Below are 41835 nucleotides of genomic sequence, written 5' to 3'. Positions count from 1 at the left end.
GCGCTGGCACGCAAATTACTATGCGTGGGCTTTGCGGTGGTCAAGTCAGGGAAGCCCTACGACCCGCTGTATGTGCGGCTTTCCAGCGAGACTTGACGGGCCGGGCAAAAAACAATATCTACAATTTTGCGCCAATCGTGTAATCAGGCCACGTGCGCCACCGTCTCATTCCCGACGGTCGCACCTGTCTTACTTGCACCCCAGCCTTAAACTGAATTTCTAAACTCACCCCACCCGCGCCCCCACTTCCCAGGGAGGAAGCCCGCGCCCGTGCAGGTGCAGGAGGTCTTATGAACCGTCCCGCCCTGTTTTTTTTGGCCCTTGCTCTCGCCAGTTGCTCGACGCCCAGGACGCCGACGCCCGCACCCGTGCTGCGGCTGGAACGCCTGGATGCCATGCATGTCACCGCCACCCTCTCACCGCCCCCGGTGTCCGGGTACTGGAGATTGCACCTGTCCGCCGAATGTGGCGCGAGTGATGGCCCGGCCACGGGCGGGGAGTGGCCGGAAACGGGAGTGGTCACGGTCATGGCAGGCCGGGGAGATCTGTTCACCGCTGTGGTGCTCACCCGTGAAGGACGCCAGGTGACGGTGTCAGACTGTGTTCCTGAAGTGGCGTGGAATCAGGCGGACTGACCATTTTCTGCGCCGTTCACTCGTCCCAGAGGGTCGCCCAGAAGTGGGCGAGGTTGTCCTGCACGTCCCCGCCACTCACCGTTCCCCAGTTCCCTTTCAGTTCCAGGCGGCACCCGCCGCGCTGCCAGCCCCGACGGCGCAGACTGACCCCCGCGCCGTACTCGTGCCTGACGTGGTCGGCCAGTCGTCTCAGGGCGCTCTGGCGCACTTCCAGGTGGGGGGGCAGCCACACCAGCAGCAGTGGGGCAGGAAAGGCGGGTGGCGGGGCTGTCCACTTGCCGGGGGCTTGAATGTCACGTGACATGGTGGCAGTATAAGCCTACTCTCTAATTCATATTCGACAGAATCCCGGAGAGGAAAGGAGAACGCCCATGCCCCCCCGCCTTACGCCGCTGCGCCGCGAGATACTGCAAACGCTGGCCCGCCTGACCCGCGAGCAGGGCCGCCCGCCCAGCGCCGCCGAACTGGCCGCCGCCTGCGGCGTCACGCCCGCCACCATGTCGTTTCACCTGAATTACCTGCTGGGCCACGCTTACGTCTCCCGGCCCACTCCACGCGGTGCCCTGCAACTCACGCCGAAGGCACTGCAACTGGTGCAGGTGGGCATTCCAGTCTTCGGCGAGATTGCCGCCGGGCCGCCCAGCCTGGCCGAGCAGTCCCCCGAGCACGTCACGCCCAGCCTCGACGCGCTGCTGGGCGTTCAGGAGGACGACTTCATGCTGCGGGTGCGCGGCAGCAGCATGGTGGGCATCGGCGTCATGGACGGCGATTACGTGGTGGTCAGGCCCACCCAGGAGGTGCTCGACGGTGAAGTGGCCGTGGTGCTGCTTCCCTCCGAGAATGCGGCCACCTTGAAGCGCATCTATCACTTCGGGGATGAAGTGACCTTGATCGCCGAGAACCCCGATTTCCCGCGCCTGACCCTGCCCGCCGCCGACGTGCAAATTCAGGGCCGCATGATCGGCAAGGTGGGCCTGGGCGTGCCCCGCAGCAGTTACGCCGCTGGCACCACGTCCGGCTGATCTTTTTCCCCACTCTTTTCTTCCCTTTCCCACAGTCCTTACGCGGTCAGCGTGACTGCCCCCTGTGCGAAGCGGCTCCCTTCTCGCCTGTGCGAAAGGTTGCTGCCCCGCAGCCTTCGCCTGTTCCCTTCAGGAGGCTTTCCCCATGCCCACCCACCCGCAAGTGCTGAAGTTCCAGCAGGTGTCCAGCAGTCTGCTCAGCGCCCTGGACGCCCAGCAGCAGGCCAGGGCTGCTTACGACCAGGCCCGCGACCAGTACGACGACCAGCGCCAGCACCTCATCCTGACTGGCCTGAGCGGCCTCAGGGAACGCTGCCCAGCCGAGGAACGCGAAGCCCACCTGGCCAGCGCCCTGAAGCCCCACACGGCGGCCCTGCGGGAAGCGCGAGACGCCCTGCGCCGGGCCGATACCGAACTGGAAGCCGCCCGCGTGCAGGAACGCGCCGAACGCGAAACCCTGCGCAGCCTGCAACGCGACTGGGAAGTTCAGGCCAGCACAAGGGTCGTCTGAGGTATGCCCCGTCCTGATCGCCATAGGGACGGCTCGAACCTTCCTTCTGTCTGGAAATGGTGTAAAGTCACACAAAAGCGAAAGCTCCCTTTCGGGAGCGTTCCACTTGACCGCGAAGTTCACGCAAGACGTTTGGCGACCTCTAGCGTACAACTTCAATCCCAGCGGCTCAAGTGCTGGAGATTTGTTTGTATGCAAGGGGACAACTCAACCGCCCGCTTCCTGGCACGCTTCGAGGCGTCCCAGCGGGCCAAGGGCCGCGATATAGGCCCACTATTTAGCCTTTCGTCAGATTCGCCATCGCCGACGCCCACCACGCGCCGCGAATTTGGCGAGTTCCCAGCCTGCCGCACGGTGCAGGAAATCATTAAGGAAAATCAGGCCAGCAGGCCCGCGCCTATTCAAATCACCGCCGCCGAACGCTTTGCCGAGTTCATGCCACCGCTCATCCGAGCCGAACGGGAATACCGCTTCAACGTGTCGGACACCCTCACGGCCTGCCTGGACACCGCCGAGTGCCCCCGGCTGGCCCGCCGAATGTTCCGCCTGCTGCACGAACTGGCCTTAATCAGCATCCGGGCGCGTGGCCTGCCTTCCGCTGGCCTCACCGTGGGCGTGTACCACCTGCCGCTGGAACTGCTGGCCGCGCACTTCCGGGTCGACCGCACGACCATCTGGCGCAACCTGCAACCGCTGGTCAGTGCCGGAGTGCTCGACGCCCGCGACCATTACGGCAGGCTCAAGGGTCAGACCGCCGTGACCGGCAAGGTATGGGCGGTGAGCATCAATCCAGAGCGCCAGCTTTCAGGCCACGCCGAACCGGTGAAGGTTCGCCACCATGACCTGACGGCCCCCTGGCGCAACCTGGATGCCGACACCGAAAGTGGGCGCACGGTCTGGAACCTGACCCGCACCGAGGAGCAGAAAGCAGCCTACAAGGCTCAGCGGGAAGCCAAGGCAGAGGAGAGGGCCGAGGCACGGGCGCGGGCGCAGGAAAGGGCCAAAGAGCGCCAAGCAGCCAAAGAGCGGGGCGAGAAGCCCCTCACCGGCCGGAAGGCCGCGACGGAAAATGCCGCCAAAACCCGCGCCGAGAATCCCCGCCCCACACGGAGGAAATCAGAGATGCAACAGTCAATGAATAGCCTAAAGGCAGTAGAAAAGCAGGAACTTATAAAGTGGGTGTTAGATGGTTTTACTACATCCACTGACGTTACCTTGACTGTTGCAACCGCCATTTCGCACGGCCTCGACGTGATTTTTACCCTTCCGTCACTCGCGGGCCTGCCGAGGCAGCGTAGAAACGCCGAGGTCGAGAAAACTGCTCGCGCTCTTGCGGCCACGTTCGAGGACACGGCCAACACCCGTTTTTGGTGCTGGCTGGTGTGGCAACTGATCCGGGGAGCCGATCAGGGCCAGAACTACGCCGACGATGTAGCACACCTGCTGGCCCGCGTCCTGCACGACATCAAGCACGACGAAAGCATGTACTCCCGAAGTCAGAAAAAGCCCGCCGCCCTGGTGGTCGCGAAACTGAAGGCGTGCGGCATCTATGACGCTTTGAAGCTGCTGGCCCCCACCCGTGCAGGGGGAAGGCCCAAGGCCCAAGCCTGACCTAATCCCAAACTGACAGCACCACCCGCCAACCGCGACGGCCCAGGCCGGACGTGGACGACCTGGCGCACCCCAAATCCGTGTGTTGCAACATACGGTAATTTGTCGTGCCAGTGCGGGAAAAGTCATGTATTGCAACATACGAAAAATGAGACAGGGAGCGCCGCAGGCCGTGAACTGGACAACTGCCGTGGCCGCCTGTTGCCAGAAAAACAGCCTCACAGGAAGGCCTTGGAGATGCATTTAAATTTGGTTGAGGGTTAAATACCCGCCTCTTAAATGTTATTCTGGATAAATTTGGCAATTTGGCACTAGTGAGTGATAAAAATCATACTTTCTTTTAATCTTTCCGGAATGCGATGAAATCTTCCGACGAGCCAATTGTTCCATCTGGGAAAATAACCCTGCTTATCGAACTCGTCCTATAGGGTGAAGGATATTGACTCAAAGTGATGGATGATGGGTATTGAGCGTTATCACGAGTAGGGGCTATATATTTTTGTTCTGGTGTTGGAACATCTTTGCCTTTTGAAATATGTATAATTTTCTTGGCAAGAGAAAAATCTACCTTATTAACTTCATATATTAATCTAAGCAAGCTCTTATAATCAGATGTAAATTGATCTCGATGTTTGTTGTATAATTCTATGGCTTCCTGGGCAACAGCATTAGAAACACTGACACTTAAAATATCGTGATATCTGATAATCTCTTCAAATATTTCCCGAAACTCAATTGTATTCTTCCTGGCAAGCCTGCCGTAAGGATACTTCATTAATTTTTGGTTAAAACTTACTACTGCGTGATCACGTCTCAGGCAAACTAGAAATAAATTATCGAATTCGCTTAGTTCGATTGGATTTTGCAAAGTGTACTCATCAAAATATGAAGCGAAGTTCATTAGGACACTTCCTTACCGTGTGGATTTCCCGAAAATGTTGCCCAGTCCCCACCGATCAGCGAGTGACTTCTTCTTCTCTTCCTGGTGCTGCTCAGCGGCTGCCTTCGCGGCCTGCGCTCTGGCCTGGTTCCCCATTTCCATGCTGGCGGCCACCGCGCCGGGCGTGGCGGACTTCTCCAGCAGCTTCACCAGTGAGTCCCGTGTGATTCGCATGGTGCGCTTCGCCGGGTAGACCTTCGCCAGTTCCCCTGACTCGATCAGACGTCGCACGGTGGACTGACTCACGCTGAGGTGAGCCGCGACTTCCGCTGTGCTGAACAGGTGCTGATCTGGCAGGGTCATGGTGCAGTCATTCTAGAGAATTCCTGAATACTCCTGGCTATTCAGGACAACTGTTCTCTCGCCAGCCCACCCGCCTCAAACCCCTATATTTCACGCAAGAACGCTATATTTCACGCAAAAAGAGGTGCGGGTGAACCCATCGCCGGGGCGCACTGCGGCGGCATTTCTGCGACTGACACGTTGAAACTAGGCGGTCAGGCTCTGATTACTTAATTGCGTGAAATAACTATTTCACGTAAAATTGAGTCGAATCACCTGCCCTGAACCTGAGGCGGGCCACTACTCACCGGGTGGTGTCGAGGAGCCACATGAACCACGTCGAAGCCTTCCGTCATTACCTCGAAATTGAGGAACGCCGCACGCCGCAAACCGTCCGGGCATACCTCGCCGACGTGCGAATGCTTCGCGCGTACCTTGACGGCGATGGGCAACCCCAGCACCAGAGGGGCCGTGACTGGGAACAGATCAGCGCCGCCGACCTACGCGGATTCCTGGCCCAGAGCAGGCCGAAACCTCACCGGGTTCACCGCCTGATTGCCAGTTGGTCGAAGTTCTGGGCGTTCCTGCGCGACGTGCAGCACCTGAGCGTGCAGAATCCCCCCGGCGAACTGAAGCGGCCCAAGCTGCCCGGCAGGTTGCCGAAGTACCTGGAAACGCCCGACATTGCCAAGTTGCTCGACGCGGCCCACCGGGACAGCAACCCCAACCGGGGCCTGCGAAACTGGGCGCTGCTGGCCTTCCTGTACGGCACCGGGGCACGAATTTCGGAAGTGGTGGGCCTGACCTTCGACAGAATCAGTTACGTGGACGGCCTGCCTTCCAGCATCCGCGTGATCGGCAAGGGCGACAAGGAGCGCACCGTTCCCCTGTCCCCCACCGCTCAGCGGGCGCTGGTGCAGTGGTTAAAGGTGCGCCGGACGGAAGGCCACCCCACCAGCCGTTACGTCTGGTCTTACCTCACCGGAAAGCACCGGGGCGAACCGCTGGCCGTGCGCACCGTGCAGGCCATGACCACCAGCGCGGCGAAACGTGCCGGACTTGACCCGGCGAAAGTTTCACCGCACAAAATGCGTCACTCCTACGCCACCGCCCTGGTCGAGCAGGGCCGCAGCCTGCACGAGATCGGCACCATCCTGGGCCACGAGAACCCCGCCACCACCGCTATTTACGGGAGGGTCAAAGCGCGGCAGTTGGAACAGGCAGCAAGTGCCTTGCCGGACGTGCTGTGAAAGGCAGTTATGGTGCACCCAACAGCGGCCTTCGAGTTCGAGTGGAACGCCGTGAAAGCGCGGCAGGGCATGAAGTCCTAAAGCCTGCTGGTTAGTCTCGTTACGTGCCCCACTGGGGCGTAGCTAGAGATTGCCTACTGTTTCGGTGCCTTGACCGGGCTGCCGTTTGGTTGGCTCGATAGCCATAATTGAACCTGACTTGGAAGATTGAAGTTGACATTATACCAAATCTTTTTATTACTATCATATAGGCTAATTACAAATGGTTTCTTGGGATCGTAGGATATACTTGTGGCGGCTTTCCCGCCTGCAACGAACCACTCCTTCATTTTGCCATTTTGAATAAAAGCAACGGCACCTTCGTCCATGCTAAGAGGAGTAATGGTCTTTTTATTGGGTATTAAGGCAAAGCTTGTACTCAGGCCGCTATCAAAGGTTTTGATAATAAAGTAATGTGTATTCTCCTCATTCCAAATATTCCCCTCGTATTCAAGTCCCATAGGGTAATCATTGTCATACATTTTGGTCAATATATTGCCTTTGTCTGCAATATCATTAATCACTTTGGAAGTGGACATGGTCAGCTTCCCTCCACTACAGTCGAGCTTCAACCCCTTGACTGTGAGGATCGGTGGATTCTCTTTGAAAGTACCACCAACTGCTTTTGCCCAGGCGGAGAGGTTCTTTGCATCATATTGTTCAGGGTTGCAAGAAAATTTGAGAGGAATCTTTTGACTTGGCTCTGGAAATTTAGCTGGTGTAGACCCTGTAAAATCCGTGTAATTAAATCCGACCCGCAATTTGCTGAAGGGAGCTTCCTGCGCTGAGGCTATTCCAGTCAGTAGAGCCGCCACCGATGTAATCGCTATAATTCTTTTCATGATACACACATCCTATGGCGAGTAATCATACAATTTTGTGACTAAAACATGATGGCCCCTTTAGATGAACGGCAGGTACAGATGAGTCGTCTGCATTCGATGTCCCGTCTGGAAATTTCTACCGTGGAGCAGATGGGGCGGCGGATGCTGCTGATCGACCTCGACCCGCAGGCAAGCCTGACCAAGTAGCTGAGCGTGCGGGCAAGCGGGGAAGGGAGACAGTGTTCCCAATGGCCGTGGAGAGTCAGCCGCTGCACGCGCCACGTGAAGTATTCGGAATGCAATGACCCGTAGAGCTGGGTTTTTCACTGTAAAGGTTTCTGGGCAGATTCCAGACCAGCGCATTCTGGGGTTGTTTTTTAGCACGTCGATGAAGGTGGTCAAAAATTACATGGTAAGTCAAAATCTAGGGCGTAACCCGCAACCGCAGCGGTCCAAGGGAGGGAAGCAGGTTCCGGCTGACACTGGAGGTTTCCTATGTCTGCCCCTGCCCCTACCGTCCCGCCCCCTGTTCCCATTCCAGAAACGTTCTTTGGTCGTCAGTCCGAGGGCCGCGCCGTCATTCTTTCGGCCCGCGCTGGGCGCTCCGTCGTCCTGGTCGCGCCCACCGGGTACGGCAAAAGCGCCCTACTGCGTGAACTCGCCCCAGCCCTGGAGCAACTCGCCGCCACCGTCACCGTCCCCAAGGTTGCGCCGTTCGGCACGTTTCTTGTTGACCTGGCGGAACAACTGGCCGCCGTGCCTGACTTCCGTTTGCCGGAATCGAAGCACCCGGATAAGAAACCCCTCGACGCCTGGAAGTCAGCGCACAAGGGTACCGACGCCCGCGCCCGGTCACTCGTTGCGGCCCTGCGCGAGTACACCCAGGGCGGCACCGCCGCGCCGGTGGTGCTGGTGGACGACTGCACCGGAATCACTCAGTCAATGGTGCCGCACATGCTGGCCCTGGCTGAAGTCTGTTCCCTGGTGGTGGCCGTGCAGCCGGACACCATGCGGAAGGCTGGCCTCTCGCGCTTCTGGGGCAAGTGTGACCGGGTAGACCTGAACCCCCTTGACCGGGCCGAAGCGCGGGAACTGGTGGACGCCCTGACCGTGAAGTACAACATCGTGGCCGAGGACATGGGCGCGTACAAGAACCGTGTTCTGTCGCTTGCTGAAGGCATTCCCGGCGAGGCCGAGCGGCTGGTCAGGTACGTCAGCACTCACGATCTGGTGAAACCGTCCGACATCGGCAGTTCGTTCGCGCAGCAGGCCGCACAGCGCGAGGAACGCGGTATTGCCCTCGCGCCCGTGCTGCTGGTGCTGAGTGGTGTCGCCATGATTACCAAATACGTCGGCCTGGCGCGTGGGGAAATGGATATGTACCTGATGGGCGGCGTGGGCATCGCTGTTTCTATGGTGGCGCTGCCGTTCCTGCGAAAGCTGGTGATGGTCAGGTGACACCGAAAAAGACAGACTGGCTTACTCCCGTCGAGCAGTTCTCACCGTTCGCCGCTTCCAGGTTCCGCCTGTTGTTCAGTAAGACAGGGCTGGCCGTGCTGCTGGCGCTGGTGGTGCTGGGTCTGGCCTCGCAGGTCAAAGCTCAGGAACCCGGCCCGAACATCCTTACGACTGCTCAGGTGCAGGTGTTCGACCAGCTTGTTTTTCAGGCCAAGAAGGTAGATCCGGCCCTTCTCGCGGCCAACGCCCAGGACGCGCAGAAACGGGCAGAACTGTCGCCCCTGTCGGCCCTGAACGTCAGCGCCGGGGCCAGTGTGGGAACTACTCTGAGCAGTTCAAACGGATTCGATCAGGTCAACCCCGGCGTCCGGCTCTCTGCTTCCGTTGATCTGAACCGACTGGCCGGAAGTTTCAGCAAATCGAACCGCGCCCAGTTGGACGCCCTGACCGCCTCGACCAGTGCGGCAGGCCGTGACCTGCGCGTGCGGGTACTCCAGGCTTACACCGCTTACCTCAGTGCCATTCGCGCGGCTGGGACGGCTTCGGATTCGCTGGAAGTGGCACGGGCCGCACTGAGGCAGGCTCAGGCCCGCGCCGCTGCGGGCGCGGCCACGGGCGTCGATGTCCTGAAATCCGCCCAGGTGCAGAACTCGGCAGATGCCGCCCTGTACGACGCTAACCTTCGTTTAGCGGTTGCCAAACAGCAGCTTTCCGCCCTGACCGGGCTGAACCTGGGCGAACTGGACAGCGTTCTTTCAGGCGTCAAACCCAGGCCATAAGCCATGCAGGCCGGGACGCACATTGCAGGCGCGGCCCTGACCGCTGCTGTCCTGCGCGGTTTCGGCGTGGAGATCGGCCCGCCCGAAGTCCTGGCCCTGGTCGTGGGGAGCTTACTTCCTGACATCGATACGACGACCAGCGGCACAGGCCGCTTCGTCAAACCCCTGTCCAGGCTGATCGAAACGAAGTTTGGACACCGCACCCTGACGCATTCCCTCCTGTTCACGGTGTTGTTCTCGGCGATCTGGTGGCCGCTGTCGCCCAGCCTGGCGACAGCGTTCTTCTGGGGCATCATGTCTCACTTGCTTTTAGACACCCTGAACGTAAACGGTGTGCCGCTGCTGTGGCCGTCCAGACTCATGTTCTGGTTCTGGCCGCGCCGTTCCATGCGGATCAAGTACGGCAGCAGCGGTGAAACGTCGGTGGCCCTGGTCTGTGCCGTGGTGGCCCTGGTGCTGTGGCCCATCGGCACGGACGGCTTCAACAGTGCCTTTCGCCGTCTGGTCGCCAGCCCGGAAACGGCAGTGGCGGATTACATCGACATGCGCCAGGAGAGGGACGTGTGGGCCAGCCTCGAAGGGTTCAACAGCGAAACGCAGGAACCCATGAAGGGGAATTACCGCATTATCGAAGCCATTGGACGGAACGGCGTGCTGGTGGAAGATCAGGCCGGGAACGCCTATCAAGTCAGCAAATTTGGGCAAGTGGTGGCGTACAGAATCCGCGCCTACGGTGGTGCGCCGATTGTCTGGCGTGACTACCGCCTGGACGTGGGGAGCCGACTCCTGGGCGATGTTCTCACCGCGCTTCCGCCAGGCGCAACGAACGTTTATCTGACCGGAGTGCTGGAAATCTCCGGCGAGATCAACCCGCCCCCTGCTGAGGTGGGAACCTTCGCCCGTGTGTCCACCAGGCAGGGAACAGACAACATTCTGGAACTTCACGCCGCCCGCCCGGTGGACGTGCAGGCGCTCAGGAATGCGTACATTCGCACCGGGTCGGTGGTGGTGCGGGCCGAGTTCGCGCCGGGCAAGGAAGTGGACACCCTGCCCCTGACCGCCCAGGACGGCCCCACGCCCACCGTGCAGGCCATAAAAATAGAAGGCCTGCCCAGCATGGCGGGCCTGCTGGTGCAAACCGGGGACAGGGTTCTGGAGGGCGAACCGCTGGCCCGTTTTGTCAGGCCGCATGAGACGGCGGCGCTCGATGCCGATTTGAAAAGGAAGAAAACAGCCCTGCTGGACGCACAAAAGAAACTGGCTGGACTCGCGGAGCATTACCGGGCGCTCAAAGCTCCAGCACTCGCGGAGGTGCAGGCCGCCCGTGAGAATGTCACCCGCTTTGAGAAGCTGGTGGCCGCCGACGCCGCGACCCGCCTTGAACTGCTGGACGCCCAGCAGAAAGCCGCCCAGGCACAAAGCAAGCTGGATTCCATCGCCATGCAGCAGGCCCAGGCGACCACCGACGCCGAAGCACGGGCGCGGGCGCTCGCCCTGGACATCAAGACCCTCACGGCCAAACGGGACGCCACCACCGCCGCCCAGGTCGTCCGCTCACCCGTGGCCGGGGCGGTCGTGGAGATCAGGAACAAGGGCGCGACCGTTCACGGCCTGACCGTCGAGGTCGTCATTCTCTCGCGGGAACTGGGGCAAACGCCCGTACAATCCAAGCAGTCGGAGGTTGGAAGTGAAACGTTCTGAAGGTTTTACTATCGTTGAAATTCTCGTGGTCATCGCCATTATTGGCATTCTCGCCGGAATTTTCGGCTGGAACCTGCTGAGCAGTATTCGCCGGGCCGATCTGCGGGAAGCACAGGCCGCAGTGGCTACCGAACTCGCCCGCGCCCGGAGTAAGTCCCAGCGCAGCAGCGCCGACCAGGTTGTGACGTGGACGGGCACCACCCTCACGACTGGTACGATGACCATTACCGTGCCCAATGGCGCACGCATAGCGACTGCCGCGCCCACTACCAATTACACCTATACCGCCCCTTACGGCGAGTTCCTGGCCCCGACAGGACAGCCTACCGGGCTGATGTTGGAACTGATTGACCGGAGCGGGCAGTACCACACCGCCGTGCTCGCAATGGGGGTCACGGGAAAGGTGGTGCGCCGGGGCGTCATACGGGTCACTGAGCCTTTGAACTGAAAGGGGGCGTGGGCCTGCACCTGACCGTACCGTGGATGAGGCTCACTTAATGCAGTAATGCAGTATTTCCTTAAACACTTAGAAGCTGAATTGCGACGATCTGCAACGCAGGAATCCAGTCATTCAGCCCTGACTGACTTCAGTTCTTACTGATTGCAGTAAGTACGGCGTTCCTCACCGCAGTATCGGTGTGAAGCAGGGCCAGCAAAGCCCGCATCACCTCGCTGGCGTCCGCGTCGGCTTCCAGGGCGAAGCGTTTGAGGTTCTTGTGCTGCTCCGGTTCCAGGTCGAGGGTGTACCTGACCCGGCGCACGCGGGGCGGGGGCGGCAGGGGAGAGGCCACTTCCGAAGGTGCAGTGGGGGCCACCGGTATTTCCTCTATCGCGGCCTCGCTGGCGGTGCTGACTGGCTTCTCGCGGGTAGCTGCGGCCTTCATGCGGGACAGCACATCACTGGGTTTCTTTGTCATGGCTGTTTCACCTGGCCTTGCAGTTCGCGCAGGACTTCCTCGTACTCGCCCAGATCCCCGGTCAGCGATAACCCGAACCCGTTGGCGTACCCCTCACGCAGCGACACTTCGGCGTCCATGACGTTCAAGCCCAACTCAGTCAGCACCTCGCGGGCAGCTTTGCTGCTGCGCGTTCCTTTGCGCACGCGGGTCAGCAGGCAGCACATGGCCGGGTCGTGCAGGCCTTCCAGTTCCGCCAGCACTTCCAGCGTGGGGCGCAGGCGGTCTAAATCCATCAGCGAAGGGGGAATGGGGATCAGCACGATGTCCGCCGCGAGCATGGCCGAGCGGGTAATGGCGAGTTCGCCGGGGGGCGTATCAATCACCACGTGGGCGTACCCTTCAGCAAGCTGCGGCACCCGGCGGTTCAAGTCCTTGACCGGTGCAGCCACCACGGGCAGGGGAAAATCCCCGGCAGTTTCACTCCAGGACAAGGCTGATCCCTGGGGGTCGGCATCAATCAGCAGCGTGCGGCCCTGGATGGCCAGGGCGTTGGCGAGGTACACGGCGGTGGTGGTTTTTCCCGCTCCGCCTTTCAGGTTGGCGACGGTCAGCTTCATGCGCTTTTCTCCTGCTGGTCAAGCTGGGCATCCAGTAATTCCAGGCTGGCGTCACCCAGCAGGGTCAGCACCTGCTCACGGGGAACGCGCCAGGTGTCCCCGATGCGCACCCCCTGCATCTGTCCACTTCTGAGGCGGCGGCGAATGGTTTCCCCACTAAGTCGAAGCGTGGCGGCCAGTTCGTCCGGGGTGTAGAACAACCGATGTGGCATGTCTGCATTCTACGCACAGGATGCACGCTACGCAGCACACTGCACTGTTGATGTACTGAATGCAGTAATGCAGTTATTAAAGAATGCAGTATTTAAGTCGTTCATTCCTTACTGCACTCCGGCCACACTGGTCGACGGTCTTTGAAACCCGTCCACCATGCCACCACACATCCTGAGCAGATTATTTGTACACTGGGTGGTACAGCCCACGACCAGCAGAAGCCAAGGGAGGCCGAGCGGTGCGCAAGTAGATCAGTCCTGGGAGGGACTTCCTCATGCGTACCACCCTGAACCTGTCGGCCCTCTGTCTCACCGCCTGTCTCGTTTTGGCCTCGTGTGGTGGGGGCAGCACTCCACCCACCACCAACCCCACGCCGGACAGCGGCACCACCACGCCCGTCACGGGCGGCACCATTGCCCGCCCCGCCGATTCCACCGCTGCCAACGAATTCATCATCACGGGGGTTCGTGCCAAAGTCCTGGCCCAGTCCCTGGGTCTGGACGTGGGTGCGGCCCAGAACGTCATGGCCCGCACCGGCACCATGCAGGCCCAGGCAGCCACCGATGAAATGCGCGTGTTGCTTGCGGTGACCCGCAGCAAGTCCGGCGACAACGCCGGGAAGAAACGCGCCGTGGCAACCTTCGTGTGGGGCAACGACCAGGAGCAGGTCATCCCCATTGACGACAAGACCAAGGGCGTCACCCTGGACATCTACCCGGAAGCCGCACCGACCATGTTCCAGCGTTACGAAGGGAACCTGGACATGAAGGTGTCCTACCCTGACTTCCAGGCCAAGACCACCCGCAGCGGCGTGTACGTGAACGACAGCGGCAAGATGTGCGCCAAGCTGTCCTTCAACTTCACCACGAAGGAAAACGCCGCTGGCAGCATCCCGAACTACACGCCGCTGGTGTTCAACAACACCGCCGCACCGCTGGAAGTGTGCGAGGGCGTCGAGGAACGCAACGCCGAGAAGGTGGCCCTGGACAAAGCGTCCAAAGACCTCATGTTCGACTATCAGAGTGTCGGTGCAGCCCCCTTCACCTTTGTCAGCAAGGACGGCGTGACCGCCCTGCCCACCGACGCCGCCGGACTCGCTGCTGTGGCCGGAACCGACCCCGCCGCCACCGTCACCACGTCCACTCTCGCTGAGTTCTTCGCGCCGTTGACGGTGCTGCCCGCCGGGGACAGCAAGGACTGGACGACCGAACAGAAAGCGGAAGCGGCCCTGGCCCGCAAGTACGCCAGCTTACAGAAGCAATTCGGCTACTACTACCGTTCTGCGACGGTGTACACCGTGGCGACCAGCGCCGGGCGTGAAGACATCGTGCTGCTGGGCCTGAACGGCTGGGGCGTGGGGGGACTCAAGACCATTCGCTTCAAATAAGCCGCGTACTTCACTTCTTCCGAGAGAGCAAAAGGGCGGCCAGGTGCCGCCTTTTTGTTGAGAGGTCAACATGAAAAAACTACTGCTAGGCGCGGGTTTAATCCTGCTCAGTGCCTGCGGCAGTCCGTCCACACCAGCCCCGACAACCACGCCGACCAGCCCCACCACGCCGACCAGCCCGGCAGCCACCACGCCCGCCGACGCCCCGCCAGATGCCACCACCAGCCGTGAATTCACCTTTGACCGCAAGCAGAGCCGCGCCCTGGTGCAGTCACTCAATCTGCAACCGCTGGACGCTGTTGACCTGGGGAACCGCTTGCGGGTGGTGCTGTCGGTCACCCGTGCCAAGTCCGGGGCGAACATCGGCAAGAAACGCGCCAGTGCCACGTTCATCTGGGGCAACCAGACGGTGAACCTGTCCGGGGCGTACATCCTGGGATTGGGCAAGGTGGCTGAGCCGGGAACACTGGCGGCCTACAACGGGAAAATGAACCTGGCTGTGACGCCCCCGGATTACCAGGCGAAAGTCACCAGGAGCACGCCTTACAGCGCGGAACCGGGTGAACTGTGCGCCCGTTTGACTTTCAACCTGAAGGCCAGCGGGAACGTGTGGAGCAGCAACACGCCCATTGAAGTGTGCGAAGGGCCAGCGACCAGGGCACAGGAGGAAGCGCAGGTCAGCAAGGCCACGTCTGGAATGCTGTACACCTACGCCAGCCTGGCGAAATCCAAAGTCACGTTCACCCGCCTGAGGACGCAGGCGACCAGCTCCCCGAAACCCGTCGAGGTGCTGTCCCTGCTGGGCTTGCCCGGCAGTACGGTCATCAAAAGCGAGAGTGTCGTTGACTTCCTGCAACCGTTCTTTTACCAGTCCAGCGGCATGACTTACAGGGAAGCGTTGCAGTGGGACAAGCTCTACCACGTCATGCAGATGTTCTACCGGGACGTGAAAGTCTACCGCGTGCGGCTCAGTGACGAACGCGAGAAAATATTGATCCTGGGCTGGAACTCCTTTGGTGTGGCGGGCGTGCAGTTCTATCGCTTCTACCCGCCGGACGGTTCGCCTGACCCGGCGTATGGCGCGGCGAAAACATACCCGTCCCTCTGGCGTGACGGTGGGAGCGTGGTGGGCACCGTGCAGGTCGGCCCGCACGACCCGGCGGCGACCATCACCGGGCGGTACGCGGTGCGCTCTGGCACGACGTGCGAGGCGGGCGTGAACGTCACCCTGGATAAACAACTTCAGTACGACCAGACGTTTCTGGCTGACAAAGGCCAGAGCATCACGCAGTTCACCATCGAGGCCATGCCGGACGACGGGCAAGACGTGATCGTGGATTATGCCCTGACCATCTCTTACGGCGGCCAGTCGAAGACGTACACGGGCGTGGTGTGCGACATTCTCACGCCGCCCCCGCCACCCCCGCCGCCCAGCGTGGACGACGTGACCGCCTACCCCTACTTCTACAGCGATCCCAGATACTCCGAGCCGCCAGCAGGCGGCGGAGTTTCGCTGTACGGGTTCGACGGGAGCATTCCCATGTGGGGTTACACGGGCACCATGACGGCTTCCGGCATGTACACCATCGAGAACGCCCCGGAGTGCGGCGCAAGCAGCCGGGCCACCCTCAGCAGCGGGAATCTGGTTTACGAGGTGCTGGACTACGTGGAAATGGTCGGCTTCGGCCTGGCCGTGCCGCCTGCTGGACTGGAGAACCTCACAGCGTCGTCCAGGCTGGTCTACAGCGTCACCCTGACCGGCAAGGACGGGCCGCGCACTATGCAGGGCGCGAGGTGCATCGACTGGACAGACCCGCCCCCCCCGCCTGACCCTGTGGGGCCGTGGCAACCGCAGGAAGTCATGCAGGACGGCAGCATTCGCATTTTCGGCACGTCCCCCTCGCCTAACTCGTGGAACTTCCGCAGCGGAACCTTCTACTGGGTGGAGAACGGCCAGGCGTCCCTGCTGCCACACGAGAACCGGGACGGGTACCAACCCAGTCAGCCCGGCCTGTGGACGTACAACCTGAACTCAAGTCTGATTCTGGTTTACCCGCCTGCGGGCAGTGACGGCAGCGGAAGCCTCGAAATCAGGCCGTAAAGCTGCGGTATGAGCGCGGGCCGGGAAGTTGCCAGGGAAGGCACGCCCGGCCCGTTCTCGTGACCCCACCCGGCTCACAAGCGGCGGGCAACACGCCTTTCCTGGCGTTCAGGCAAATGCTCTAAACTTTCCTTATGCCAAAGGGCGGGCACTACGCCAAAACCAGGGACAGGCGCAGTGGGCGCAGGCGCTTGCTGCACCGTGTCCTGGCCGAGCAGACCCTGGGCCGCCCCCTGCTGGCCACGGAAATCGTTCACCACCGCGACGGTAACCCGCGCAACAACGCCCCCGAGAACCTGCTGGTGCTTCCCAGCCAGGCGTACCACGCGCACGTGGAAGCCCTACTCCGGCGCGAGAAAACGGGAATGCCCACCCTGTTCCCCGAACTGCTGCAAGAAATCAAAGCACAACGGCACGGCACGCTCTGGGACGGCATTTCCCTCCAGTGACCCGCCGCTCTACCCGGTGTCACTACACTGTGGTTCAATGCCCGCTTCCCTGCAACTCCCCGACGAGTACGCCGCACTCCTCAGCGCCTGAAAACCCAGATTAAAAGCGCCCAGATCAGAGCGGCCCTCAGCGTCAACCGTGAACTGGTACTGCTACTGGCACATCGGGCAAACCATCCTGGAGCGGCAAGACCAGCAAGGCTGGGGCGCAAAAGTGATCGAGCGGCTCTCGAAGGACTTGCAAGCCGAATTCCCCGACATGAAGGGATTCAGTCCCAGAAACCTCGGCCACATGAAGAAATTCGCCGAAACTTGCACTGACCTTCAATTTGTGCAGCAAGCTGCTGCCAAATTACCCCCCGAGTTGCAAGGGCAACTGCCCAGCATCGAGGAACTGGAAGCCGAACTGGAAGGGCCGGGGAAAGAAGCGCCGTCATCCTGACCAGCTTCGGGGCGCGGCCTACCCCGCCCACCTTTCTACCCCGTCAGCGCCGCCCTGCGGGGCAGGTGCCGCAGGTTGTCCGCCGGGGCCTTGTAGGCGTCCAGCGGGTCATCCGTGGGCGACAGCAGCGCCTGGGTGCCGTCCAGCACCAGCACCCGCATCCATTCCAGGTTCCACTTGACCCACTCCCCGACCCTCAGCGGCGGGTACTGGGGGCCTTGCTCTGCCTGGCGCGTTTCCGGCGGGTCAGGCAGCTTGATGTCGCTGCCATGCCGCATGGCGTGCACGAACAGCCCGGAAGGGCTACGGGCGGGCCGGGCGGTCTTGGCGAGAGTCACCAGGTCGTCCAGCACCTTCACCACCCGTTCCAGCGGGTTGCCGAAGCGCAGCACCGCCGTCACGGCACTGAAGGTCTTCACGCCCGCCGCCTGCGCCTTCTCGGTCAGGGTGTTCAGGTCGTCGGGACTGATGCTGTCCGTAAGGGGTAAAGGATTATTTGTAATTAATTCTCCCTTCTCCTTTAGGACAGTATCCGGCGCGGGGGAGGGTAGACCGTCAATGATCTGGCCTTCGGCGAAGATGCGGCGCACGGTGCGCGGGTGCATGTCCGGACAGGCCGCGTAAGCCTGGTCAGGCGTGGAAATGCCGTGCTGGGCGAGCAGGGTACGGGCCAGGTCGTAGGCGCTGGTGGCACCGGTCAGTTTGGTTTGTAGGGACATTTTGACAATTCCTCGTCTGTCCTGTAACTTTGAGGTGTTTCGTGCCTCGTGTTACAGGTCTAAAGTTCTTGAAAGTCCTCGCTCGCCAAAGCGGGGATTTTCTTATTGGGGCCGTCGGTCTGTCCGGCCTTGCCGAAAGCGTCACTGTGTTACATACGGGACAGCGTAGCACTTCTTGTGGGGCAGCATTTCGGCTCCAGGGCACCAGCGAACTGAACTGTACGGGGCGAACCCCCAATACCACTCCGAATTCAGTCTGGGCGGGCGATATCACCTACATCCCGACCAAAGAAGGCTGGTTATAAGTAGCTGGCGGGTGAAGAACAGGGTATGCCCTGTTCAAACCCCGACCGGAGGGAGAAGCCAAAAGTGGCTGGCGGGGGAAGTGGAGGGCATTCGGGCGCTTTCCCCGGAGGCCCGTAACTGTACCCGCTGGCCACTTAACTGCTCAGCACGTAAATCGAGGGAATTAGATAATAAATCGCATGATATTCATAGACAGCTTACGTAACTAAAATCTGCCTTCTCCTAAATTTTACCTAAACATTCTGTAAATGGATAACTCAATGTCGGTTTTTTGTCGTGTTCACCGTGCTGAGTAGTTACTGCCACAATTCATCAAACAGGAGCACCCATGCAAAACCATCCTCATACACTTGTCCTGGTCGGTTGTGTCAAGAAGAAGCAGGCCAGTGCTGCCCTGGCCGAGCAGCTCTACACCTCGCCCCTGTTTCGGAAACGGGCCGCCTTTGCGAAGCATTTTGGTGATGACTGGCTCATTCTTTCGGCCCTTCACGGGGTGGTTTCCCCGCAGCAGGAGCTGGCCCCGTATGACGTGACCCTCAACACTCTGGGCAAAGCTGAGCGCCGCCAGTGGGCCAAACAGGTTATGGCTCAGCTGGAACCTCACCTGCCCGGCGTAGGGCAGGTCATCCTGCTGGCCGGGGCGCGGTACAGCGAATTTCTTATAGCTCCGCTGGAAGGACGCGGCCTCACGGTGTCTCTTCCCCTGAAGAACATGCAGGGCGTCGGGCCGCAGCAGACCTGGCTGGCGCAGGCGGTGCGCAGCGGGAGCTGGTCAGCATGACCCGCGCCGCCGACCTGGCCCGTTTTTATGACCTGCTGGCCCAGCTAGAGGAGCAGTGTGGCGGCAAGCGGCTGCTGGGCGAGTGCCACGGGCGGCAAGAATGGCCCGAGCGTGGGATTTACTTTTTCTTCGAGCCGGGCGAGTACCGTCCGGATGGGGTGACGCCCCGCGTGGTTAGGGTGGGGGTCAATGCCATCAGCACTGGCAGTCAGAATTCCCTTTGGAAGCGGCTTTACGGCCACCGGGGCACCGCTCAGGGCAGCGGCAATCATCGCGGCTCCATTTTCCGTTTGCGGGTGGGTGAAGCGTTGCAAGCCCAGGCCGGAAACCGATGCTCCACCTGGGCACAGGGTTCCTCAGCGCCACGTGCCGTCCGCGAGGCCGAAGCAGAGTTCGAGCAGCAGGTCAGCCGCACGCTGGGGCAGTTCAGTGTGCTGTGGCTGGGCATCCCTGATGAACCAGGGCCGCAAAGTCAGCGAGCTTTGTTGGAACGGCAGTGTCTGGCGCTCCTGAGCCACGTTCACCCCGAAACCGACGCCCCTTCGCCTGGCTGGCTGGGCCACCACGCGCAGCGGGCCGAAATACGGGAAAGTGGCCTCTGGAACAGTGACCATGTTCGCGGTGAGTATGACCCGGCCTTTCTGGATGTGCTGGAAGGGCATATCTGTTCCTGAAATACTTCCCTGAAACGTAGAACTGAGGGGGACTCCATTTGAAACTCATTCGCAATCAAGGTTCGGATACGGTGCTTATGGCCTGGCGCTCAGCGCCCACCGCGCAAAAGCTGGCGCTCGCCACGTCTTCCTTTTCGCTGTTTGGCTTGCAGGAAGTGTGGCCCGAACTCACGGCCACTTCGGCGCGGCAACTGATTCTTCCGGCGAGCCGTGAGGCGCTGGAACTGTTCGGCGCGGAAACCGACCGCACCCGCCGGGGGCAACTCAATCTTCCGGCGCTGGCCCGCCGCTTTGCCGAATGGCTGGGCGGCACCGAGGTGCGCTTTGCCAGTGGGGCCGTGCCTCAGAGTTTCATTTCGTTGTCTGCCGGGGCGCAGGGCACGCAGGTGTTTACCGGGCCGTGTGCGCTGACCACCGAGGGGCTGGGTGTGGTGCCCGGCAACCCGCTGGCGCTCATTCAGGCGTCCACTTCGCCCGAGGAAGCGCAGATGCTGGCAGGCTGGTTTGAACTGATGTGGGCCGCTTCCCCGGCCCGCCCAGAGGTCAAGCAGGACTTGCTGGATTACTTGCGCGAACTGGCGCAGCCCAACGTGCCTGACCGCCTGTACCACGCTGTCCTCTATCAGGTGTTCAAAGACTTGGGCGGCGAACTGGACGAAGACCGCATTGTCCGGAGTGGCACGGGCATCAAGGAAACTGAAGTCTGGAAGAAGCTGTTTCGCTTTCAGCGTGACGGCGTCATAGGCGTCATCGACAAGCTGGAGCGGCTGGGCGGGTGCATCGTGGCCGACAGCGTGGGCCTGGGCAAAACGTTTACCGCGCTGGCCGTTATCAAGTATTACGAACTGCGTAATGACCGCGTGCTGGTGCTGGCCCCCAAGCGACTGCGCGATAACTGGACGCTGTACCGCAGCAATGACCTGCGCAACCCGCTGGCCGCCGACCGCTTTCATTATGACGTGCTCAATCACACCGACCTGTCGCGCGAGCAGGGCCAGAGCGGCGAGATTGACCTGGCGCATGTCAACTGGGGCAACTACGACCTGGTGGTCATCGACGAATCGCACAACTTTCGCAACAAGGCCGCCGTCAATAACCGCGTCACCCGCTATTCACGCCTGATGGAGCAGATCATTCAGTCGGGCGTCAAAACGCGGGTGCTGATGCTGTCGGCCACGCCTGTGAACAACCGCCTTGCTGACCTGAAGAACCAGATTGCTTTCGTGACGGAAGGTGAAGACGACGCGCTGGCCGCACACGGCATTGCCAGTGTCGAGAACACGACCCGCCGCGCCCAGCTTCAGTTCAATGCGTGGCAGCGCCTGCCCGAAGCGGAACGCACCCCCCAGAAACTGACCGAGATGCTGGGCTTCGATTACTTCCGGCTGCTTGATCTGCTCACCATTGCCCGTTCCCGCAAGCATATCCAGCGCTACTACGGTACTGCCGACACCGGGAAGTTTCCCGAGCGTTTAAAGCCCGTGAACATCAAGGCGGCGGTCGACCGCAGCGGACTTTTCCCCGCCATTCAGGACATCAACACCGAGATTCGCAAGCTCAGCCTGGCCTCTTATGCGCCCATGAAGTACCTGTTGCCCGGCAAGCAGGAAGAGTACGAACGGCGTTACCTGACTCGACTGGGCCGTGATAAAGCCGGACTGGTCTTCCGCCAGTCAGACCGCGAGCAGAACCTGATTCACCTGCTGCGGGTGAACCTGCTCAAGCGCATGGAGAGCGCGGTTCACTCCTTCATGCTGACGCTGGAGCGCCAACTGGCGGACGTGAATCACACGCTGGCCCGGCTGGACGCTTTCGATGCCCGGCAGGAATCGGGGGCAGACATCAGCGAACCCAGCATCGAAGACCTCGCAGAAGACGACCCCATTCTGGAAACGCAGGGTGTGGGCCGCGAAGTGAAGGTGCTGCTGGCCGACGTGGACAGGCGGAAGTGGCGGCAGGACTTGCAGGAAGACCGCGAGCGGCTGAGCAACTTGCTGGAGAAAGCCCAAAAGGTGCTCCCAGCGCAGGATGAAAAACTGGGCTTGCTGAAAGAGGTCATCGAAGGGAAGCTGCGCCACCCGATTAACCCCGGCAACCGCAAAGTCATCGTGTTCACGGCCTTTGCCGATACCGCCAAGTACCTGTACGCGCAGCTGGAAGGCTGGGCTTTGCAGGAGCACGGCCTACACGCTGCGCTGGTCACGGGGGCGGGCAGCAACCGCACCAACCTGCCCAGCATCCGCACCGACCTGGGCAGCATCCTGACGGCCTTTAGCCCCCGCAGCAAGGGCCGCCCCGCCGAACTGAGCCGTGAGGGCGAACTGGAGTTGCTGATTGCCACCGATTGCATCAGCGAGGGCCAGAATTTGCAGGATTGCGACCTGCTGGTCAATTACGACATTCACTGGAACCCGGTTCGCATCATCCAGCGTTTCGGGCGCATTGACCGTATCGGCAGCCCCAACGACCAGATTCAGCTGGTCAACTTCTGGCCCAACATGGAACTCGACGAGTACATCAACCTGGAAAGCCGGGTGTCGGGCCGCATGATGCTGCTGGACATTTCGGCCACGGGCGAGGAAAACCTGATTACCGCCGAGGCCGGGAACGTCATGAACGACCTGGAGTACCGCCGCAAGCAGCTTCTCCAGCTTCAGAACGCGGTGGTGGACATAGAAGACCTGAGCAGTGGCCTGAGCCTCACTGACCTGACCCTGAATGACTTCCGTGTCGACCTGACCACCTATCTGGCCGCCCACCCCGAAGCCGCCGCGCAGTTTGAAGCCCTGCCCCCCGCCATTTACGCCCCGGTGTATGCCGACGCGCAGATTCCGCCCGGCACGCTGTTCGTGTTGCGGGCCGCCACCGAGCGTTCACTGAAAGCGGCGCAGGACTATCCCCTCTCGCCGCATTACCTGATTCATGTGGGCGAGGACAGCGCGGCCCTGCTGCCCCCCACGCAGGCCAAGCAGGCGCTGGACAGGCTGCGGAAGCTGTGTGCGGGTCAGGGGCGCGACCCACAGGCCGAAAAGCAATTCGAGAAGCTGACCAGAGGCGGTGAGCGCATGGACGCCTTACAAAAGCAACTGGGGGCCGCCATCAGTGCCATTACGGGCAAGGCCGAGGAACGCGCCGCCGCCAGCCTGTTCAGCCTGGGCGGCACCCAGACGGGCCGGGGCAATGCTGCCGGACTGGAAGACTTCGAGGTGGTGGCGTACCTGACGATTTTGCCGCCAGCGGCTCCCGCATGACCCACCATGCCCCGCCCCCTGCCAGCCCAGCCCCCGACGCCGTGCTGACCGCCCTGGCCCTGCCCGCACAGGCCCTGGCCGACCAGCGCATTCCCAAAACGCTGCTGCTGGAACACGGCACGCCCACCAGTGCCGACAAACGACTGATAGAAGCCAGCGTGGCCGAACTGCGCTGGAATGCGGCGCTGCGCCCGGACACGGTGGCGATTCCGGCCCACGACACCGCCACGCACGCCTACCCCGAGGTGCAGGTCATGACCCTGACCCGCCGCGCCCTGAAACCCGACAGCGCCGGGGCGACCCGCTTGCGCGAACTGATTCACCGGGCCATTCCGTACCCGCTGCTGCTACTGGATGCAGACCAAGAAAGCACCTGGCTCAGCCTGGCCCCCAAGCGCCGCTCTCAGGCTCAGGAAGGGGCGGTGGTGCTGGAACATGACTTGCAGGCCGTGCCGCTGCTGCCCGGCCCCTTCCTGGCCCCCCTGCTGGCCCAGTTGCCCCCCAGCGTGCGCCCCTTCGCCGACCTGTACCACCTGTACGCCCACTGGCAGGCCGCCCTGCTGTCCTGGCAGATTGCCGCCATGACCGGGCAATTCCGGCTGTACCCGCAGCCTGACCCCCTGCGGCAGCCCGTGCAGGACTACGCCCGGCTGGAACGCGAACTCGCTGCCCTACGCCGCAACGCTGGCCGTGAAAAGTCACTGGCCCGCCGCGCCGAACTGAACCTGAAGGCCAGGGCAGTGGCCGCGCAGCAGGAAGAGGTGCGGCAGTTGTTGCTGAACTGGCCCACCGGGTGAGCGAGCACCCTGACTTAGAATTCTGCGTACCGCAAGCGAGGTGGTGGCATAACGAACAGGAACCCGAACGACACGCACCGCGAGCCGGGCCACACGGCTGACGCAGCACAGGCAGAAAGCCGCACCGGAAAAGTGCGGGGCTGGAGTCCGGCAGTGGCCGCTTTTCTGGCCCAGTCACCTACGTACGACCCCGCCGCCTTCACGGTGGACAGAAGCGACCTGCCCGAATTGCCTGACGTGTCCGAGCTTTCTTCCCTGCTCTAACCCCCTTGCCGCCCCCGCATTCCCCCCACCCCCCAAAAGGAAGCCCCCATGCAACACCTGACCCCCGACCACCCCGAAACGCAAAGCCAGGACGGTCTCGCGCAGAACCTGACCCTCCTACACGACCTGTTCCCCGAAGCCTTCAGCGAAGGGCGACTGAACTTTGATGTCCTGAAACAACTTCTGGGCGACCAGATAGACGACCAGCCCGAAAAGTACGGCCTGACCTGGAACGGCAAGGCCCGCGCCCGCCGCCACGCCCTGACCCCCACCCGCGCCACCCTGCGGCCCGACCCCGCCAGCAGCGTGGACTGGGACAGCACCCAGAACCTGATGATTGAGGGCGACAACCTGGAAGTGCTGAAGCTGCTCCAGCGCAGCTACGCGGGCAAGGTGAAGCTGATTTACATAGACCCGCCGTACAACACGGGCAAGGACTTTGTGTACCCCGACGACTACACCGACAGCCTGAAGAACTATCAGGAGTTGACGGGGCAGCTAGAGGAAGGCCGCCGGGTGAGCAGCAACACGGAAAGCAGCGGCAGGTTTCATACCGACTGGCTGAACATGATGTACCCCCGGTTGAAACTGGCGCGGGAATTGTTGAGAGATGACGGCGTAATTTTTGTCAGTATTGACGATTCGGAAGTAGGAAACTTGAAACGTGTTTTAGATGAAGTTCTAGGAGAAGAGAACCTAATGGCGATTGTCTCCCGACCTACTGGAACACCTACCGGGGGTGGATTTGATGGATTTGTTAATGAACTTGATTATATTCTAATTTATTCAAAGTCTGGCCTGACACAAATCAAAGGAACCGAATTTGATGAATCCGATTCTGTCATCTATGATAGGGAAGATGAAAAAGGTAGATATTTAATTCGCTCATTAAGAAGAACGGGTGGCGAGGATAGGCGTGAAGATAGGCCTACTATGTATTATGGCCTATCTTCCCCTGACGGAACAATTATCTATCCTATTTCTCCTACCGGGTATGAGAGTCGCTGGATTTGTGGTGAAGAACGGTATAAAGAGATGGAGCGCTTGGGGTTAATTGAATGGCAGAAATCCCAGGGAGTATGGAAGGTTTATCAGAAGTTCTATCTAGAAGGTAGGCTAAAGCAGCCTTCAAATTTATGGACAAAGATTGAGGGTAATAAAAAAGCGACGCGAGACGTTAGAGATATTTTCAATGGCGAAAAAGTATTTGATTTTCCTAAGCCTGTGGGATTAATGACACATATCATACAGATAACTGGGAGTTCGCAAGACGACATCATCCTTGACTTCTTTGCTGGCTCTGGCACCACGGGCCACGCGGTTATGGCTCAGAATGCCGCCGACGGGGGCAACCGTCAGTTCATTCTGGTGCAACTGCCCGAGCCGTTAGACCCCGCCAAGGCCGAGCAGAAAACCGCCGCCGACTTCTGCGACTCGCTGGGCGTGCCGCGTAACATTGCCGAACTGACCAAGGAACGCCTGCGCCGGGCGGGGGCCAAGGTGAAGGCCGAGAATCCCATGTTCGCGGGGGATACGGGCTTTCGGGTGTTCAAGCTGGACAGCAGCAACGTGGCGGCGTGGGACGGTGACGCGGCGCGTCAGGACGTTCAAGCGGCCTTGCTCAGCGCCGAGGACAACATCAAGGCGGGGCGCACCGACAGGGACGTGCTGTACGAAGTGTTGCTCAAGCTGGGGCTGCCCCTGACCACGCCTATAGAGGAACGCACCATAGCGGGCCTGAAGGTGCAACTGGTGGGCGGCGGGGCGCTGGTGGCGTGCCTGGAGCGCCGTATTGCCGCCGCGCAGGTGCAGGAGCTGGGCCAGGGCATGGCCGACTGGCTCACCGCCGAGAACCCGGCGGGCGAGGCGCACGTGCTCTTTCTGGACAGTGCCTTTGAAAATGACAATGCCAAGCTGAACCTCAGCAAGTACCTGACCCAGCGGGCCGAGGTGCTGGGCCGCAACTGGGTGGTGCGTTCGTTGTGAAAATCCAGTTCGAGTCGAATCTGGACTATCAGGGCCAGGCCATAGAAGCGGTGGCGGGGCTGTTCGCGGGCCAGCAGATTAACCGCTCAGAATTTACGGTGACGGCGGGCGTGCGCGGCAACATGAGCACGCTGGGCATGGCGGAAACAGACCTGGGGGTGGGGAACCGCCTCAGCCTGCTGCCAGAAGAAGTGCACAGCAACCTGAACGGTATTCAGTTGGCAAACGGCCTTGCGCCCTCGCCGCTGCCGCTGGTGGGCGACTACACCATAGAAATGGAGACGGGCACGGGCAAAACCTACGTGTACCTGCGCACGGCGTTCGAGTTGCACCGGCGTTACGGGTTTACCAAGTTTGTGATTGTGGTGCCCAGCATTGCCATCAAGGAAGGCGTGATGAAGTCGCTGGACATGACCCGCGAGCATTTCGGCACGCTTTACCCGGAAGCCAAGGGGTACGATTTTTACGCCTACGACAGCGCCAAGTTGAACCAGGTGCGCGATTTTGCGACCAGTTCCAGCCTGCGCTTTATGGTGGCGACCATTCAGGCGCTTTACAGCGTGCAGGAAGCCGCCGAAGAAACTGAAGGGTCAAGCGGCAGACGCAAGGCCGAGCGGGTCATTCACCGCCCCAACGAACAGACGGGCGGCGAAAAGCCGATTGACCTGATTCGGGCCACGAATCCAGTCCTCATTGTGGATGAGCCGCAGAGCGTGTACGGCGACGCGGGCAAGCTGACGGGCAAGGCCAAAAAGGGCGGCGAGGGCCAGGGGCGTAGGGCGCTGGCGCTGCTCAACCCCCTGTGTACCCTGCGCTACAGCGCCACGCCGCTGGACAAAACACAAATGGTCTTCCGGCTGGACGCCGTAGATGCCTACGAACGCAAGCTGGTCAAGGCCATAGAAGTGGCGTCCATGCAGGTGGTCAGCGGGCACAACAAGCCTTATGTGCGCGTGGCCGAAATCAAAAAGGGCACGGCGCGTACCGTTCCCACGGCCAGGCTGGAAATAGACGTGGCGGATAAGGCGGGCAAGGTCACGCGCAAGGAAATTCAGGTGCAGGACGGCGACAGTCTGTTCGAGCGTTCCGGCAACCGCGACCTGTACCGCGACATTTTTGTGGGCGAAATTCGCGCCGCGAAGGGCGACACGGCCCTGGAATTGAAGGTGCCGGGTGACGTGCTCTGGCTGGGCGTGGGTCAGGAATATGGCGGCATCAATCCCGCTGATCTGGCCCGCGCCATGATTGCCCGCACCATTCGCGCTCATCTGGATAAGGAACTGCTTTTGCGGCCCAAGGGCATCAAGGTGCTCAGCCTGTTCTTTATTGACAAGGTGGACAACTACCGCGCCTACAACGCGGAAGGCGAGGCGCTGAAGGGGCCGTACGCGGTCATGTTCGAGCAGGAGTACGACCGCGCCCGCAAAGACCCGCGTTACAGGCTGCTGTTCGAGGGTGCAGACCTGACAAACCCCGCCGCCAGTGTGCATGACGGCTATTTCAGTCGGGACAAGAAAGGCCGTGTAAAAGACACGTCAGGCAGTACAGCGGATGACGCCGACGCTTACAGCCTCATCATGCAGAAGAAAGAAGAGTTGCTGTCTTTCGGCACGCCCCTCAAGTTCATCTTTTCGCACAGTGCGCTGCGCGAGGGCTGGGACAACCCCAACGTGTTCCAGATTTGCGTGCTGCGCGAAATCGGCACCGAGCGCGAGCGGCGGCAGACCATCGGGCGCGGGCTGCGGCTGGCCGTCAATCAGCAGGGCGAACGCGTGCGCGACGACGGCGTGAACGTGCTGACCGTCATTGCCAATGAGTCCTATCAGGACTTTGCCGACGGGCTTCAAAAGGAAATCGAGGACGACTTGCAGATCAGGTTCGGCGTGGTGGAGCCGCACCAGTTCGCCGCCATTCAGGTCACGGCGGCAGACGGCACGGCGGCGGCGCTGGGCGTGGAGCAGTCTGAGGCCGTACACGCTTACCTGCGCCAGCAGGGGTACCTGGACGGCAGCGGCAAGGTGCAGGACAGCTTACGCACCGACCTGAAGGCGGGCACAGTGCAGCTTCCCCCCGAAGCCGAGGAAGCGCGGGCCGAAATCGAAGCGGTGCTCAGGAAACTGGCGGGCAAGCTGGACATTCGGGATGCCGACAACTCGCGCACGGTGTTCCCCAACCGCGCCGTGCTGAATGACCCGGAATTCAAGGAACTCTGGAACCGCATCAAGGCCCGCACCACCTACGAAGTGCAGGTGGATACAGACCAACTCATCGCGCAGTGTGTTGAAGCCGTGCGGGAGATGCCGCTAGTGCCCCGCACGCGAGTACAGACCGCTGTGGCCGAAATGCAGGTCGACCGGGGCGGCGTGCAGGTGGGCAAAGTCACCACCCATGCGCCCACCACCTTGCAGGAAAACGACCTGGAACTGCCCGACCTGCTGGGCAGCTTGCAAGACCGCACCGAACTCACGCGCCGCACCCTGAGCGCCATCCTGCGGCAGTCGGAACGGCTGGATGACTTCACCCGCAATCCCCAGGCCTTTATCGAGCAGGTAGCCACGGTCATCAACATGCAGAAGGTCGGGCAGTTGGTGGCGGGCATCAAGTACAACAAAACGGGCGAGGAATACGCCCAGTCGCTGCTGGATACGCCTCTACAGTCCAGCCTGGGCAAGTTGCTGGAAGCTAAAAAGGGCGCATACGAACAGGTGATTTTCGATTCGGAAGTTGAACGCCAGTTCGCGCAGGATCTGGAAAACCACGCTGACGTGAGGGTGTACGCCAAGTTGCCGAACTGGTTCAAGGTGCCTACGCCGCTGGGCAACTACAACCCCGACTGGGCCATCTTGCTCCAAAGGGACGGTCAGGAAAAGCTCTGCTTCGTGGCCGAAACGAAAAGTACGCTGTTTACTGAGGCGCTGCGGAGCGCTGAGCAACAGAAGATCAAGTGTGGCCGCAAGCATTTCGCTGTGCTGGCCGCCGACCCGGCAAGTGCAGAACTGAAGTACGACGTGGTGACCACGCTGGATGAGGTCTTCCAGCGCAGTTAAGTACGCAGCGCGTATTAGCGGCGTTTAGCCTGATACGGGTCTGGACGGCGTGGACTTGTAAAGCTGCGCAGCAGAGCACATTCGGGTGCTGTTCCCGGATGGGCGGAATAGAGTTCAGACCCTTATCAGATCTCCGCCAGGCAGCAGCGAGTCGTAACCACTCACCATCCCGGAAAGGTCAGACCACTGCGTCTGGGCGGTGGAGAAGCAAAGGAGAGCAGCACAGCCCAGAGCAACAGAACGCATGGCCCCAGTCTAGGCGCGAAGAAGCACGCCGCCGAAGGCGGCACACCCTCGCCGCAATGGGGCGGCTCGGTGTGGGCGTGTTCTGCCTGGCGTCCTGGCTGCTGGTGTTGCGGTGTCGTGGTGGTCGGCGGGCGACGTGGCCGGGCACCTTGGGGCTTCCCTCACGCTCACCCAGGGTCACCCGCGCCCAAACGGCGGGCGCGTGCGGCCCTGGCCTCGGTTCGGGTCGGTCATTTCTCGCAACTGACGCGCCGTGCGCTGAATAAAACTGCGTCCAACACGATTAAATGTCTTTCCTTCATGTTGGGGGCCATGTTCCCTCCGCTCGGCACTCCTCCGGCTTGGGGCGGCCCTGCGTCCGTCGTCGGCCTCGCTTGTTTCTCGGGGGCGGTGTCCCGATTTTCCCGGCAGTTTGCCGGGTGCGCGGCAGGCTTGCGGCCACTGGTCGGTTCGCAGCGCCCGGCCTGTTCCCGTTGTGTTTTCTGTTGGTTTTTCGGTCTGTATACTTTTCTTTTTCTTTGTACTGGCGCGGATTATTGTGTCTTGGCCTACCTCTTTAGTGTTGCATATATGCTACACTAAGACCATGAAAAACATCCAACCCACCCGCCTGTTTTCCGCTTCCGTTCTTGGTTCCCGCCCCGGCAGTGTTGCTGTTCGCGTGTCCGGTTGCCCCGGCGCAGCCTGGGTCTGGTGCAACCGTCACCGCTCCGCGCCCGCCTCGCTGGCCCTGCGTATCCCTGCCAGTACACCCAACCCGGCTACCGTGGCCCAGTGCAGCGCCCGCACTGTTGCTGCCCGCTTCGGCTTGCGCGTCAGTGTGCGCCGCGCCCCGTGTGGGGCGTACTGGTTCAAGTGCCAGGGCACCCGCGCCGCCCAGCTTGCCGCCGCCGCGTGGTGGTCTGGTGTGCTCGCTCAGTACACCGCCCAGCAGGTGCAGCAGTGACCCCCGTCCCGGCTTTCCCACTGGCCGGGGTGGTCGCTGTGGTCGGTTCCCGGCACGGCAGCCCCTACCCCGTAGGGCAGTTCGCCGCCGCCGTGGCGCAGGCGGGCGGCTCGGTGGTCACCGGGTGCGCCCGTGGTGTGGATCAGGTCGCCGCCCGCACCGCTGCCGCCGCCGCTGGTGTGCGCCCTGCCCGGCTGTTGCCCCCGGCTTACCTGGCGTTAAACCACTTGCCCCGCGTGCTGGTGTGCCGCGCCTACGACCGCAGCGCCCGCGCCCTGGCGCAGCGTACCCGCCGCGTGGTCGAGTTCGCGCAGGCTGTAGCAGTGTTCCCGCCCGCCGGTCAGCTTGGCCCCGGTTCAACTTTGGCGCTGTCCCTAGCCCTGCGCCGCGCCTGGTCTGGTGTGGCCGTTTTCTATGCTGGCCCAGTTCCACCGCCCGCCGTACCCTATCAACCCCCCGGCACCTGGCACTCTGCCGCCGTCGCTGGTGTTGCTGGTTGGTTGTGGTCGCCACCGCCTGACATGCCGCCATTGTTTTAATTGCAACCGCGCACTAGGCGCGGTTTTGCTTATTTAGTGTTGCCTATATTGTGCACTAAGACACTTACATAGCGTTGCATATACGCTACGCTAAGTGCAGCAGTGAGGGGCGTCACCTCCTACAGTTCCGCCCCCGCTGACTTCCCCAGTTCAAGGAGTTGTCAATGTCCGACCTTATCACCTTCCGGCTTTCCGCCAACCACGCCCGCGCCCTGGTCGCGCTGGGCACTGACCACACTGCGCCCGCCCTGGCCCGCGCCGCCGCCGATCTGGTCTGGCAGCAACTCAGCGGCCCCGCACCTGTCACGGACGCGCCCAAACGACGCCAGCCCGCCCAAACCCTGCGGCCCTTAGCAGGCAAGGACTACAGCGGCTACAGCGCCGACCCGCTGCCCACCGCCCGCGCCTGCGCTCTGCTCAATGTGCTCACCGCCGCCGGAGCCGCTGACCCCCTCGGCATGGCCCGCGCCCTGACTGGCCGCGACATCACGCAGGCCGAACAGCTCAGCGAACGCGAAGGCATGCAACTGCTGCACATCCTGCAAGCCCGCGCCGCGCAGGTGCAGGCCAGCGCCCCCGCCCCCACGCCCCAGGCCACGCCCGCCACCATCACCCGCCAGCGTGCCCGTGAACTTCACAAGGAACTGGCGAACATCTGGCACACAGACGAACGGTACGCCCAGGCCCGCCGCCTGACGGGTCGCCCGGTGGAGTCCCTCACCGCCCTCACGGAAGAAGAAGCCCGCGCCCTGCTGGACGCCGCCCACGCCGAACAGCAAGCCCGCGACAACGCCACCGACCCGCGCCATCTCGGCACGCCAGACGAGCAGGCCACCAACTGGCTCAGGTAAGGCACGCGCCCCGGTTCAGTCCGGGGCAGGTTTCCCCCGTTCCAGTCGCGCTTTTTTTCACATGCCCTCAGCGAGGTTCCCAGCATGACGACCAACACCAGCAGCACCGCCCCCGCTTACACTTCCCCGCTTCTCAATCACCGCGACCCGGACGCGCCCGCGCTGTGGGTCGGCTGCCTGGCCGCTTACAACGCCGGAACCCTGCACGGCGAATGGATGCAGGTCAGCCGCGACCCCACCGAAATGTGGGAAGCCACCCTGGAAATTCTGCAAGCCAGCCCCGAACCCCACGCCGAAGAGTGGGAGATCATGGACACGGACAATCTGCCGCCAGGAATCAGCAGCCTTGACCGCGCCGCCGCGTATGTCGCCGCCCTGGAAGAACTAGACCGCGCAGGCGCCGCCGGCATCGTGGCCGCCTGGGTGGACTGGCGCGGCTGGGATGACTTGAGCGCCGAACACATCCAGGACGCCTATCTGGGCCAGTTTGACAGCGTCAAGGACTACGCCGAGCAGTACGCCGAGGACTGCGGCCTGCTGGACGGGCTGCCGGAGAATCTGCGCTCTTACTTCGACTTTGCAGCCTTCGCCCGTGACCTGGAACTGAGCGGCGACGTGTACGAAGGCAAAGGCGGCCACCTGTTCAACGGCCACGCCTGAACGGAGGACAGGGAGGCCCCGGCGCAAGCTGGGGCCAACTGCGCGGCCCGCTGACTGCGCTGCGCTCAGTCAGGAAGCGCAGGACAGGCCGCAAGTGCTGCGCTTTGCGGCGAAAAACCAACTGGCACGCGCAAGCTGCGCCAGGAAACACAGAAAGGTTCTAATGTTGCATATAGATTACACTGGCAACATGCCCAAACTTCCCCCACAAGTTGCCGACGCTGATGTGCCAACCGTTGAAAAACTCGTGTGGTTCTACATTTACAACAACCCCGGCGAACACAGCGCCCGCAGTCTCAGCGCCGAACTGGGTGTTCAAGTCAGAACAGCTCTTAGCAAGCTGGTGGAGCGTGGCGCACTGATTGAAGAAGAAGCGCCGCGAGGAACACGAGCAGGCAAATACCGTGCAGTGACCAAGCCCAAGAAGCCTGCGCCCATGCAGGAGGGTGTTCTAAGGAACGTGCCACCAAGCGCAAAGTGAAGCCATTTCACAAGCGACACGGTAGAGATGTACCGATTTTCGGCAGTGTCGGCACTTCTTGTTGCTTTTAAGGACTTTCGCGGCCAGAAAACAGCAGAAATCTACCGTTTCACCCCAAAGTGCCAAGACCATTTCCATATTTCGGAACTTACCAACTCAAAGCCTCAAGCCCACAATCTGCGTCTGAGTGGGTGAATTTGCTACTTTGCGTTTCGTAGCAGCTTCCTTAAAACACCCCCAAGGTGCTGAAGTTACGAGCTGAGGGAAAGTCATATCGAAAGATTGCCACTGAACTTCACCTCAGTAAAAACACCGTTATGAACATCGTGAAACGGAATTCAGAAGGGTGAGGCTTGTCGATTGCTTACGGGTCGAATCTTCAGGTTGTCTTCCGATCCTCTTTAATACCTGAGCAATTGTTCAGATATAGTGTGGTGAGTATGCGAGAACACCCCGCCACCCTGACCTACTTCGTAGACGGTATGGACTGCGCTTCCTGCGTTGCCAAGGTTCAGAAGATGATCGACTACCTGCCCGGCACCGCAGGCGTGAAAACCAGCTTTACCAAACAGACCCTCACCCTGGAACTGGACGAAGGACAGACCCCGAGGGCCACGCTGGAGAAAAACCTGCGTTCTCTGGGCTACACGCCCACGCTACGACAGGAAATCAGCCCTTCTCCTGTCGTGACGCCAGCAACACCTGCACCCTCAGCCCCGCTGACCTACTTCGTGGAAGGCATGGACTGCGCCTCCTGCGTGGCAAAAGTGGAGAAGATGGTCGATCACCTGCCCGGTACAGGCGGCGTGAAAACCAGTTTCACCAAACAAACCCTGACCCTGGAACTGGACGAAACACAAACGCCCCGCACCACACTGGAGAACAACCTCCGGCAACTCGGGTATGTCCCTTCCCTTATTTCTGGCGGCGTGATGCCCACGCACGACCAACGTGATGAGGAACACGACCACGCCGGACACGATCACTCGGGTCACGGTCATGCTGCCCAGGCTGGCCCTGCTGACGCGCATGGTCCCAGTCACAATGACCCGGCTGATCGGGGCAAACCCTGGTATCAGACGAACCAGGGAAAACTGGTGGTCACGTCCGGTATTCTGCTGGCCCTGGCCTGGCTGTTCAGTTTCATTGAGCCGGGACTGGCAAAATGGGGTTACATTGCCGCGACCGTGCTGGGCGTGTGGCCCCTGGCGAAAAAAGCCCTGGTGAGTGCGCGACTGGGCGATCCATTCAGCATCAACATGCTGGTCAGCCTCGCCGCGATTGGCGCAGTGGCGATTGGGCAGGCGGCAGAGGGCGCGGTGGTGGTGTTCTTCTTCGCGGTAGGCGAGTTGCTGGAAGGTGTGGCGGCAGGCAAGGCAAGACAGGGCATTCAAGCGCTCGCGGCCCTGGCTCCCAAAACTGCACTGTTGGTGCAGAACGGTGCGACCACAGAAGTCCCCGCCACCTCCTTGCAGGTGGGGCAGACCGTGCAGGTGAACCCCGGCGCTCGCGTTCCCGCTGACGGCACCATCCTCTCAGGCCGTTCCAGCCTGGATGACAGCCCCGTGACTGGGGAAAGCGTTCCCGTCAGCAAGGGCGAGGGGGACAGCGTGTACGCCGGGAGCATTAACACGGACGGCGCATTGACCATCCGCGTGGACAGAGGCGCGGACGACAACACCATTGCGCGGATCATTCACATGGTCGAGGAAGCCGAAGGCAGCAAGGCCCCCACCGCCCGCTTCATTGACCGCTTCAGCCGCTGGTACACGCCCGGCGTGGTCGCTGTTTCTGCCTTGACCGCTCTCATCCCGCCCCTCTTCCTGGGACAGGAATGGTATCCGTGGCTTTACAAGGGCATTGCACTGCTCCTGATCGGCTGCCCCTGCGCCCTGGTGCTGAGCGTCCCTGCGGCCATTACCAGCGGCATCAGTGCCGGAACGCGGCGCGGCCTGCTCATCAAGGGTGGCGCGGCGCTGGAAACCATCGGCAGCGTGAAAACCATTGCCTTTGACAAGACTGGGACGCTCACCGCCGGGAAGCCCCGCGTGACTGACGTGATCGGGAACCGCGAGGAAGTCCTGCGACTGGCGGCAGCGGTCGAGTCGGGCAGCAGTCACCCACTTGCGAAAGCCATTCTGGACGAAGCGAAAAAGAGCAACATCACTTTCCCCAGTGCCACCGATGCCCGCGCCCTGCAAGGCAAAGGGGTGGAGGCCAGCGTGGAAGGCCGCATCCTCTCCGTCAGTTCGCCCAAGTATGCTGCCGAACACACCACCTTCAGCACGGAGGCCCAGAACACCATCGCCCGCTTTGAAAGCGAAGGCAAAACGGCTGTGGTACTGCACGACGCCGCGCAGGTCATCGGGATCGTTGCCATCCGGGACGAACCGCGTGAAGACGCCAAAGCGGCCCTCGCTCAGATTCGCAACCTGGGCGTTCATCCGGTGATGCTGACCGGGGACAACCAGCGCACCGGGAAAGCCATTGCCGACGGACTGGGCCTTGACGTGCAAGCGGAACTGATGCCGGAAGACAAACTCAAACTCATTGACCAGTTCAAGGCGCAGGGCGGCGTGGCGATGGTGGGAGACGGCATCAACGACGCGCCCGCACTGGCCCGCTCGGATGTCGGCATTGCGATGGGTGGCGGCACGGACGTGGCCCTGGAAACCGCTGACGCCGCATTGCTGAAGGAAAAAGTGCAGGGCGTAACGGAACTGGTGCAACTCTCCCGCGACACCATGCAGAACATCAAGCAGAACATCGCTTTTGCGCTGGGATTGAAAGCCATTTTCCTGGTCACCACCTTGCTGGGGTACACCAATCTGTGGATGGCGATTCTGGCCGACACAGGCGCAACGGCGATTGTCACGGCAAATGCCTTACGCCTGCTGCGCTGGAAAGGAAAGAACATTTGATATGAACGGCGCTTCCCTCATGCTCCTGGCTTACATGCTGCTGTACTTCGTGGTGGCGTTCGTGTGGCGCAGCGTGCACCTGTGGCGCACCACGGGCGTGAACCCGATGGTGCTGCCCTTCGATGACTCGGCGCACGGGTACGTGGGGCGGGCCATGAGGTTCGTGCTGCTCGGCGTGCTGGGCGTGGTGCTGCTGTTTACCTTCACACCGCACCTGTTGGCCTGGCTGGGGCCAATCGTTCCCCTTATTCGCACTGAACTGCGTCTGCTGGGCTGGGGGCTGCTGCTGGCTTCACTGGTGTGGATCGCGGTGGCGCAGGGGGCAATGGGCGCGTCCTGGCGGATCGGCATTGACCGCAACAACAGAACCGAACTGATCCAGCGTGGCCCGTTTGCTCTGTCCCGCAATCCTATTTTTCTGGGCATGCGTGTGAACCTGCTGGGTCTGTTCCTGGTGCTGCCCAACGCCGCAACCCTGGCTGTATTCATTGCCGGGGAGGTCTTGATGCAGGTGCAGGTTCGGTTGGAAGAAGCGCACCTGGGAAGCCTGCACGGCGCACAGTACGACACTTACCGCCAGCAGGTGCGCCGCTGGCTTTAACGACTGGAGAACCAAATGAAGAATCTGGAAGTCACCCTCTACACTGTTCCTGACTGCGCCGACTGCGAGGCCATCAAACGCTTGCTGAAGCGCGAGAACGTGCCGTTCACCGAGAAGAACGTGCGCGGCGATCCTGAAGCCCTGGCGGAAATGCAACTCAGAGCGGACGGCGTGCGCATCGCCCCCGTCACCCTGATCGGTCAGCAGGCGTTCTACGGGCGTTTCGATGAGCAGCGGCCACAAATCCTTGCCGCACTGGAGCAACCATGACTGATTTGCATAAGGAACAGCACAATACCGGGCGCGTGAACTGGCTCAGGGCCGCCGTACTCGGTGCTAATGACGGAGTGGTGTCGGTGTCGAGCGTGGTGGTAGGCGTCGCCGCCGCCCGTGGCGTGACCGCCAGCACCATTCTCCTGGCGGGCGTGGCCGCGCTGGTGGCCGGAGCAACCTCAATGGCCGCAGGTGAGTACGTGTCCGTGCAATCACAGGCGGACACGGAGAACGCCGACCTGGCGAAAGAGACCAGGGAACTACGCGAGCAGCCTGAACGGGAATTGCAGGAACTTGCCGACATTTACGTTTCGCGTGGCGTGGAACCCACGCTGGCTTTACAGGTGGCGCAGCAACTCACGGCAGCGGACGCGCTGGGCGCACACGCCCGTGAAGAACTGGGCATTACCGAGCAACTCCGGGCGCAACCGTTCCAGGCAGCCTGACGGTACTGGGGGCGTTGGCAGCGCACGCAGGCGGGGCGTCCAGAGTGAAAGGCGCGGTTCGCGTCACCGTTTGGGGGGCCGTGGCAATGGCCCTGAGCGCCTTGATCGGCAGTCTGTTCGGCGTGAAGGCTTAAAGAGTCGCTCACCACACCGATTTTTCGTGGATCAACTTCAATCTCACTGCTTTCTCCCTGGATGTACTGGAGACACTTCAATGAAAAAATTCCTTCTGGTCGCACTTTTTCTCGTTTCCTGCAATAAGACCACCGATACCCTGACGGGCGTCAAGACCTTTGAATACAAGGGTGGTGAACACGAGGCGGGACGAATCGATTACACCGAATCCCCACCTGCGGGCGGCAAACACAATCCCGGCTGGCAGAACTGCGGCGTGTACACCCAGGAAATCTACTCGGAGTACGCCGTTCACAGCCTGGAACACGGCGCGGTGTGGATCACGTACAAGCCCGACCTGAACCCCGCTGAGGTGAAGACCCTTCAGGCTGCCGTGGAAGGCCGCACGCACGCCCTCCTGTCCCCCCGCAGTGAACAGAATGCCCCCATCGTCATGACCGCCTGGAACGCGCAACTGGCACTGGAGAAGGCTGATGATCCCAGGGTCAACCTGTTCATTCAGAAGTTCGAGCAGGGCAGCACCGCCCCGGAATCCGGCGCGTCGTGCAGCGGGGCGTACAGCGAGACCAAATGAAACGGCCCTCGCCCCTTAACCTGGGGGCTTTGCTGATCGGCGGACTGCTGGGAACGGCGCTGTTGATGAACACTTCGGGGCCATCCACCCGGAAGAATCCGGCAGACGTGACTTTCCTGCGCGACATGAGCGCCCATCACGCCCAGGCCGTGGAGATGAGCGTGACCCTGCTGAAACGCAGCAGCGACCCGGACGTGAAACTGCTGGCGCAGGACATCACCCTGACCCAGCAGGCGCAGATCGGGCAGATGAGTGGCTGGCTGACGGCCTGGGGCTTACCCGTCGCCGGGGTGAACCCACCTATGCACGGCATGGATCGCGCGGCGATGGGCATGGCGTCGCAGAACGAGGTACGGAGTCTGGACACGCTCCCGGTCAGGGAAGCCGAAGCCCAGTTCCTGCTGCTGATGCGAGAACACCACCTGGGCGGGGTCAGGATGGCACAGAGCGTGCTGAACACCGGGCAAGAGCCGCTGGTGCGTTCCTTTGCTCAGCGGGTGGTGTCCTCGCAATCCGCCGAGATTCGCACCATAGACGCGCTGCTGAAGGAACGGTCAATCACGCCGTCCACCACGCCGGATCATTCAGAGCCGGATCATTCAGAGCCGGATAATTCAGAGATGGAGAACATGGATCATGGCTGAAGGTCACAGTCACAGTGGGGGCCACAGTCACGGCAAGGACGCCAACGCCCGTCAACTCACGATTGCGCTGGCCCTCACCGGAACTTTTCTGGTGGTGGAAGTCGTGTACGGCATCCTGTCCGGCAGTCTGGCACTGCTCTCGGACGCTGGACACATGCTGACCGACGTGGCCGCCCTGGCCCTGTCCCTTTTCGCCATCAGGATGGGCCAGCGGGCAGCGGACAAGCGCCGCACTTTCGGGTATCGCCGCACGGAGATTCTGGCCGCCGCATTGAATGCCGGGGCGCTGTTTGCCATCGGGTTTTACATCCTGTTCGAGGCGTACAAACGCCTGAATGAACCCGTGGACGTGCAGACCACCCCCATGCTGATCGTCGCCACGCTGGGGTTGGTCGTGAACATCATCAGCGCCCGCGTGCTGGTGGGCGGCAGTGAAGGCAGCCTGAACGTCAAATCGGCTTACCTGGAGGTGATGGGTGACCTGCTCGGTTCGGTGGCGGTGATCCTCGGGGCCATCCTGATTCGCTTCACGGGCCTCACTTGGATTGACCCGGTGCTGGGCGCACTGATCGGCCTGTGGGTGCTGCCGCGCACCTGGACGCTGCTCAAGGCCAGCGTGAATGTGCTGCTCGAAGGCGTGCCGGACGGCCTTGACCTGGATGCCCTGCGGGCCGAGATCGCGGCTTTACCCGGTGTGCAGGAAGTCCACGATCTGCACGTCTGGAGCGTCACCAGTGGCGAGAACAACCTCACGGTTCACCTCGTTAGCCCTGACCCTGCTGTTAACCTGACCGCTCAAGTCGCTGAACTGGCCGAGCAGTACGAGATTGAACACGTCACCGTGCAGATAGAAGCCTCCAATTCGCACGCTGGCGGACACATGGAGATTCACCCGTGACCACCCCTGAAATGATTGAACCGACTGAAACCACCACTGCGCCGCGTTCATGGAAGAAGTCCGCCACCCTGGCTTTACTCGCCGTGTCGGCCCTGCTGGGCAGTGTACTGATCTATGACCGCATGACCAATCCGCTGTCGTTCTTCGGCACGGCCTACGACAGGCAAAGCCCAGCCCCGGCCCTGGTGGGTACAGGCGAGGACGGTCAGCCGCTGGCCCTGAGTGACCTGAAAGGCAAGACGGTGGCGGTGTTCTTCGGGTTCCTGAACTGCCCGAATTTCTGCCCCACCACCCTGGCAGCGTTGGAACGGGTGCGGCAGACGCTTCCGAAAGAGAAGCAGGCAAACTTCGTGCCACTGCTGGTGTCGGTTGATCCGAAACGTGACACCGTAAGCAAACTGAACGAATACGTCAAATACTTCAATCCGCACGCCAAAGGCATGATCATCCCCGAACCTCAATTGACCGAGGCGGCAAAAGCCTGGGGCGTGGGGTATCAGTACGTGGACGCCAAAGGACTGGACTACCAGGTCAATCACACCACCGGAACGTACCTGGTGGACGCGGACGGGAACAGGCGACTGGTGTGGGATTACTCGCAGGTGACCACCGACACGGCACGGGTCGCGCAGGACGTGCTGGCGGTGATGGAATGACCGCCGCGCCTTACAATGGAGTGGTGCCTGCCTCCGTGACCCAGCCTGACGACGTGTGTGAAGTGGCCTGCGTTCACCCGGAGTCGGTGGCGAAAGCAAAACAGGCCCTACCGGACGAACTCTGTGTTGACCGGGCCACGTCCTTCCTGAAACTGGTGGCGGATCAGACCCGCCTGAAAATGGTGAGCGCCCTGCACGCCAGCGAACTGTGCGTGTGCGACCTAGCCGCCGTGGTGGGCATCACCGAGAGTGCCGTCAGTCACCAGCTTCGCCTGCTGCGAACCGGGCGGGTGGTCACGTCCCGCAAGGAAGGCCGCGTGGTGTACTACCGCCTGCTGGACAGCCACGTCACCACCCTGATCGAGAACGCCCTTGAACACGCCCGCGAATAGGGTTCTTTCCGCCGCCCTGGGCCTGAGCGTGGTTGCCCTGGGCGCGTATTTTTTCGGCGTGAAGCAACGCAGGCAGGTGATGTACTGCCTTGAGCAACCCGGCCTGGTCTGGAACGGGCTTTTTCCAGTTCCTGCGGGAATGACTCAGGAATGTCCCCAATCAGCCAGTTACCGCCAGGAAGTCAGGGAGGGCCTGACGCGTGTGGAACAGTACCGACTGACAGGCTGGCAACCACTCGCCTTGATGGAACCGTTGAAACGCGCCGGATACGTGCTGCTGGAAGACGAACTGAGAGGCCGCAATAACTACTCGGTGTTCCTGGGCCGCAGCGTGCCAGCCGAGTTGTTTTACACCGCCGTGCAGGAGGGCAAGGACACCGTGATTACCCTCAGCGGGAAGTGAAAGGGTGAGTGAGCAGAGGGAGTCATACGGCTTCGATGAATAAAAGTGGGATCACTTTTGTTCATCCGAGCAGATGCGAGTGGAAGAAACGACGGATTTGAACGGCGCGAAGGGCATCCGGGCGCTTTTCCTGGAGGCCCGAAGTAAAGTTCAAATCCGTATCAGAGCAACTCTATACCAGGTCATTCTCATGCTGAAATTAATCTTCCAGAGCGGTTTTAATTGCACCTTCCAGGGCAGTGAGGCTCAGTTCGGGGAGCGGCTGACCATTCACAAAGAAGCTCGGCGTTCCGGTCACACCCACCGCTTCGCCGTCCTGACGGTCACGGGCCAGCAGTTCCTTCACCGCGTCGGATTCCATCGTGGCCTGCGCTTTTGCACGGTCTAGGCCCATGTTCTCGGCGTATTCAAGGAACAAATTGGTCTGCGGCTGCTGTTTCTCGCCCCATTCTCCCTGCTTCTCGAACAGGTAATCACGCATGCGCCAGCGTTTATCAGCGCTGTCCTGGGCTGCCGCTTCGATCAGGCCCGCCGCCAGCGTGGAATTGGCGTGCAGCGGGAAGTACCGCGCAACCAGGCGCACCTGCCCGTTGTACTTCTGCATCAGTTCCATCAGGGCCGGTTCCACGGCGCGGCAGGCTTCGCATTCCGGGTCGAAGAACTCCACGATGGTCACTTTGGCATCTGCTGGCCCGAGGCTGGGACTGTCAGGTCGGATCAGGCGTTCGGCGACGGAAGTGGTTAAGGGTTCGCGTGGCGTGGGACGTTTGGCAATGTAGTAAAGCAATGCCCCAGCCAGCGCAGCCAGCACCAGGGTGGCGACGTAGAGTGCGTTATTGGTGGCTTTTGTTCGGGTCGTCATGTTGATCTCCTGTGGTTCGCGGGTCATGGCGGCCTGAGCAGGTCAGACTCGTTCAATGTAACAGATGAGTAAGTATTCAGGTATTTTGCAAAAGCGCAACTTTGACACGCTGCACAGCAATTCCCATGACGAGGCGCAACATAATCCGTTTTTGAGAAGTTGAACGAAAAAATGATCGTCCCAGAGGACTGAATCTCCTTAGCGTTGTGTCTTGGACTGGGAGCCTCACAATGGGTCTCAGTCAAGCCGTCCAGGTCAACAAGCCCGTCCTTAGCGTAGGTTCAAGAGACCGAATTGTAGGTGGGGCCGACTTGGGCACTTT

At 61.2% G+C, this 41835-nt stretch carries 45 protein-coding genes; 36 read left to right on the top strand and 9 right to left on the bottom strand.

Annotated features, from left to right (window positions below; genetic code table 11):
- The first annotated feature begins 290 nt into the window (after window positions 1-290).
- Window positions 291-635 carry a hypothetical protein gene (locus E5Z01_RS15155; protein ID WP_135230130.1) on the top strand — a complete coding sequence of 115 codons (345 nt, stop codon included), beginning with the start codon at window positions 291-293 and terminating at the stop codon, window positions 633-635.
- 16 nt (window positions 636-651) lie between these two features.
- Here the strand turns inward: E5Z01_RS15155 and E5Z01_RS15150 are convergent, their stop codons facing one another.
- Window positions 652-939, bottom strand: coding sequence for a hypothetical protein (locus tag E5Z01_RS15150; protein WP_135230129.1), 288 nt, complete (start codon window positions 937-939; stop codon window positions 652-654).
- Window positions 940-1006: 67 nt separating this feature from the next.
- Here E5Z01_RS15150 and lexA point away from each other — a divergent pair, with 67 nt between their 5' ends.
- The 3 genes from lexA (at window position 1007) to E5Z01_RS15135 (ending at window position 3779) form a co-directional block, all read left to right on the top strand.
- Window positions 1007-1657, top strand: coding sequence for a transcriptional repressor LexA (lexA, locus tag E5Z01_RS15145; protein WP_135230128.1), 651 nt, complete (start codon window positions 1007-1009; stop codon window positions 1655-1657).
- Between the two features lie 145 nt (window positions 1658-1802).
- The gene (locus E5Z01_RS15140) at window positions 1803-2168 is read left to right on the top strand and encodes a hypothetical protein (protein WP_135230127.1); all 366 of its coding nucleotides are present in this window, start codon (window positions 1803-1805) and stop codon (window positions 2166-2168) included.
- Window positions 2169-2360: 192 nt separating this feature from the next.
- The gene (locus tag E5Z01_RS15135; RefSeq protein ID WP_135230126.1) at window positions 2361-3779 is read left to right on the top strand and encodes a hypothetical protein; all 1419 of its coding nucleotides are present in this window, start codon (window positions 2361-2363) and stop codon (window positions 3777-3779) included.
- 340 nt (window positions 3780-4119) lie between these two features.
- On the opposite strand, the gene E5Z01_RS15130 is transcribed toward E5Z01_RS15135, so the two are convergent.
- Together E5Z01_RS15130 and E5Z01_RS15125 are read right to left on the bottom strand one after the other, a co-directional pair.
- A complete protein-coding gene (locus tag E5Z01_RS15130) occupies window positions 4120-4680 on the bottom strand; it encodes a hypothetical protein (protein ID WP_135230125.1) in 561 nt (186 codons plus the stop codon).
- A 12-nt stretch (window positions 4681-4692) separates the two neighbouring features.
- Window positions 4693-5022 (bottom strand): helix-turn-helix domain-containing protein, encoded by a 330-nt coding sequence (locus E5Z01_RS15125; RefSeq protein ID WP_135230124.1) that lies wholly within the window; start codon window positions 5020-5022, stop codon window positions 4693-4695.
- A gap of 308 nt (window positions 5023-5330) precedes the next feature.
- On the opposite strand from E5Z01_RS15125, the gene E5Z01_RS15120 reads away from it, so the two are divergent.
- The gene (locus E5Z01_RS15120) at window positions 5331-6251 is read left to right on the top strand and encodes a tyrosine-type recombinase/integrase (RefSeq protein WP_135230123.1); all 921 of its coding nucleotides are present in this window, start codon (window positions 5331-5333) and stop codon (window positions 6249-6251) included.
- 134 nt (window positions 6252-6385) lie between these two features.
- Here E5Z01_RS15120 and E5Z01_RS15115 read toward each other — a convergent pair whose 3' ends face one another.
- The gene (locus E5Z01_RS15115; protein WP_135230122.1) at window positions 6386-7132 is read right to left on the bottom strand and encodes a hypothetical protein; all 747 of its coding nucleotides are present in this window, start codon (window positions 7130-7132) and stop codon (window positions 6386-6388) included.
- A 99-nt stretch (window positions 7133-7231) separates the two neighbouring features.
- Between E5Z01_RS15115 and E5Z01_RS20250 the strand changes: the two genes are divergently transcribed.
- The 5 genes from E5Z01_RS20250 (at window position 7232) to E5Z01_RS15095 (ending at window position 11500) form a co-directional block, all read left to right on the top strand.
- On the top strand, window positions 7232-7321 hold the full coding sequence (locus E5Z01_RS20250) for a ParA family protein (RefSeq protein WP_167757958.1): 90 nt from the start codon (window positions 7232-7234) through the stop codon (window positions 7319-7321).
- Window positions 7322-7609: 288 nt separating this feature from the next.
- Window positions 7610-8572 (top strand): nSTAND1 domain-containing NTPase, encoded by a 963-nt coding sequence (locus E5Z01_RS15110; RefSeq protein ID WP_135230121.1) that lies wholly within the window; start codon window positions 7610-7612, stop codon window positions 8570-8572.
- A gap of 71 nt (window positions 8573-8643) precedes the next feature.
- Complete coding sequence (locus tag E5Z01_RS15105; RefSeq protein ID WP_167757957.1) at window positions 8644-9351, top strand: TolC family protein; 708 nt, start codon at window positions 8644-8646, stop codon at window positions 9349-9351.
- A 3-nt stretch (window positions 9352-9354) separates the two neighbouring features.
- Complete coding sequence (locus tag E5Z01_RS15100) at window positions 9355-11052, top strand: metal-dependent hydrolase (RefSeq protein WP_135230119.1); 1698 nt, start codon at window positions 9355-9357, stop codon at window positions 11050-11052.
- Window positions 11039-11500, top strand: coding sequence for a prepilin-type N-terminal cleavage/methylation domain-containing protein (locus tag E5Z01_RS15095; RefSeq protein ID WP_240738481.1), 462 nt, complete (start codon window positions 11039-11041; stop codon window positions 11498-11500). The genes E5Z01_RS15100 and E5Z01_RS15095 overlap by 14 nt, the downstream gene beginning before the upstream one ends.
- Window positions 11501-11639: 139 nt before the next feature.
- On the opposite strand, the gene E5Z01_RS15090 is transcribed toward E5Z01_RS15095, so the two are convergent.
- Genes E5Z01_RS15090 through E5Z01_RS15080 form a run of 3 tightly spaced genes read right to left on the bottom strand, consistent with a single transcriptional unit; the run spans window position 11640 to window position 12780 of the window.
- Window positions 11640-11969, bottom strand: coding sequence for a hypothetical protein (locus E5Z01_RS15090; protein WP_135230117.1), 330 nt, complete (start codon window positions 11967-11969; stop codon window positions 11640-11642).
- On the bottom strand, window positions 11966-12568 hold the full coding sequence (locus E5Z01_RS15085) for an AAA family ATPase (RefSeq protein WP_135230116.1): 603 nt from the start codon (window positions 12566-12568) through the stop codon (window positions 11966-11968). Before E5Z01_RS15085 ends, E5Z01_RS15090 begins: the two co-directional genes overlap by 4 nt.
- Window positions 12565-12780: a helix-turn-helix domain-containing protein gene (locus E5Z01_RS15080; protein WP_135230115.1), complete on the bottom strand. Its 216-nt coding sequence runs from the start codon at window positions 12778-12780 to the stop codon at window positions 12565-12567. Before E5Z01_RS15080 ends, E5Z01_RS15085 begins: the two co-directional genes overlap by 4 nt.
- 275 nt (window positions 12781-13055) lie before the next feature.
- Between E5Z01_RS15080 and E5Z01_RS15075 the strand changes: the two genes are divergently transcribed.
- The 4 genes from E5Z01_RS15075 (at window position 13056) to E5Z01_RS15060 (ending at window position 17160) form a co-directional block, all read left to right on the top strand.
- Complete coding sequence (locus E5Z01_RS15075; RefSeq protein WP_135230114.1) at window positions 13056-14168, top strand: nuclease A inhibitor family protein; 1113 nt, start codon at window positions 13056-13058, stop codon at window positions 14166-14168.
- A gap of 70 nt (window positions 14169-14238) precedes the next feature.
- Entirely contained in the window at window positions 14239-16269 is a 2031-nt protein-coding gene (locus E5Z01_RS15070) for a nuclease A inhibitor family protein (RefSeq protein WP_135230113.1), read from the top strand.
- Window positions 16270-16403: 134 nt separating this feature from the next.
- Window positions 16404-16718, top strand: coding sequence for an HNH endonuclease (locus E5Z01_RS15065; protein ID WP_135230112.1), 315 nt, complete (start codon window positions 16404-16406; stop codon window positions 16716-16718).
- 139 nt (window positions 16719-16857) lie between these two features.
- On the top strand, window positions 16858-17160 hold the full coding sequence (locus tag E5Z01_RS15060; protein WP_205750501.1) for a DUF1016 N-terminal domain-containing protein: 303 nt from the start codon (window positions 16858-16860) through the stop codon (window positions 17158-17160).
- 35 nt (window positions 17161-17195) lie between these two features.
- Here the strand turns inward: E5Z01_RS15060 and E5Z01_RS15055 are convergent, their stop codons facing one another.
- Entirely contained in the window at window positions 17196-17879 is a 684-nt protein-coding gene (locus E5Z01_RS15055) for a hypothetical protein (protein ID WP_135230111.1), read from the bottom strand.
- A 634-nt stretch (window positions 17880-18513) separates the two neighbouring features.
- On the opposite strand from E5Z01_RS15055, the gene E5Z01_RS15050 reads away from it, so the two are divergent.
- The 22 genes from E5Z01_RS15050 to E5Z01_RS14945 all read left to right on the top strand — a co-directional run bounded on the left by E5Z01_RS15050 (window position 18514) and on the right by E5Z01_RS14945 (window position 40651).
- Window positions 18514-18966: a DUF6884 domain-containing protein gene (locus E5Z01_RS15050; RefSeq protein WP_135230110.1), complete on the top strand. Its 453-nt coding sequence runs from the start codon at window positions 18514-18516 to the stop codon at window positions 18964-18966.
- A complete protein-coding gene (locus E5Z01_RS15045; RefSeq protein WP_205750500.1) occupies window positions 18963-19640 on the top strand; it encodes a GIY-YIG domain-containing protein in 678 nt (225 codons plus the stop codon). The genes E5Z01_RS15050 and E5Z01_RS15045 overlap by 4 nt, the downstream gene beginning before the upstream one ends.
- Window positions 19641-19717: 77 nt before the next feature.
- On the top strand, window positions 19718-22891 hold the full coding sequence (locus E5Z01_RS15040) for a helicase-related protein (protein WP_135230109.1): 3174 nt from the start codon (window positions 19718-19720) through the stop codon (window positions 22889-22891).
- Window positions 22888-23688, top strand: a complete 801-nt coding sequence (locus E5Z01_RS15035) for a DUF4391 domain-containing protein (protein ID WP_135230108.1) — start codon at window positions 22888-22890, stop codon at window positions 23686-23688. Before E5Z01_RS15040 ends, E5Z01_RS15035 begins: the two co-directional genes overlap by 4 nt.
- A gap of 312 nt (window positions 23689-24000) precedes the next feature.
- The gene (locus E5Z01_RS15030) at window positions 24001-25938 is read left to right on the top strand and encodes a site-specific DNA-methyltransferase (RefSeq protein ID WP_135230107.1); all 1938 of its coding nucleotides are present in this window, start codon (window positions 24001-24003) and stop codon (window positions 25936-25938) included.
- The gene (locus E5Z01_RS15025; RefSeq protein WP_135230106.1) at window positions 25935-28985 is read left to right on the top strand and encodes a type III restriction-modification system endonuclease; all 3051 of its coding nucleotides are present in this window, start codon (window positions 25935-25937) and stop codon (window positions 28983-28985) included. Before E5Z01_RS15030 ends, E5Z01_RS15025 begins: the two co-directional genes overlap by 4 nt.
- An 832-nt stretch (window positions 28986-29817) precedes the next feature.
- The gene (locus E5Z01_RS15020) at window positions 29818-30177 is read left to right on the top strand and encodes a hypothetical protein (RefSeq protein WP_135230105.1); all 360 of its coding nucleotides are present in this window, start codon (window positions 29818-29820) and stop codon (window positions 30175-30177) included.
- Entirely contained in the window at window positions 30174-30716 is a 543-nt protein-coding gene (locus tag E5Z01_RS15015; protein ID WP_135230104.1) for a DNA-processing protein DprA, read from the top strand. Before E5Z01_RS15020 ends, E5Z01_RS15015 begins: the two co-directional genes overlap by 4 nt.
- 164 nt (window positions 30717-30880) lie before the next feature.
- A complete protein-coding gene (locus tag E5Z01_RS15010; protein ID WP_135230103.1) occupies window positions 30881-31567 on the top strand; it encodes a hypothetical protein in 687 nt (228 codons plus the stop codon).
- A gap of 84 nt (window positions 31568-31651) precedes the next feature.
- A complete protein-coding gene (locus tag E5Z01_RS15005) occupies window positions 31652-32227 on the top strand; it encodes an antirestriction protein ArdA (protein ID WP_135230102.1) in 576 nt (191 codons plus the stop codon).
- 190 nt (window positions 32228-32417) lie between these two features.
- Window positions 32418-32708 (top strand): hypothetical protein, encoded by a 291-nt coding sequence (locus tag E5Z01_RS15000; protein ID WP_135230101.1) that lies wholly within the window; start codon window positions 32418-32420, stop codon window positions 32706-32708.
- Window positions 32709-32950: 242 nt separating this feature from the next.
- Window positions 32951-33058 carry a helix-turn-helix domain-containing protein gene (locus tag E5Z01_RS14995; protein ID WP_135230100.1) on the top strand — a complete coding sequence of 36 codons (108 nt, stop codon included), beginning with the start codon at window positions 32951-32953 and terminating at the stop codon, window positions 33056-33058.
- A 90-nt stretch (window positions 33059-33148) separates the two neighbouring features.
- Window positions 33149-35629 (top strand): heavy metal translocating P-type ATPase, encoded by a 2481-nt coding sequence (locus E5Z01_RS14990; protein WP_135230099.1) that lies wholly within the window; start codon window positions 33149-33151, stop codon window positions 35627-35629.
- A gap of 1 nt (window position 35630) precedes the next feature.
- Complete coding sequence (locus E5Z01_RS14985; protein ID WP_135230098.1) at window positions 35631-36230, top strand: methyltransferase family protein; 600 nt, start codon at window positions 35631-35633, stop codon at window positions 36228-36230.
- A gap of 15 nt (window positions 36231-36245) precedes the next feature.
- Entirely contained in the window at window positions 36246-36500 is a 255-nt protein-coding gene (locus tag E5Z01_RS14980; RefSeq protein WP_135230097.1) for a glutaredoxin family protein, read from the top strand.
- Window positions 36497-36949: a VIT1/CCC1 transporter family protein gene (locus tag E5Z01_RS14975; RefSeq protein WP_240738480.1), complete on the top strand. Its 453-nt coding sequence runs from the start codon at window positions 36497-36499 to the stop codon at window positions 36947-36949. Before E5Z01_RS14980 ends, E5Z01_RS14975 begins: the two co-directional genes overlap by 4 nt.
- Before the next feature lie 214 nt (window positions 36950-37163).
- The gene (locus tag E5Z01_RS14970) at window positions 37164-37658 is read left to right on the top strand and encodes a DUF3105 domain-containing protein (RefSeq protein WP_135230096.1); all 495 of its coding nucleotides are present in this window, start codon (window positions 37164-37166) and stop codon (window positions 37656-37658) included.
- The gene (locus E5Z01_RS14965; RefSeq protein WP_240738476.1) at window positions 37655-38302 is read left to right on the top strand and encodes a DUF305 domain-containing protein; all 648 of its coding nucleotides are present in this window, start codon (window positions 37655-37657) and stop codon (window positions 38300-38302) included. The genes E5Z01_RS14970 and E5Z01_RS14965 overlap by 4 nt, the downstream gene beginning before the upstream one ends.
- Window positions 38295-39200: a cation diffusion facilitator family transporter gene (locus E5Z01_RS14960; RefSeq protein ID WP_135230095.1), complete on the top strand. Its 906-nt coding sequence runs from the start codon at window positions 38295-38297 to the stop codon at window positions 39198-39200. Before E5Z01_RS14965 ends, E5Z01_RS14960 begins: the two co-directional genes overlap by 8 nt.
- Window positions 39197-39856 (top strand): SCO family protein, encoded by a 660-nt coding sequence (locus E5Z01_RS14955; protein WP_233554391.1) that lies wholly within the window; start codon window positions 39197-39199, stop codon window positions 39854-39856. The genes E5Z01_RS14960 and E5Z01_RS14955 overlap by 4 nt, the downstream gene beginning before the upstream one ends.
- The gene (locus tag E5Z01_RS14950; RefSeq protein WP_135230094.1) at window positions 39853-40248 is read left to right on the top strand and encodes an ArsR/SmtB family transcription factor; all 396 of its coding nucleotides are present in this window, start codon (window positions 39853-39855) and stop codon (window positions 40246-40248) included. The genes E5Z01_RS14955 and E5Z01_RS14950 overlap by 4 nt, the downstream gene beginning before the upstream one ends.
- A complete protein-coding gene (locus tag E5Z01_RS14945; RefSeq protein WP_240738474.1) occupies window positions 40229-40651 on the top strand; it encodes a hypothetical protein in 423 nt (140 codons plus the stop codon). Before E5Z01_RS14950 ends, E5Z01_RS14945 begins: the two co-directional genes overlap by 20 nt.
- A gap of 199 nt (window positions 40652-40850) precedes the next feature.
- On the opposite strand, the gene E5Z01_RS14940 is transcribed toward E5Z01_RS14945, so the two are convergent.
- Window positions 40851-41513: a DsbA family protein gene (locus E5Z01_RS14940; RefSeq protein WP_135230093.1), complete on the bottom strand. Its 663-nt coding sequence runs from the start codon at window positions 41511-41513 to the stop codon at window positions 40851-40853.
- Window positions 41514-41835: the final 322 nt, after the last annotated feature.

The sequence above is a fragment of the Deinococcus fonticola genome (assembly GCF_004634215.1).
In the GTDB taxonomy this organism is placed as follows: domain Bacteria; phylum Deinococcota; class Deinococci; order Deinococcales; family Deinococcaceae; genus Deinococcus; species Deinococcus fonticola.
The sequence above is the reverse complement of the archived record's forward strand: the minus strand, read 5'-3'. Positions and strand labels throughout refer to the sequence as shown.

Bases quoted from the DNA above. Each gene is read 5' to 3' on its own strand.
- E5Z01_RS15155 (WP_135230130.1), top strand. From the start codon at position 291: ATGAACCGTCCCGCCCTGTTTTTTTTGGCCCTTGCTCTCGCCAGTTGC.
- E5Z01_RS15150 (WP_135230129.1), bottom strand. From the start codon at position 939: ATGTCACGTGACATTCAAGCCCCCGGCAAGTGGACAGCCCCGCCACCC.
- lexA (WP_135230128.1), top strand. From the start codon at position 1,007: ATGCCCCCCCGCCTTACGCCGCTGCGCCGCGAGATACTGCAAACGCTG.
- E5Z01_RS15140 (WP_135230127.1), top strand. From the start codon at position 1,803: ATGCCCACCCACCCGCAAGTGCTGAAGTTCCAGCAGGTGTCCAGCAGT.
- E5Z01_RS15135 (WP_135230126.1), top strand. From the start codon at position 2,361: ATGCAAGGGGACAACTCAACCGCCCGCTTCCTGGCACGCTTCGAGGCG.
- E5Z01_RS15130 (WP_135230125.1), bottom strand. From the start codon at position 4,680: ATGAACTTCGCTTCATATTTTGATGAGTACACTTTGCAAAATCCAATC.
- E5Z01_RS15125 (WP_135230124.1), bottom strand. From the start codon at position 5,022: ATGACCCTGCCAGATCAGCACCTGTTCAGCACAGCGGAAGTCGCGGCT.
- E5Z01_RS15120 (WP_135230123.1), top strand. From the start codon at position 5,331: ATGAACCACGTCGAAGCCTTCCGTCATTACCTCGAAATTGAGGAACGC.
- E5Z01_RS15115 (WP_135230122.1), bottom strand. From the start codon at position 7,132: ATGAAAAGAATTATAGCGATTACATCGGTGGCGGCTCTACTGACTGGA.
- E5Z01_RS20250 (WP_167757958.1), top strand. From the start codon at position 7,232: ATGTCCCGTCTGGAAATTTCTACCGTGGAGCAGATGGGGCGGCGGATG.
- E5Z01_RS15110 (WP_135230121.1), top strand. From the start codon at position 7,610: ATGTCTGCCCCTGCCCCTACCGTCCCGCCCCCTGTTCCCATTCCAGAA.
- E5Z01_RS15100 (WP_135230119.1), top strand. From the start codon at position 9,355: ATGCAGGCCGGGACGCACATTGCAGGCGCGGCCCTGACCGCTGCTGTC.
- E5Z01_RS15090 (WP_135230117.1), bottom strand. From the start codon at position 11,969: ATGACAAAGAAACCCAGTGATGTGCTGTCCCGCATGAAGGCCGCAGCT.
- E5Z01_RS15085 (WP_135230116.1), bottom strand. From the start codon at position 12,568: ATGAAGCTGACCGTCGCCAACCTGAAAGGCGGAGCGGGAAAAACCACC.
- E5Z01_RS15080 (WP_135230115.1), bottom strand. From the start codon at position 12,780: ATGCCACATCGGTTGTTCTACACCCCGGACGAACTGGCCGCCACGCTT.
- E5Z01_RS15075 (WP_135230114.1), top strand. From the start codon at position 13,056: ATGCGTACCACCCTGAACCTGTCGGCCCTCTGTCTCACCGCCTGTCTC.
- E5Z01_RS15070 (WP_135230113.1), top strand. From the start codon at position 14,239: ATGAAAAAACTACTGCTAGGCGCGGGTTTAATCCTGCTCAGTGCCTGC.
- E5Z01_RS15065 (WP_135230112.1), top strand. From the start codon at position 16,404: ATGCCAAAGGGCGGGCACTACGCCAAAACCAGGGACAGGCGCAGTGGG.
- E5Z01_RS15055 (WP_135230111.1), bottom strand. From the start codon at position 17,879: ATGTCCCTACAAACCAAACTGACCGGTGCCACCAGCGCCTACGACCTG.
- E5Z01_RS15050 (WP_135230110.1), top strand. From the start codon at position 18,514: ATGCAAAACCATCCTCATACACTTGTCCTGGTCGGTTGTGTCAAGAAG.
- E5Z01_RS15045 (WP_205750500.1), top strand. From the start codon at position 18,963: ATGACCCGCGCCGCCGACCTGGCCCGTTTTTATGACCTGCTGGCCCAG.
- E5Z01_RS15040 (WP_135230109.1), top strand. From the start codon at position 19,718: ATGGCCTGGCGCTCAGCGCCCACCGCGCAAAAGCTGGCGCTCGCCACG.
- E5Z01_RS15035 (WP_135230108.1), top strand. From the start codon at position 22,888: ATGACCCACCATGCCCCGCCCCCTGCCAGCCCAGCCCCCGACGCCGTG.
- E5Z01_RS15030 (WP_135230107.1), top strand. From the start codon at position 24,001: ATGCAACACCTGACCCCCGACCACCCCGAAACGCAAAGCCAGGACGGT.
- E5Z01_RS15020 (WP_135230105.1), top strand. From the start codon at position 29,818: ATGAAAAACATCCAACCCACCCGCCTGTTTTCCGCTTCCGTTCTTGGT.
- E5Z01_RS15010 (WP_135230103.1), top strand. From the start codon at position 30,881: ATGTCCGACCTTATCACCTTCCGGCTTTCCGCCAACCACGCCCGCGCC.
- E5Z01_RS15005 (WP_135230102.1), top strand. From the start codon at position 31,652: ATGACGACCAACACCAGCAGCACCGCCCCCGCTTACACTTCCCCGCTT.
- E5Z01_RS15000 (WP_135230101.1), top strand. From the start codon at position 32,418: ATGCCCAAACTTCCCCCACAAGTTGCCGACGCTGATGTGCCAACCGTT.
- E5Z01_RS14990 (WP_135230099.1), top strand. From the start codon at position 33,149: ATGCGAGAACACCCCGCCACCCTGACCTACTTCGTAGACGGTATGGAC.
- E5Z01_RS14985 (WP_135230098.1), top strand. From the start codon at position 35,631: ATGAACGGCGCTTCCCTCATGCTCCTGGCTTACATGCTGCTGTACTTC.
- E5Z01_RS14980 (WP_135230097.1), top strand. From the start codon at position 36,246: ATGAAGAATCTGGAAGTCACCCTCTACACTGTTCCTGACTGCGCCGAC.
- E5Z01_RS14975 (WP_240738480.1), top strand. From the start codon at position 36,497: ATGACTGATTTGCATAAGGAACAGCACAATACCGGGCGCGTGAACTGG.
- E5Z01_RS14970 (WP_135230096.1), top strand. From the start codon at position 37,164: ATGAAAAAATTCCTTCTGGTCGCACTTTTTCTCGTTTCCTGCAATAAG.
- E5Z01_RS14965 (WP_240738476.1), top strand. From the start codon at position 37,655: ATGAAACGGCCCTCGCCCCTTAACCTGGGGGCTTTGCTGATCGGCGGA.
- E5Z01_RS14960 (WP_135230095.1), top strand. From the start codon at position 38,295: ATGGCTGAAGGTCACAGTCACAGTGGGGGCCACAGTCACGGCAAGGAC.
- E5Z01_RS14950 (WP_135230094.1), top strand. From the start codon at position 39,853: ATGACCGCCGCGCCTTACAATGGAGTGGTGCCTGCCTCCGTGACCCAG.
- E5Z01_RS14940 (WP_135230093.1), bottom strand. From the start codon at position 41,513: ATGACGACCCGAACAAAAGCCACCAATAACGCACTCTACGTCGCCACC.